Raw genomic sequence first — 46,451 nt, 5'->3', positions numbered from 1 at the left:
CATGACAAAGATCCTGATCTCTTGATCCCCCACCGGAGAGGTGAGGAAAGTCCGGACTTGGACGGTCGAACCGTCCACAGGAGTCCAGTTGAGTCCACTGACATCCAATGCGATGGCTGTCAAGACTGATGTCAGAGCCCACCTGTCGTAACAGGTGGTAATGGAAGGCCCCCGGAGAGACCGGGGGCCTTCGTCTTATGAGGGAGGTGATTCATGGAGGTGGATCTTGAGAGACGGTGGATGACTCGGCCGGACCGGGCCTGCCGGGGCGAGCCCCTGGAAATCTTCTTCGAAAAAACCAACGAAGCCAAGGCGAAAGCCATTTGCAGGACATGCCCAGTCCTGCATGAGTGCCGTAGAGACACCCTGGGGGAGCCCTATGGGGTCTGGGGCGGCAGGACCGCAAAGCAACGCAAGGCCATCCGGAAGAGGACGCTCGATCGAGCTGCATCCTGGTCCAGGGAACGCCGCCTTGAGTGGGGCCGGATATGCCACGACATCTATCGCCGTGTCCGAGACTGGGGCCGAGTGCGGGAATGCACTGGCCTCGCAGGGCAGCTCGCGGAAGAACTGGCCCGCGAATGGCGGCTCTTCCAGGAGAGCAATGGGCCCACAATTCCCGAAGGGCCGAAGCTCCTTCGCCCAAATTGGCCCAAGGGGCGCCCCAGGGCAGACGCCTGGGTCTGGCATTCCCACCAGGTGCGCGCGGCGAATATTTTGGGCCGCACGGCCGACAGTCAGTGGTACCGAGTTCAGACCTTCAGCGGCCGGGCTCACGTACAACCCTGGGTGCACGTCGGGGACATCCAAATATTCACCACGGTTGAAATACCGGTAATGGAAAGGCTGGACCGTGAGAGGTACAACAAGGAGCGCCGCCGGCGAGCTGCCTGACCATGTTTCGTACAGCTCGCTTTCGAGCTGGCTTATGTGTGGGAAGAGTTATCAGCTAGGCAGGGTCCAGGGATTCCAGGGTCCTCCGGCTTGGTGGAGCATCGGCGGGAACGCCGTGCACGCCACGATGGAATCGTGGGATCACAACCAGCTCATCGAGGCCGAGGCGGGAACCCTCGGCCATATGGTCGCGACGTGGGGCGAGGCGCGAACCCTCGGCAACACGGTTGCGACGTGGGGCCCGGAAACTGGATTCAGCTCCGCCCTTGAGGCGGAGATCAGGAAAGCGAAGAAAGTTCAACCCGACCAATCGAAGTGGCGCGTCAAGCGTCGCTCCAGTGAGGGTGAGACGTGGTGGCGGGCCAATGGCCCCGCCATGGTTCAGTCGTATATCGACTGGCGACTCAGGTCGCCCTCCTGGGAGATCTGGATAACCCCGGACGGGGAGCCAGCTATTGAGCTGGATGTCTCCGGATATCTCCCTGGCTGCGATGCGGAGATCAAGGCATACCTTGACCGCGTTTTCGAGGATAAGACCTTTGGTGGCCTTATCATCGTGGACGCCAAAAGCGGCAGCTCTCTGGCGAAGGAGGACCAGCTAGGCACTTATCGCGCTCTGCTCATGCAGAAGTACGGCGTCGCCGCTGACCGCGGCGCCACTTTCCGGACCAGGACAACGGACAAGAAGGCGGCTGGCCTTTACGCTCACCCTGCCACCCTGGAGAAGTGGTCGCCGGAATACACGGGGGCCCTCTTCGGCCAGATGGACCGAGCCCGCAAGGCGGGGATTTTCATTCCGAAGCTGGATAGCCACTGCGATTTCTTCTGCGACGCGCGCAGCGCTTGCTACGCAGTGGGCGGCCCCGAGGCCGCCAAGTGGGACCCGGACCATCCGGCTCATGTATCTCACCCCTGACCACTGTCGGTCCGGTCTGGTATACCGGCCGGCCGTGAGAGTCGAACCCCTCGGACATGCCGAGGCCCGAGCCGTGGCGGAGGCGGAGCACTACATGCACCGCAAGCCGACGGTTTCCCACGCCTTCGGCCTCCTTGAGGGAGACAAGGCGCTAGGGGTGGTCACCTTCGGCACCCCGGCCAGCAGGCACCTCCAGATGGGGGTGTGCCCATCCGATCCATCCCTGGTGGTGGAACTCAATAGGCTCTGGGTTCACGATTCCATGCCAACGAACACCGAGAGCTGGTTCGTCTCCCGGGCTTTGCGTCAGCTTCCTCCCCGGATCGTGGTGTCGTACGCGGACACCACGCAGGGGCACATGGGCTACGTGTACCGGGCCTTGAATTTCCGGTACGCCGGATGGACAGACATGGAACGCAAGACACCCCGATACGACTACATGCCGGATGACCCGTCAATCCACACACGTGACGCTTACCGGCACGGATACGTGCGGAAGGTTCGGCGCAAGCCGAAGGTGCGTTACTGGATTCCGACAGGCAACCGCCGCGAGCGGCGGCAGATGGAGGCGCTATGCGGATGGCCTTCTCTGAGCTGGAAAGAACTGCCTCCGCCCACAGAACACAGGCATCATCCATTGTGATGCCAGTCGATCCCGCCACACGAGCCCTGGATTTGATGCTCAAGCAATTTCCAGGAGCTACCATCATCAGCACGAAGCATCACAAGGCCCCCGAGAATGGGGGCCTTTCTCATGGATTGGAGAGAGGGAATGGAAGAGCCGAAGTACTCAGTTTCTCTGAACAAGAACACCCCAATGATCATCGTCAAGGGGAGCGACCTGGACGACTTGGCCCGCAGCCTGCGGGCCCTCAGGGCTTCGGCCGTTCCAGGACTCGTAGTCAAGCTGCACGAGACGATGTTCGGTTCAGACGAGCCGACCCCGCCGCGCCCGTTCTTCCGCTCCTGATCTCCAAGGCACAGAAAGTGAGCACCATGACCACCGCACCCGAGATGGACGACAGCAACACCCCGGAGGATGAGAGCATGTGGGCCGGGGAGGCCCCGACCTATCCGGAGGCTCCCGACAATCCCCATAACCACGTTTACACGTGGTCGCCGAAGCTCCCCGACGGGTCCATGCTCGTGATCCGGAGCAACACGGCCGCCGGCCTGCTGAGCGCCGCCGCCGAGGCGGCCGGAGTTATCGGTGAGCTGATTTCTACGTGGTCCAAGGCCACTGGGACGGCTGCCGCCGTTCCTGCGCCCGAGTTTCAGGCCCTGGCTCAGCAGTTCCCCCAGGCGGGGCCGTTCCCGCAGGCTTCGCAGCAGCCGAACCAGTCCTTTCCGAATCAGCCTGCTTGGCAGACCACGGGTTCCGCTCCGGGGCAGTTCCCCCAGCAGGCCCCGCAGCAGCAGGGTGGCAACCGTGACCCGAAGCCGCGTCCGAACTGGCCACAGGTCTACAAGCTGTCGGTTGGAGACAAGAACGCGTTCAGGCAGTTCCGGAACGACAACAAGCAGTTCACCGCGGGAAAGATCTACTGGGCAGGTGGTCCAGAGTTCTGGATTCACCCTGACATCGCACAGATGGTGAACGGGTTCGGCCCCGTCGTCCCGGCCTGATCGGGGATAGGTGCTCACGCTATCTCGGAGCGTGAGCCGTGGGAGCGGGGCTACGGCCCCGCTCCCGGCTCCGTTCCGATCCTGGGACTCCCGATCCATCCGATTCCGGCGGGCCTCCGTCTCGATGCTTGCCGGAATCCCCGGGTCCCACAAGACCCGGCTCATGCTCAACGCAGTGCTGAACATGCAGGTGCCTACCCTGCTTTTCAGCACGGACTCAGACCGCACTACCGTGGCTTCTCGCATCCTGGCAAGAGTTACTGGCCAGCCGACCGAGGAAACCGAAGGCTGGCTCATTGACCGGCGCTCTGACGCCGCCCAGATCCTCGCAGGATTTGATTGGCTCCGCTGCGACTTCCGCCCTGATCCGGACTTGGATCATATCTGGCGTAGCGCCTACGCCTACGCCGAAGTAGAGGGCCAGTACCCGGAACAGATCGTAGTTGATATCGCTAGCGATATAGGTCACGACGCTGGCGATGAGTGGGCCACCCTCCGGGACTTGATGAGGCAATCCAAGATCCTGGCCCGCGAGACGGGGGCCCATGTCCTTCTTGTTCACCACGCAAGTGATTCACCGAATACCAAGCGCCCCTGCCCGAGGCGCAGTGATATCCACGGGAAGGTGGCTGCCATTCCCGAGGTGATTGTCACCTGCGGGACCGACTATGCCGGACAGCTCCACGTTGCCTGCGTCAAGAATCGTCACGCCAAGGCCGATCCGCAGGCGGACAATGCCTTTCCGATGGCGCTTGACGCCAGCACTAGTTACGTCGGCGATTACGTCGCCCCACAATCCGTCCCGGGCTACTGGGACTACAACGAGGGAGAGAAACAATGAGCAAGAACGCATGGCTGAGTTGCATCCCGCCGATGCTCATCATCATCGGTGCGGCGCTTTTCATCTGGGGCCTGCTGTGACAGGCCCCGAGCACTACAAGAGGGCCGAAGAGTGCATTGAGCTGGCTGCCACCTATCGCCAGGACGCGGCCAGAGAGGCTTTGATGGAGGCCCAGGTTCACGCAACGCTCGCCCTGGCCGCAGTTACGGCGTGCCAGGCGCCCGTTCTGATTGCGGGGAAGCTCGCGGCCCCGGCGGGCCTCTCCGAGGAGGTTCACCTTGCCTGGGCGGAGGCCGCGGGATGAATCCCGACGAGCCCGTTCCATACCTTCTGACGGAGAAGGCTGAATCCTACCTCTTCGCTGGCGAGCAGATGAGTGCTCTTGAAGAACTCATCTCCCTTCTCGGGAGACCAGAAGACCGTGATGGAGTATTTTTCGCGACCACCGCCGAGGAGGGGAAATGCTCTGCCGACTGATAGGCCACAAGTGGACGGACTGGTGGAAGGACAAGTCCAGCGGCTATCAGATGCGCGAATGCCTCCGCTGTGAGCGGACGGAGATCAGGTGAGAGTGCTTGTGACGGGGTCAAGGGATTGGCCCCGTCCCCAAACTGTACGAGAATTTGGAGGACGTAGTGGACGAGGGTGACGAAATAGATCGCCTGATCCGGGGACTTCTCGGCACGGATTCCGAGGATGACGACGACATGGAAGTCGAAGAGGCGATGTTCCTCTTCGATGCGACCGAGGCCGCCGTGACTATCGCCCAGGACGAGGGGCTGAGCCGCAGCGATACCTTCAGGCAGATCATTGACGCCTCGTGCGTCTGCTGCGTGGACATCAAGGCAGCCCTTCTCGGAATGCTCTGGCCGGAGGAGGCGTGAACGCCGGTGAGTAATCGCACTCTTGCCGATGACCCCGATGTCACAACCGACTGGGAAATCGCAGATCGATGGGGGGGCCGTCTGCTGCTGGAGACGTGCCTTGATGGTGAGGGGTTGCTCCTGCTCACCTCCGGTGATGGCGTACATCTCAGCATCGAGCAGCTGCGGGAACTCGCAATCAAGATCTTGGGCTGGAACTACGACCCGGAGGCGACCAACACGTGAGCCTCCAGGACAAGGAAAAGTGCCGGGACTGCGGCCATCCACGCTATTTCCACACCGGTACTCATGTGAAGGGAAGCAAGAGCGCGTGCCGGAGACGGGTTCTCGTCGCCAGGAGCCCCGTCCTGTGTGATTGCGCGACCTTCAAGCTCCCCACGGTCATCAAGATGACCCGAGAGGAAGCCCTTCGCCGAAGGGAGGAGCTGATAGCCCAGACCGGACTTGATGAGGAAACCCTCCGCTCCCGGGGTGAGATGTTCCAGCTCTACCCGGAGCACCAGTTGATCTGGGAGACCATTAGGGGCTTCGATTACCTGCTGAAGGAGGACGACCATGATTGATCCGATAGGACAGAACCCGACAGGCAGACCAAGAAAGTCCTCCGCCGGCACGCGGCGGAAGAAGGCGAAGCGGGAGCGAGCGAGAGAGGGAGCGGAATGAAGCTGAAGCCGGGGCGCTACTACCGGGATCGGGAGACGGATGTCTGGTACATCCTGCCAAACGGTTACGGCACGCTGGTCTGGGCACCCAACCACAAAGGCAGCAGAGGAGGGGAGATAGAGGCGGACATCCTGGTCGAGGAATACGGTCCCTTCGTCGAGGTGACTCCCACATGGACGAAGGCGCTGCCGAGAGTCTACATCGACGATCGGATTCGCATTCTGACAGACAACCCGGCGGGCAAGGAACTGCGTGAGGGTGATATTGTCCGCGTTACTCACATGCACGGTGACGACATCCGCGCAGGCGGCTGGTATCTCCCCCTGGAGGGTGAAGGCACCCTCTGGGAGGTGGTCGAGTCCGATGACGACTAAATTCCGCCCCCCACTGGGGCGTGAGATTCCCTCCCCGCCCATCGGAGGGAAGGCCCGGGTCTACCGGGACAGAAATGGTCTCTGGCGCTGGAGCCACGACTGCGCAACAGGGTCCCCCACCACGGGCCTTCTCTTCGGTGCCGGGTCATGGGATGCGGCAATGCTGGTTGCCCTTGAGCACGTTAAGAGGTGCTGCCGGTGAGCGGCGGAAGTTATGACTACCTGTACGCCAAGGATCTGGTGGACCTCTACGGTTCCGTCGAAGAAATGGCTCAGCGGCTCTCTCAGCTCGCTGAGCGCGATTCTCCGGCTGCTCGGGACACCTGGACCATCCTTGGTTTGATGGACGCCATTCGGTCCATGCAAGGGCGCCTGGAAGGCGTCTGGCACGCCGTGGAGTGGTACGACAGCTGCGACTACAGCAGGGATCAGGTGGACGAAGCCGTGAAGAAGTACGAGGAGGGAACCCGGAGGTGAGCAAGAGCAAGGCGAAGGGCACAAGGGCTGAGACGGAGGTCGTGAAGTACCTCCGTCAGTGGTGGCCAGCGGCAGAACGCCGGGCCCTCTCGGGCGCCCTGGACAAGGGTGACATTGCCGGGATACCTGGGCTCGTCATCGAGGTGAAGGCTGCTGCTACGCAGCTGATTGGCCCGTGGCAGCGAGAGACGTTGACTGAAATGGAGAACGCCTCCGCCGAGACTGGGATGCTGGTGGTAAAGCGTCCACGCAAACCAGTCTCCGTCTGGGATGCATACCTGCTACGCGTAGGTACGCTGGACATTCTCGCCGATTTCCCGGAGGGGAGTCCGTCATGGCTCCGCATGGATCTCGCCCTGGGGGCCTCACTGCTTCAGAGCCTCGGATACTGATCCCCCTCGAACCCATCCTGAATCACTATGGCGTTGAGCTTCAGGGCTCACGCTGGGGAGAGCAGCAATGCTGCTGTCCCATACATGGAGAAAGACGCCCTTCAATGCGGGTCAACCTGGAGAAGGGCGTCTTCTTCTGTCATTCCTGCGGTGCCGGGGGCACCGCAGTGCACCTGATCATGGCAATGGAGAGCGTGAACCGTGAGGATGCTCTCAAGCGAGCAACGCGCATTTTTGGAGATCTCGGTATCTCAGTACCAGCGGGATCTTCGGGGAAATACCGCCGCCCAGGAGTACTTGACGAAGAGGGGTATCGGCCCCGAGGCCGCAGGTATGTTCCGCCTGGGCGTCGTTGACAGCCCCGCTCAGGGGCACGAGGCGTACCGAGGACGCCTTGCTATCCCGTACCTGACGCCGGCGGGGCCGGTGGCCCTCAACTTCCGCTGCATACGGCAGCATGACTGCAAGGCAGTGAACTGCCGGAAGTACCTGAAGCCTGAGGGCGAAGAGGGTCACCTCTACAACGTGGCCGCCCTGAAGGCGGATTCCGATTTCCTGGTGGTCACCGAAGGGGAGATCGACACAATCTCCTGGACCATGGCCGGTGTCCCGGCCGTTGGCCTGTCCGGCGTCAAGGCATGGAAGCCCCACTTCAGGCTGGCCCTCGACGATTTTCCCATCATCTACAGCGCCGCTGATGCGGACGACGCAGGCAAGGGCCTTACCTCCCTGCTGGTCAGGGAGGTTGGAGCCCGGCCCATTCGATACGAGAGAGGAATGGATGGAAACGACACCTGGCTCAGCGGAGGAGCCGGAGCCCTCCGAGGGCTCATCTCCGGCTGAAGAGATCTATCTCAACCCCTCCGGGGAGTTGCTTCAGGCCGCAACTGCGGTCCGAGAGCTTGACTACCCGTCGCCTCGAAGCAACGCCCTGGCCGATCTGCTGGACGACCTGTCCGATGGGGACGACGAAGGGGTTGTCAACCCCTGGGCACTCGCTCTCGCCCGAGCCATCAACGGGACCACGGAGGAATGATGGACGTGGAACCCGATCCGACCCCGACGGAGGCTGCCGCTCAGCAGCTCGTGGAAACGGCCCTGAGGCTCGTCAGAGGCGGCGAAGAGCCGTGGCCCTACGAGAGGGCAGAGAGGTGGCTCATAGGCCGTCTGGACGCCGTTTGGAGGCGTTCATGAGCGCCCGGGACGCCTTGATTTTCCTGTCGGGGCTCAACGATCAGTCCACTCGTGGCCTGGCGTTCTTGCAGCGACTCAGCGAATATCGCGCCGAAGTGCTGCGGGAGGCTGCTGACCTCGTAGTCCAGGTCACGGGCAATGACCTGGACGCCAACGCAAAGATGCTCCGCCGCAAGGCCGAAGAGGTGTCCGAGGCGGGAGGCAAGTAATGAACCCTCTGACCCTGGCGGAGCTTTCGCTGCGCCACTCCAAGCTCGTTGAGGAGGCCGAGAGGCTGCGCCTCTCTTGGCGCAGGCAGCCCACGGGCTCACGCGCGCTGGCAATGGGCAAGCGCTTGAGGGATTTGGAGCAGAGGGCCGCCGACTATAGGCGGCTTCTGGAGATGGCAGAACAGGGATGACTCAGTGGTCACCCCTCACCCCGAGGCAGCTAGAGGCCCTGCGTTACCACGCGCAGGGCCTCACCGCTGAGGCCGCAGGCCGGCGCATGGGCATCTCAATGAGCAGCGTCAATCAGCTCATAGCTACCGCCAAGCGGCATCTCTCCGCCAAGAGCATCACGCACGCAGTGGCTATTGCGATGGCCCTGCGCCTGATTCACCCCTGGGATATTCCGATCCCGGGAGAGCGACCCCCGAGGAGGAGAGGCAATGAGCGATAACTCAGACCCGAGCTGGACCGCAGAACCGGTCGATAGCTCAGACCTGGAGTGGACCAGAAAGCGCCTGCTTGAGGCGCAGGAGGAGGCCACCGGGGAGGCAACCCGTGCCGACCGGGCCGAGGCCGAGGTTCGGCGCCTTACCGGCCTGCTCGGCGAGTACGCCGACCGCGGCATCGCCAACGGACGGCGCGCCGACAAGGCCGAAGCTGCCATTGAGGAAGTCCGGCAGTGGATCGCCGATACGGCCGATGACCCCGGGAACAACGACACGGGAGACCTGGCCTCCATCCTGGAGCATTACGGCTACCCGGCGAAGGAGGAGAAGTGAACATCACCGTAACCGACGTGATAAACGCAGTACTCGCCGTGGCGGATGAGGGGCCAGACCACGTGTACGAGCAGCAGGCGGGGACCGACATGTGCCGGTACACCCACGAGTCCCTGTCCGGCACGCTGATCCCTGGATGCCTGATCGGCACGGCCCTGCATCGCCTCGGCGTTCCGCTGGAGAGGTTGGAGCGGTACGAGGGAGAGCAAGTGCTTCCGCTGCTGCGCGCCCTCGGTATCCCGGTCTCGTACGCTGCCGCTGACCCTTTGCGGGAGGTTCAGGAGGCACAGGATGACGGGACCCCCTGGGGCGAGGCCATCCGTTTCCTCAGGGGGCTGGACTCGTGAAGAACATCACTGACGAGGACCTGGCGCGGGCGATTCGAGAGGTTGCCGCTGAGGACCCGAACTATGTGTATCGGCGGCGCGGGCGCGGCGCCACCTCCTCCGCGAAGCGCTGCAACTGCCCGATTTGCTCCGGATGCCTGATCGGCACGGCGTTGCACCGGCTTGGCGTGCCACTGGAGACGCTGGCGCAGCATGAGAGCAAGCCCGCTCATGAAGTCCTTGACCACGTGGCGCCTGACGTGTCGAGCTACATGAAGCTAAAGGCCACGCGAGTACAGCGATTGCAGGACTTGGGAGCCACCTGGCGCCAAGCCGCTAGGCGGTTGGATTAGCTCCGCGTGCCGCTCAGCGGGATCGTACTCCCAACTGAGCGGCACATCACCATATGAGAGGGGAAACCATGAGCACCTGGCAGAAGTGGTCACTTATCAGTATCGGGTCGGCCTTCGGCCTGCTGGCGGTAATCGCCGTAATCGGCATAGCGGCAGGCGGTAGCGAGCCCGTTCCGAGCTACGAGATCGTGAGCGCTGAGACCGACGGCAATTCTAGGCACGTGGTAGTGCACGTGGACTCCGTGGACCACCTGGGCGACGTTATGGACGCAGTCGCCGCCGAGCTGCACGACCCCGCTGGCTACCACGTGGAAATCGACTGCCAGGATGGCACTCGGCTGGCCAACGGTCTGGTGGCGCGAGGCAATGTCGGCGTGGCCGCTACCGGTCTGGCGGACGGGGAGACCGAGCTGGACTCGCTCCCCGGTGCAGTTTGCGAGTGACCCGTGCCGTGCTGTGAGTCGGGTATGTGCGTGGTCAGCGGGGTCTGCCCCATTGCCGCGGAGGTAGAGGCGCGCGAAGCGCAGGCGAGGCGCGAGCGTGCCATCCGGGAGCGAGAGGAGGAAGAGCGCAGGCGAGAGAAGCGGTACGGCACCGCCCTGGACGAGCTGAGGACGTTTGGCCTTGTGCGCGACTACGGTCGCGTACCCGGGCCCTCCCTCAGCAAGCTGGAAAGAATCCTCGCAATCCTCAGAGAGGAGGACGAGACGTGAAGTGGAGGATCTGGGGCAGGACTCCGAAGAGGCGGGCGCACAGGTGCCCGCCTCTTTCAGTTGTGCTCAGGGAGCGTGACGAGGCAATCAGGCGGCTCGTCGACGCGCGCGCCGAGCTGCGTGAGGTGGCCGCCAGGGCCGCCAGCAACCAGAAAGCCTGGTACGCGGCGGAGGCCCACATAGGGCGCTTGCGCCGTGAGAACGGCGCCCTGAGGGCCGAGCTGGCGAACGCGCGGGCCGTCTCCGTGTCGGCCCCCGTGGACCTGGAGGAGACCATACAGATGCCCCGACCCGGGGTCGCAACCGTGGTGCCCCTGTGGGCGAAGAGAGGAGCGGACAGGAGGGGCGATGCCTGAAGTTCGGCAGCAACAGACCCGCAACGGGGTCACGTATTTGGTCAGTGACGAGGACTCCGAGACGACTGTCTCCATCGCGAGGGATGCGGATACGCAGGAGATCCTGCGGAAGCTCCGCAAGGTCCTGGAGCTGGTGGCACCTGTGCCACGGGAGGCGGTGCCGCCTGCGGCGCCCCGCTATGCTCCTCCCCCTACTGGGCAGCCCACCAACGGGTGGGCCAGCTACGTGCAGCAGCAGGCGCCCGAGCTGCCTGCCAGGCTCGCCGGCGAGGTGGAGATGATCCCGGAGGGGGAGGACGCGTGACCGATAGAGAGCGCCTGGAGGCGCTGTTTCGAGACCTCGGCATCGGAGTCGAGATCCGGGAGGTACCGGAAATGGCGACCGTAGCGATTGTGCTCCAGCCCTTCGCCCCGAAGGTTTTCGGGCGCTCCGATTCTCTTGCGGCCTTCACCTTCGACAAGGCCGGGAATTTCATGAATGTGGTGGTGGGGGAATGACAACCTCATCGACCCTAAGATCACCCGATCGGGTGACACTCGGTGATCCACCCCTCAGCCCGCATCCGGTGATGCAAACTGCACGCATCCCCTAGTTAGGAGACGGTGTGTATTTCTGTGCATGCGGCGATGTGGCGCCCGGTCCCCCCACCCCCGGGAACCCCTGCCCCTGTCAAGTGAAGGCACAAGAGGCAGAGAAGAGGCGGAAGCAGGAGGAGGCGGAGAAGAAAAAGAAGTAGCCACACGCAGAAACCCCCTCCCGGGAGCCATTCGGGAGGGGGTTTCTTTTTGCCGAGAGAGAGGGCGTCCCGGGCAACTCCAGTCTACCCGAGGATCTGCCAGAGGCTTGCGCCTCCGGCTCCGATGCTGGCTGCGAATCCGGCAGCCATCCACACCTTTTTCTCCAGGCTGGAAATACGGCTCTCCTGGGCCGCCAGGGCGGCTCGAACCGACTCGTCGAGAGATTCGATCTCGGTCTTAACGTCCTTGAGATCTCTCTCTACCACATCCGTTCGCTGAAGGGCTCCGTCCAGTCGGCCATCGATACGGGCGAATCCCGTATTCACCGCGCCCTTCAGCGCCTCCAGTGCTATTGCTACCCCTATGCTCTGGTCCTCACCCATTAAGCCGTCCAACAACCCAGCTCTTTGCCGATGAGAGCACAAGCGCCAGGGGCGCAGCCCACCAGACGGAAACGTCGGCAAGCTCAACTGCCAGCAGGCTGAGGCCAGCCTGAGCGCCGGTCCAAAGGGCCCTCTCCGCCATGTCGGCGGCCTTCTCCACATCCATATCTACTCCCTGAGTCCAGGTGGTCTCAGACGCTCCAGAGCGTCTGCTGTAACCCGGTCCAGCACACCTGTGACCGGGAGTCCAAGAAGCCTCTGAATGCCTCTGAGAGACGCCTTCGTGACGTCGTCGAGCAATCCTGTCTCCCGCACACTCAGGGCCCGCTGAGCGGTCCTCACGGCCTCTCGTTCGACATCTGTGACGGGGTTCAGGATCTCGTCTCGGGGCATCCAGTCAGGCATGTCAGTCCTGCGACGGAAGCGCCGCACGAACGGCGGCGTCCTTGGCCTCAAGGAGCTTCCGGAGAGCGACGGTCAGCTCCGGGCCGTCCAGATCCATGGCCGCCAGGTCGTAGGCCAGCGTCTCGAACTTCTGGCTGACCTCCCGCAGGTGCGCGGGGAGGTGGGTGGACTGGAAGAAGCGCAGGATGCGCCTGTGGTGCTCGTTCATCTTTTCTCCTAGCTGATCGAGTCCGTCACGGTCCGAAGACGGACGTAGATGTATCCACCCCAGCCGGAGCAGTTGCCCGGCGGGGAAGTCTGGCGGAACTCATAACCGCCAGACTGGTCTTCGTCCACGACGACCTGAGTCGTCGTATTCGTCCGGAGATCCTGGTAAGAGATCACGTCTCCGCGCTGAATGATCCGCTCGAAAGCGTCGAGCCTCGGGAGGGTTCTGCCCTCCCAGCCAACCTGCTGACCGAAGCGGTCCATCTCGATGTCAAAACACAGCAGCGGCAGCATGAATACCCGCTGCCGGGTCTCTCCAGGCAGGGCCTTCAACTGCCAGCCGGTGACGACCGGCCCGGCAGTGGAATCGGAATCATCCCGGGTCAGGGTCAACTTCACCTGAACCCATTCTGCTGTGGTGATCGGGGCCTTCAGCGTCGCATTCTCTATGCGACGACTCCCTGACACGGTGATGATGCTCGTCTCGCCCCCGGTGGGGTCGATAATCGACGCAGTGATCGAGCCCTTCAAAGGGCTCTCATTGCGGACCGTGATGAACTTATAGATCTTGTCAACCAGGGTGTTGAAGCGCACTCGGCCCGTATAGAACGTGCCGGTGGGCTCCAGCTCGGAGGCGTGCTCCACGTAGGAGCCAAGGCCGTTGACGGAGAAGACCAGGCGGTCACTGTTGCCCAACAGGGTCACGCCGTCCACGGCGCCGGGAACGTGCGCCTGGAGGTCTGTCGCGTAGGCGTAGCGCAGGCTCGGGGCAACACCCTCATTGGAGATGGGCTGACCGAGGTCAACTCGGTACAGCCCGCTGTTGCCGTCGATGGAGTCTTCGGCGCTGGCAAAGAGGAAGCGGTCGTACCCGACGACCGCATGAACGGGCGTCTCCACCAGGAGGGGCCCGTAGGCGATGTCGCCGGAGTCCCCGATTTCGCCAACCCTCAGGCCCCGGTTGGTGCCGATGCCGATGTAGCTGCCGAGGTAGCCGTAGATGGTGTTGACGATCTCCCCGTGGGGGAGAGCCGCCGCCTGGCCGGCGGGGACCAGGACGGGCGCAGCGCCGGACGTGTCCAGGGTGAACGCGTAGATGGCCGACACCGAGCCGCTGTAACCGGCCGCGTAGATGACGCTGGCGCCCTCGGTGATGCTGGTCCACTGCCAGCCCTCGGCATCGCTCGTGAGGAGGGGGTCGGGCAGCGTCGGAGGCGTGCCGCCCGCCAGCTCGTAAATGCTTGGACCGATACCCGCCATCAGGCGGCCCATTGCCCATCCGAGGATCGTGCGATTCCCTGTGTTCCACAGGAGGGTTCCGGCACCGCTTCCGGTGCCGGAGTACACGCCGATGTCGTCGGCGGCGAAGTACCGACTGCCGTCCGAGGCGAGGCCCGTAATTGGGCCAGCTCCACCCCATGTGACCGTGGTGTGTGTAGTGCCGTCAGAGGACGTGAGAACGGCGTCTGCGGCGCTCCAATACCTATCAGTGCCATCCGAGTACCCGAGCAACAAATGAGGCTCTGTGGTGCCCGCAGAGACATCCTGATAGGTCCTGCGCAGCAGGGAGAGACGACCATTCACCCACGGGCTCAAACCCGTGCTGGAGCCGTACTGAATACCGTACTGATTACTGGTGTCCGGGTCCTGATAGAGGAGCCCGGCACCACCAACGAAAGTACTTTGGGATCTCAGCCACCAGTCGGCAAGCGACTGTTCGCCAGGATTCTGCTGGTTGTCGAACTGATCCTTCTTGATCTGCGCCAACTCCCTGGTCATGGGGCGGTCTTCGTCGACCGCCAGAAAGAAAGGCATTCCGCCGATGGCCACGTCGTAGGCGGGGCCAACCGGCGAATACAGATCAGAGGCAGAACCCACCCTCCCGGAGAGGGGGAATGGGAGCCGTGCAGGCGGCTGAGCATCCGTCATGGCGTCACATCACATACGTGGCAGTGATCCGGATGGTCCGATCATTCGGCACGATGGCCCCATTGCTGGACCACGTGCGGATGGTCACCGTGCCGTCCGTGTCGATGCGGGCCTCACCGTCCCCAAAACCATCGGAGGCCACGGCCCCGAAGAGGGCCGCCGGGCGCCATCCCACGGGGATGGTGGCAACGTCGGTGTCATCAATGTTCCCCGCCGAGCTGGCGTTGATCTGAGAGCCGGTGCGCACTACGTCAATCCGGATGGTGCAGACACCGCACGTCTTGCGTGCACCGCCGAAGGTGACGGAAAAGCCGCTCTTGGCGGTGAATCCCTCCGTGGTGGTCTCCACCCGAGCCCTGAAAATGTCCGGCGTCTCCAAAACATTTGCCTGCGGCCTGCGCAGGGTCACATCGGGGGCTGCGCCCCCATCGCCCCACCAGAGAGAGCCGTCCGCCAGGACCTCGAATCGGGGCTGCGTGTCCGCATCAACAAGGCTCGCCAGAACAATATTCGCCGGAGCGGTGTGGGTTACCAGGAGGCGAGAATCCAGAAGGCGCAGACCGCCGGCCACGTCGCGATACAGCACAACGTCCGGCGCATTCGTGCCATCGCCCCATCCCATCTGTCCGTCGGCCCGCAGGACAAAGCGCCACTCCGTGTCGCTCTCCGCGCTGGTGGTCAGCGCGGCGCTAGTCGCCGTAGGCGTCTCGACGTCGGCCCAGCTGAGGGCCGCCTTCGCCTTGAAGGTGGTCACCCCGTTAAACACCGGAGCGCCGGAAAACGTCATGTCACCGGCCACAGTGCCGGTGATGGTCGGGGAAGAGATGTCCGGTGAGCTGATATTGGGGCTCGTCAGGGTCTTGTTGGCGAGAGTCTGCGTATCGGAAGTGCCGACCACATCACCAATAACCCCGTGAACCCCCGAAGAGGCGTCCTCGTGAGTACGGAAGTCCGTAGCGTCAATTGCGTTGTACACGTGCTTGACGACCGCCCCGGCGGAATGCGCCTGAGCGGAAGTCCCGCCGAAGGCCCGCTCGACTGTGAGCGCGGTCCCCGAAGCGCTGGTGACCTTCACCAGCTCCTCGGTATCGGTGTCGTAATCCAGAGCGATGACATAGGGGAACGTCACCGGATAGCCCGAGGCGGAGTCCACCACTACGGTGGTGTCTCCGCTGGCGATACTCCCCACCAGCTCGGTAACAACGGCGGTGTTGGAGTAGTAGTACTTGTTGGCCACGTTTACGACCCCTGGTAGTTCTGATAGCTGGGCATCTCGGAGAACTGACGAGCCTTCTCGCGCTCAAGGGCCTGAGCGTAAAGCTCCTGGTAGTAAGCAGCGGTCCGCAGGGCGGACTGAGGCCCGACAATTTTGCTGCGCTCCACGGACTCAACTGCCCGCTGCTGAAGGCGGGCCGCCTCATAGGTGGTCACCAGACGGGCGCAGGCGCCCCATACAGCCACTTCCGCGACCGAGTCGGGATATCCGGTCAGGGACCAATCATCGGCCCCAGAGACGAGAAGCTGCGGCCTCTTGGCGTAGACGACCCGGTAAGTCCTACCGGGAACGATCTCGTCAAGAAGCTGAATTGACTTCCCCGAGGGGAAGGCCGAGGTGGCCGCATCCGGGTTGAAACGCCAGTTCTGAAGCGGCATCCATACCCGGGTGGGGCCGATCGTGGAGCCGGTGACATACCAAACGTCCTCGGCCTCCGAGGGCATTTCGTATTCCCAGACCACGGAGGTCTTGACGATCTCTGTCTCTCCGAAAACAACGAGGTCGGGATAGAGAGTCATCACCGTGTCGGCAAGGGCATCCTTGACGACCTGGCGGGCGTAGGCCGGCGCGGTGGTCACCAGGGAGCCAGCCGCGTGAGGGGCCGCCGTGGTGCCCGCGTAGCCCCTTCCTCGGGCTCCGCCCATCACCGTGACGACACCCGAGGTGGTGTCGTAGCTGCGGACCAGCAGCAGTTCGTCATCGATCTCGACGACTCCGCGAGCGATCGACCGGAGGTCGGTCGGGTCCACGGTGAACGTGATGTCGTCGGCCGCCAGGTCGGCGGCCAGCTCGGTCACGGTCTCCTGGTTCAGGGTGGGCCCGAGGAGCTGCCTCTGCACCCTCTGCACGAGGTCATCGAGGGTCGGCGCCATCAGAGCCCCAGCGTGGGGGTAGCCACCAGAGTGACGCTGTAGGAAGAGCCCGCCGTGGCGTCGGCCGCAGCTCGCAACTCGACCGAGCCGGTGGTGGGGACGCTGAAAACCTGGAGTTCGAGGACGCCCAGGCCGGTCGCCCCGGTCGTGCCGACCACGGGGGTGATGACTCGGGTCACCTCGGTGCCATTGGCGTAAAGAGCGATGTTGTCAATATCCACCGCTGCGGTGGTGCCACTGATGAAGGTGTAGGCCCGCACGATATGCGGGCCCTCCAGCGTGTCAATGTGGGCGAGGACAGCAGCGGCGGCCGGGGCGGCCGTGGTGGCGCTGGCCACCCCAGAAGTGCCCGTAGCGCCACTGAGCTTGACCGTATTAGCAGCGGCGTCCAGCTTCACCGTGTTCGCGCCGGTGCTCAGGCCGACCGTCCCGGAGACGGTGGCCGTGCCGCTCACGGAAACCGGCCACGGGTCCGAGCCTGCGGCCCCCTGGTCAGCGGTCGTAGTACCGCCTGAAGTCACGCTCCCCGTGACTTTCAGGGCCCCGTCTTCGGTGACACTAGCCCGAAAACGGGAGTCCGTGGCGTCCTCGATACCAAAAAATCCGGTAGCCATTACTCCTCCATCGGGGCTGCTACGTGGAAGTCGCGGCCATAGGCCGCGCCGTTCTCGTCGGAAAGCCGGCGAGCCTTCTCTATCGCAGGCATGCGCGTTGAATCGGGCTGTATGCCCTCCTGACGAGCTGCCCGATAAGCAGACAGCTCTGCATCCCACTTCTTCTGTAGGGTGCCGTCAAGGCCCTTTGAGGGGCTTGCGAGGTAGGTCCTCACGGACTTCGCCTGAAGGCAGGCGCCGTAGCTCTCGTGATCCCGAGTCTTGCACCCGGAGGTACACGCCATCAGTGAGCCTCGCTCTCCTGGTAGCCAGCAGTCTCAACCGAGCTGTAAGGCTGGATAGCCGTGCGGTTCAGAATCTCCGCCTCATCCTGCTGGACGATGGTCGTGTTCCCGGCAGGGCCCTCGGGGCAGAACCGGTCGTCGTAATCCATGGCTACGCCACTCCTGTAACTCGGAAATGCGGGCTGGAGCCCGCGGTGGAAACGGAGCCCGTGGACAGGTGCCAGTAACGGCCCCGATAGGTGGTCGTGTTGACCGTCAGCGTGTACGGCGTCACCGTGTCGGTACGCCGGAAGGTGATCCCCGTGGGAGAAACCACGGTCTCGAAGGTCATCCAGGTGTCCGCCACGGGCGCCTCCGTGGCGAGGGTTCCAAGTTGTGTGCCCGTGGTGACGCCCTTGGTGTGGCTATAGATCTGGATATCGCCAGCATTGCGGACCAGGCAGTGATAGCCGCCAGGCGACGCATACGTGCCGTAGGCGTCATTGGTGCTGTTGAACTGGTACACGTCATCCTGGCTACGACAGAACGCGATGCCGGAATGGAGAGTGCCGCCCGGAAGGGTCGGCCACTTCATCGACCAGGAGATCGTGTACGTGCCGGCGTCGGGCGCCCTGTGGCCGCCCATTAGGATGCTCTGGTTCGGCTGCTGCGGAATGTAGATGTCGTTATCCGTGCCGAACCTCGGGGCGAATGCGGGGTCATAACGGGCCACGCCGAGCGTGCCCGGCTGGCAGATCTTGCCGACAGTGGGAGCGACCTTGAGGCCAAGGCCCTGATTCAGGTAGATCCACTGAGCGGCCATAAAGCCGCGGACACCGAGATCGGTAAGCCGAGTCACGTCCACGTGACGGTGGACTTCCCAGCAGATAACCGGCTTTCCCCTCGCCACCACATCCGCGATACGGGCGTCAGTCATCGAGTGGGGAACACCCCACATGTCGATGTACTGATCGACCGCATTCATCTGTTCGTCAGTGGTGTCAGCGTCCACATAACCCCACGTGGTGAACCCGTTATTTTTCGCCCACTGGAAGCTGTTGTTGGTGTAGTAACCCTTCCAGATCACCGAGCGGTTCGAGCTGGGGTACTGCTGCGTGATGAGGTCCTGGACCAGGGGAATGGAGGCGTTCGACTTCGCCTCCAGGAAGATGACGACCTTCCCCCAGAAACGGTCAAGGACTTCCCGGAGGGTAGGGATGGGCTGGCTACTCCAGCCCGGACCGAGAAGGGTGGACCCGATGTCCACCTGAACTGTCTCGCGCAACTCGGCGTAGGTCATCGTGCCGACATCGCCAGTGCCGTTGGTGGTGCGGTCCAGGGTGGAGTCGTGCATGCAGACAGGCACGCCATCCGCGGTGGTCTGCACGGAGACCTCGATGGCCGCGGCCCCGGCGCCGGTAGCGCCGGAGTAGGCCGTCATGGTGTGCTCAGGGAATTCCCCGCCACTGCCCCTGTGCGCAATCCAGAACTGATTCTGGGCAAGGAAGTCGGCAGCCGAAGCAGGCTGCCGGGCAAAGCGGTTGTCCGCCCACTGGCGATCCCCGTGGGGATCGGTCCCATTGATGTGCTCGGTGTCCCAGCCATCCAGGTCTGTGAGCGCCTTATTGAGCGTCACATCCCAATCGGTGGACCCTCGGGAGGGTAGCGTGACCATTCATTCTCCGTAGGGTCCGTCACCATATCCGCCGCCGCCGTACGCGCCGGACGGGATAAGGAACTGGTCTTCAGTGGCGACGCCGGCCGCAATGAGTTGGGCCCTCTTGGTGTCGTCAACGTCGTACTGATAGCCGCCAACCCAATAGGCGACTGCTTCCCGCAGCTCATCCTGAGTGGGGAAGCGGACCTCCCGGAAAACTCCGGGAGGTCCCTCCAGGACCGTGACACCCCTGCTCAGCTTGTATCTGATAAAGAGCGGTGAATTCCAGGTCACCGGCCCTTCATCTACCCTGGGGGGCGTCCAGGTCCACTGCACGGCTATTACTCTGAGTCAATCGAGGAAGTAGTCTCGACTCGGAGAAGAGCCTCTTCGCGGTACCGCTTCCAGCCAGCCACGCCGTACCACCCCAGCGGCCGGAAACGCGCCAGCTTGTCCACAATGGGACCGGCCACGATGTGGAATTCCTCCGCCACGGCCTCGGCAAGGGCCTGCTGGCCGCAGTAGTAGGTGCGGAAACGCCGAACGGTGTTGTCGCCGGTACCGGCATCGACCGCGTTGTAGCACCGAGGGGACTCGACGAAGAAAGCACCCTCATAGGTGCCGATCTCGCCAGCCCAAATATTGCCAACAGCCGAGTACTCGTGCGGGAGGCGCCAGCCGCCCGCACCGCTCTCAGCCCTCAGGTCGTGGCTAACCTCGGGATGGATGTAGGCGCCGTAGAGATTGCCCCGCTTCGGCACCGCCAGAGAAGTGCGGAGCTTCGCCGTGGCCAGCCGGGCAATGCTGGAGTCGAATGCATCGGTGGCCGCCATGGTGGTAGCCGCCGTAGAGGCGGAGGCGTTGGTCACGTAGGTGACATCCCCAGCCATCTTCTGAATGAGGCGGGAGCCGCCGCGAAGCTCGGTCTGAACCACGGTATCAACACTGGTGGCCGCGTTGTAGGCGATCATGTTCGCGATAGCCGGGTCCACGTCGGAGAGCGCGAAGAGACGCAGCCTCCGAGTCCGGAGCACCGCAGCACCGTATTCATTCAGAGTCAGGGTGACGGTGTTCGTATTCCCGACCGCGATAGCATCAGGATCGGTCGTCTCGGTCAGAGTCGCGGTCTGCTCATCGAGATCGTTGTACAGCTCGAACGTAACGGAGCTGCCAGGGTTGGTCTGCTGCGCCGGGCGCTTGTCGGCAAGGGCCCGGAAAAGCGGCTGAGACCGAAGATTGAACTCGAAGAGCTTGTCATACGCCGCCTTGACGGCATTGCTCAGCGCGGTCGTATCTGTATAGGCATTCGCCATGATCTTGCCTTAGTGCTGGAGTCCAGTAGGGATCACCAGGAGAAGGGGCTTCCGTTCGCCTGCATGATGCGGGCGAACTCCTCGGGACTGGCGTTCTTGAGCTGGTTCACCAACTCAGCCTCAGCGCCCTGAGGGGCAGCGGTGCCGGACGTGCCGGCCTCTGCCATGGCCGCCATCTGCTCCTGGAGAGCAGTCGGCACGGTGGACTGAGGAGGCCCTGAGGGCGCCTGCGGCGCCTCTTCCTGGGCGCCCTCGTTGGGCGACTCAGGAAGCCGCGCGAGGGCGTCTCCGTGCGCCTCCAGCCACGTGTTCAACTGCTCGGGCTCACCCGTGAAAAGGCTCGCGCCTGCCGGGTTATAGCCCTGCGCCCTGAGCTGTTCGGCTACGGCCTGCTGACGCTGTTGCGTCTTGAGGCGATCGTTCTCCGCCTTAATATCCTTGAGCTGTTCAGAGACCTTGTCCATGTAGTCCCGGAACCACTTGGGGCCGGTTGTCGGGTCAGGCTCTCCAGCGTCGGAGTAGTCGTTGAAGCCGTATCCGTCAGTCATTGCGCTTGTCTCCCGTATCCCTTTCGCGGCCTGCTCGCCCCCCGGGGAAGGGTTCGCGCTCCGCTACCGGACTCCTAATCAAGCGGGGCCGGTCGATCCGCTCAATGGAAGAATACTTCCGCAATACGGAAAAGACTAATCGTGTACCAGTTCGCGTTGCGATTGCCCCCTCAGGAGGTATAGAAAGGAGGCGTTGCACCGGCGTGGCCGGTGAGGATCGCAACGTCGATGCTGTTAGGGAACAACTAGCGGCCTGGCTGCACAGGTCACGACAATTCCCCGCGAGAGCGGGGGTGGTCCGAGGTGGGAGCGCGGCGCGCACCTGGCCAGAGGCCAACCTCTCCGCGAAAGCGGAGGTGACCCCGCGTGGGTTGTTTCAAGCGAGCAGCAGTTCGCTTTGTGCCCGCACCTGCGGGCGTGCCGGGAGGGGCACGGTGTAGTGGAACGCCCCTCCCGGCTCCTCATGTCTGCCGGGCAGATGCGGCCAAGCCGCCGCGGGCGGCACTCCCGGACGAGCCGGCGAAGAGGGCCCGCTCCTGAGAGCGCAGCATTCGCCCTCGGCGCGCCCCCGGGGCGCCGGGCACGAACACCTCCTCCTCCGCGTCCTCCAGGTCCCAGCTCGTGCCGAAACGCTCGGCGATCGCCCTGAGCGGATTGAAGGACTCCGAGATTTTCCCAAAACCCTCAATGGCCTGATCTCCGGTCACGCCCATCGTGGCCAGATACTCGGCGTCGGTCCGGCCGACCTGGCTAATGCCCAGCCGCAAAGCCGCAGAGGCGATCTGGGCGGCTGCCGCCTGCTTCTGAAGAATTGGCACAGCCCGGGACTGATCCAGGAAATAGGCCACGATGCCGGCTTCGTCCACGCCGTAGAGCTGGCGGAGGGCCCGCTTGAACTCGGGGTTGGCCTGGCTGACGGCCTGAACCTCCAGGTCTACGCGGGTCTTGACTTCGGTCGGGCTTACATCCCCGGCAATCCAGCCCTGGAAATCGGCGGGGTTGTCATAAAAGCCCTTGGGCAGCCCTGCATCCTGGAGGATCTGTCGATAGCTGGATTCAGCGGCCAGGTACTCAGCAGGAGACAGCACCGGGAGTCCCGCCTTTCGGCGCGCCTCGTTGGCTGCGAAACGCTGCTTGTACTCCGGAGTGTCCTGGAGGAGCAGGGCGATGGTGTCGGCCCCGTACCCCTCCTTCAGGTAGTCGTAAATCTTCCCCGCGAGGGAGCCCAGGCCGTAGCTGTTGAACAGCGCCGTGAGGGCGCTGTAGGCGTCCCGCTGCTCACCCTGGAGTTTCGCGCCCCAGTTGGTAGAAGAGCCGTTGGAGATGGGGATGGTGTTCTGAAACTGAGGCGGGATGTACTGCGCTGGAGTCGTCATCTCAGTAGGCCAATCCGAAGTCCTTCAGGACGCCCCTGGCGGTCGTCATCATGCTCTCCCTGGCATTGTTCGTCTTGCGCCAGAGCGGATCGGATCTAACAATCCGCTCGAAATCCCACAGCGGGAAATTCTGCCCGGCGTGACCGCCCTGCATCGCGTTGTAGACGTACTTGTTGGTGAACACGTCTATGTCCGTCTCGGGGATCTCCAGGATTCGCGAGACCGATTGGATGTACGGGGCCGCGAGGTCCTGAACGGACATGCCGGCTCGGATTTGCTGGCCGAAATTCTTGAACTTCGCGGCCGACTGCTTGCGGATGTACGCCTCATGCTCCGCAAGAGTCGAAGTGCCAGCCTGAATCTTCCGGGTGGCATTGCGGTACCAGGTATCCGAGTACTGCATACCCATCTGATAGGCGAGGTCATGAAGGTTATCCCAGACCTCCGCGGCGTCTCCGTAGGCGTAGCCTTTGGCGAATTGGATTCGCCCGCCAAGCCAGTTCTGAAGGCGGGCGTCGCTCCAGCCGAGGGCGAGCCTGTTGTAGACCGCATCCTCAAGGAGGCCACTGCTGATGGTGTTGATTCCCACCCTCGTGGCCATGGCCTTGATTTCCGCAGCGGCATTGCTGCGATCCTGCTTCCAAGTCCCAGGGTCCGTGTACCGGAGAGTCACGTACTCCCGGAGCGTCTGGCTCTGACTTCTCCACCACTTGGTGTTCTTTAGGCTGGCCTGGAAGCGCTCGGCGCTCCAGGAGCCCTTTACGGCCTTGTTGAAGAGGTTCTTAAGCTCCTTGTTGGAGTTGATGAGCCGGAGGCTCAACCCAAAGGATTCCGCCTTTTCCGAAACGTTAGCCATTCCCCACCAACCCCATTGCCTGGAGTACCTGTCGGCCGACGGACAGGGCGTTGTCCCGGACGGTGTCCGTCTGACCCCAGCGGGGGTCATCCCGAAGGCTCCGCTGAAAATCGGAGAGCGTCATCGGGGCCGGATTCCCTTGCCTGTCCTGGCGATTCATCGCATTGCGGATCAGGGGCGTGAACACGTCCAGGTCCGTATCCGCCATATCCAATTCGCTGGCGGCAGCCTGAATGTAGGGCTGGGCGATATCCCGGATGGAATCGCCGCCCATGATCTGTTCCTCGAATCCGGGATAGGTTCCGGCAGCCTGAGCCCTTAGCTGGGATTGCACCTCATCCATGGTGGCCACACCGCGCACGACGTATTGCGCGTAGTTCTTGACCGTCTGGTCGCTGACCTGGATTCCCAGGTTGTAGGCCAGGTTGGTTATCTGCTGGGCGGCCGAGCCTGCCTGGCCGCCGAGGGTGCGGTTCTCCTGGAAGTCCACGTACCGGCCAAGGAAATTCTGGATCATCGCGTCATTCCATTTGAAGGTGACGCTATCCCGAGCCGCCTTGTCGAGAACTTTGTCAGAGAGAATAGCCCCCATCTGCACGGCTATCTGCTGAATGGCCGCCCTCTGGGCGGAGATCTGGGCGTTGTAAGTAGCCGGGTCCGTCCGTGCGAGAACCTGCGCCTCCCGGGCGCTCTCCGAATTCTGTCGCCACCACTTGGTGTTCTTCAGCTCGCCCTGAAAGCGAGTGGGTGTCCACTGGTCCTTCGTCGCCTTCTTCAGGAGGACCTTCAGCTCGGGCTGAGAATCAAAGAAGGCATACGACATGCCGTAGCGCTCCGCCAGCTCGACAGCGGTCGCACGCTGCTCGTGCGTCTGCTGAACGGAAGTAGTGCCAGCGGCCCGGCCCGTGCCAGCAGCTACGCCGGAAATCCGGCGTCCTGCCATGAAGCGGTTTGCGTAGTAGGAATCCCCGAGGCTGGAAATCTTGACTACATCCCCCGTTCGGGGGGCGTGAATGAATTTCCCGCCACCAATGTAAATGCCTACGTGGTCAGGACCCCTGGTGCTCTTGTCCGTGTCGAAAAAGACCAGATCGCCGGCCTGGAGCTTGCCAATCGAGACGCTTGCTCCAACATTGATCTGCTCATAAGTGACCCGGGGAAGGTTGATTCCCAGCCGGGCATAGGTCTGCTGCACGAGACCGGAGCAGTCAATTCCGCTCGTGAGGCTATTGCCGCCCCAGACGTATTTCACGCCCAGCGCGGTACGAGCCACCTTGACTACATCATCTCCGTTGACAGCCATTACGCCCCCAGGTTCGGGCTGCCGAATACTGCCGACTCGAAGGCGTTGGCGTAGGTCGTCGCCGCCTGCACGTCCGCGTACTCCTGCGTGTCCTTGACACGCTCCTCGGCGATGTACTGCCGCCCGGCGGCGTCGAGGCCGCCGGAGCTGGTGGAGCTGGTGCCGATGATCTCGCCCGTCACCGGGTCATGCTCAGACGTGGTAGTCCGGGTAACGGGAGCCTGCGACTCCGCCTCGTGCAAGGCATTTGCCCAGGCGTCAAGCTCACCCTCCCCGGGGTCCCGGCCCATCATCTGCTGGAACACAGCGGTGGCGATGGCCTTCGCCGTTGCCGGGTCCGTGTAATTGATTGCCGTGTCAGTTTGCGTGGTGAATCTCGGCCCAACGTACCGGCGTTCGCCGGTCACCATGTTGACCTCAAAGTTCGGGTTGCTCGGGTCCCTGCGCCAGCCGGAAGCGGAGGTTCCGGACTGGCGAACATAAGAGGTCAGGATGTCCCAGGGGGAGACACGCTTGCGCTCAGTGGTCCCGTACGGGTTGTAATAGCTAGCCTCCTCGACCAGCGTCCGCCAGAGGCGGGCACCCTCTATCTCCCCACCCTCGCTAGGGATGAGGCCGGCGACCTTGGCCTGAGCGATGAAATCCTCTCGCCTTCGGGGGGCCCAGTTGTAGTACTCCTGAAGGGCCTCCTCGCCGGAGACATAGCGAGGGACACGCCCCACGTTCCCCCGCGCCGGGGGGATTCCCTGGGAGATCAGTTCCCTGCGGCGATTCTCCGACTGCTGAACACCGGGAGTCATCCCGAGGTAGACAAGGCCCGGGTACTGGCTCTGCGCTTCCCCCGCTTGCCCCGCCGAGGGCAACTGAACACTGTCCAGCGCGCTCCCAATACCGCCTGGCTCGTCATTGCCTCCAGATTCGCCGCGCAACGCCATCAGGCCGCCTCCTCTTGTGCCTGTGTCGCCCGGTAGGCGTCCTCTTCGGTCACGTCCACACCCAAATCCCGAGACAGGTAGCGAGACCACAAGTCGCCGAAATCGGTGCTGGCCTCCGTGAGCTGCCCCACGAAGGAGCCCCACCGGGCCCGGAGATCTCTATTGGCTTGAGCCCCAAGAGTAGTAAATTCCCGAGCTGAAAGCTCTTCTTGAATCGTCTGGCGACCTTGCAGGTACACTCGCAAAGCCTGCATATCCGAGCGGCCGGGGTCGCGCTCCAGGACCTCTCTGGACACCCGGTCAAGCTGAGGAATCAGGCGGTCGTACTTCATGGCGTCGAAAGAGTACCAATCCGTACTCCACTGCTCGTTGTAGTACGGGTTGTCCACGAGCCCATTCCCGAAATCCACTTGAGGCGAACCGAGCAGGTACACGAGCTTCTGGCGTCGTTCCTCCAGGTCCTCGGCGCCGGCGTCGTGAATGCTATTGAGACCACGCTGAACCGCTTGAGCGTTAAGCCCGTTCACAATACTCGTGTACTGGGCCCAGCCCCGGCGCCTATTGTTCTCCTCCAGCATTTCCCGCGCCGAGAGACGGCGCCTCTGCGCCTCCGGATCACCCGGCTCTAGCGGGTGATTCAGTTGGTAGGTGTAGACGGCCGGCGAGAAAGGTCCCTTGCCCTCCGGGCCGATGATGAGGGAGCCCAGCTCGGGGAACTCCTGGAGCACATCCTCATACTGCTGACTGAGGCGGTACGCCTCGTTCGTCGCCTGGATGCCGGCCTCGTTCTTGCTCATGCTCTGAGCGAAGATGAAGTAGTCATCGCCGAAGCGGTCCAGGAATTCTACGTCGGCGGTCTCCGGGTTTTCCCGCTGGAGGTTGCGGTACTGCTGGCGATAGAACTCGAAGGCGTCGCGCTGCTGCGTGGCAGCAGGCTGAATGAATGAACTGGCAGCCCGGAAGAACCAATACTCGCGGGTCTGGTCTGCGATCTCCTGGGCACTGGGCATCGGGATGCCCTGCGTCTCGTGCAGGAAGATGGCCCGCTGGGTGATCTGCATCTTGACCTGTTGATACCGGTAATCGCTGGTATCGAACGCGGTGAGGAAATTCCGGATGGTGGAGGGGGCGGCCGACTGCGCCGCCCGCTCAACGATGCTGCCACCGCTGGGGGCCCCGAAGGGGAGGATGCCAAGGTGCTGTGCCAGTTCGGCTTGAGTCGGCTTGTCCTTGACGTACTCACCAACCGGGATCTGCACAATGGGCCCGAAGCCCGGATTGAACCAGGGATCTCCCTGCGTGACAAGGTTGATTGAGTTCTGGCTCAGCGAGAAGTTGCCGCTGCTGCGCTCAACTCCGAGGGCAGTGCCAAGGGGAGTGTCAATCAGCCACTCAGGCATTCGGCCGACAATCCAGCGATCATCCTTCGGCGCAAGTTTCCGCTGTCCGGTGACGGGATCGATGTACGTCCCGTCCGGGAAAATTGCATAACCCTCAGAGGTCTGAAGGTGGCCGATGTAGGCCGGCGCGTTGAAGAATTTTTGGGCGTAGCCCAGGATCTCCGGCTTGTCAGCGATGAGCCTGCCCCAGCGCTGGAAACTCTCGGTCGTTGCCGAGAAGAACGGCGATATGAAACGCAGGGCCGCAGCAGCGTCCGACCTGTGGGAGATGTCGAAGACCAGCTTCTTCATATCCCTATGCGCAAGCCGTCGAGCGACCTCCGCCGCCCGCTCGACCTCTTCGACAGTGCGCGGAACGGCGCCCTGTGCGGTGCGCTGAGATACCACAGTCTTCAGGTGGCCCTCATAAAGCTGGTTGAAGAGCGGGTGCCGGGAAAAGGTCCGGGCGGGCAGGGAGCTGGCGAAGTGATACCAGTTCCTCATGATGCGGTTGACACCCCGCATCTGATCAATTCCGCGAGTGCCAATCAGGCCCTCATGGACCTGAGGCCGTGCCGTGACGGGCACGGCCTCTCTGAGGAATTCGGGCGTCACCCCCTCCGGGGTGAGCGCCTGCTGACGAATCTCCGGGAGGGGGAGATAGTCGTCAATCTCAGCCCGCGCACGGGCAACCAAATCGCTGGGTGTGGACATGGACTCCACGCCCAGGCGCTTCCAGTAGGCGCGCCCCTCAGGGGCGCTACGAAGCCAGCGAATCGCCTCATCGTCCGTCGCCCCGGCGATCATCCGCCGAAACAGGTCATCTCCTGCAAGCTGGGCATTGATGGCCCTGGCCCACGCGGTGGCGTGGCGGCCCTCGTCGGCAACGGCGTCGATCGGCCGCCCGCCGTTATCGAAAGACCGCAGCAAATTGTTGTGAATCAACTGCCGGTTGGTCGCCAGGAGCTGGTCGTACGCCTCGGTGCCGGACGTGATTTTGGCGTAATACTCGGCCCGCTGTGAGCCGGCGAGCGCGGCAGGGAACTGCTGCCCCCCAATGGTTACCGGTCTGCTGCCCTGAAAAGCGCGCTGCTGGCGCTGCTCTACGGCAGCTATACGGGCCAGGGCCTCGTCACGGCGCGCCGTCAGCTCGGCTGCCATGGCCTCCAGCTCCTCCAGGCGGTCCGCCCTGTAGGGGGCGGGGACGGAGGTGCGCGCCTGGGCAGCGCGAAGCTGCGCCTCCCGGCGCTCCAGAAAGGTCGCGTGTGCAGCTCGACGCGCCTCGGGCGCATCCGCAGGCAGCGCCTCCAGGCGCTCACGGGCCGCGTCCCGCAGTCGCGTCGCCCGGGCGAGCGACCGTTCCGCCCCGGCGGTCTGGGCAGCCTGAGCGCCCCTCAGGCGCCTGATCTGAGGAGTGATCTCGCGGAGATATCCCTCCGCATAGTCAACAGCCTGCTGGCTCGTCAGTCGAACCGCATGGTCCATGCCCCTCGTGGTCCGGTGCACGAGGTTGGTGACCAAGTTGTTCACGCCGTATCCGGCCCGCATCAGCATGGTGGCCGCGCCAAGGGCGGCCATTTGTGAGCCGATCTCATCCCCGAAAGTCCTAGGGATGAAGCCGATACGGAACAGCGTAGAGAATTTCCAGAGCTGGTTGATCTGATCTCCGGCCGCAGTAATCCAGTCCTGCCCAGCCCCAAGGCTGCGCCTGAGGGCCTGGAAACTACCGGCATTCCGCCGAATCACCCTGTCGAACTCGGCCAGATCGTCCAGGACGTGATTATTGATCAGGCGGCTCACGGAGTTCGGGTGAATGGTCACCCCGTGGTCACCCTCGAATGCGTCAACGCGGATAGCGGGTCGGCCGTCCCGGCTCATCCGGGCGGCGCTGTACTGCTGCTCAATGTTCGCCCTCAGGCCCTCGCGGGTCGTCCGGTTCCGCTCCCAAATCTCAATACCGGCCTTGGGGTCAAGGCCGTGCTTTCGGGCGATCCGGGCCATGGCGTCAGCGCCCATGGTCTCCAGGAAGGCGAGGCGTTCACCCTCAGACTGCGTAGCGAGATATTGGTTCAGTCGCTCCTGACGCTGGGCCGGATTCAGCCCGGGTATGCGGGCGAGCTGTGCTCGCAGTTCTGAAATGTTCTCGGCGCTGAACGCGCTCCCGTTGTCCAGCTCCATGAAACCCCGTGGGTGGGCATTCTTCACCATCCTCACCATGGTGACGGGCATCGCGAAGGCGTCGCCCAGCCCCCACATTCGGGTTTTGACAATCCCCGTACCGTCGCCGGCGGGGCCTACACGCTCGGCGCGGCGGCCCCGAGCTGGGCCAGCCGTGTAATCCGCCTGAGCCGCCGTGCGGCGGCGGGCACGCCGGTACTGTCCTCGGCCGTAGTACAGCCGATCTATCTCGTCAGCATGTTCAAGAATCTGGTTGTGTCGGTTCACCAGCGCCTCATCGGCGTTGATGGCCTCCTGAATCCGCTGGCGCTCCTGCATCGCCAGGGCGCGCATTTGCTCGGCGCGAGGACCGCGAACGGTGGTCTGAGCCAGGTAGCTCTCCTGCAAGGAGAGCCGAGAGCGATAAGCGTCAAGACGCTGCCTGGCCAAGGCGTTGGATTGCGCTAGCCGCTCCTGAGCGGCTACGTCTCCCATGCCTACGCGAATGAATTCCTGAACCTCGTCCGCATTCCGCAGCACCTCATTGATAGCGCCGAGGCGGGGACCCATTCCCGACCTGATCGCCATGTCCGTGTTGGAGATCAGGGCCGGGTTGCCCCGGTTCTCGTTGAGAAAATTGATGAGTTGCTGGGTGCGGCTGTTGTTGATCAGGTCGGCGATCTGGCCCTGCGTCCAGCCGCCTGACGGGCGGGCTGCCGTGGTCATCGCCCTCCGGGCGGCACCAGCCCCGCGAAGGCCATGGGTGATCGGGTCCGCATACCAGCGGACGGCAAAGTCAAAACCGCCGCTAAGGAGGCGGTAGTTCAGGGAGCGAGAGCGAAGCTGAGCGATGTACGCGTTGCCGCCGCGGGGATCGACGGGCATCCCCATGTCGGCAAGAATGCGCTGCTGCTCGTCAAAACCCATGTCCTCCCAGCCGGGAACCGCGTTCTCGATCCCAGGGGGTACATAGTGAACCAGGGAAGAACCGACCGCCTTATCGGCGGCATCCGGATCGCCCAGGAGGTGATTCAGCAGGATGTTGGCGCCAGGGGTAAAAGTCTGGCTGGCGCCAAGCAGCTGGACACCGACGTTCTCTCCGGCATACGGAAGCATCACCGCCTGGCCGGGGGAGATGTAGTTCGCTGCCGTCCAGGTCCGAGACCACTCGGAGGGGGAGAGGATGTCTCCAGGACGCTGAGACATCAAAACGGCCGTGGAAATGGGCTGCGAGATGGCATTCCCATAGACGTACTCATAAGCCTGGTTGAAGCGCTCAACGCCTTGCGTAAGTGCGTGGGTGACGGTGTGCCTGGCAGCCGCCACCTGAGCCGCCCCGGGGCCCTCCGGAGTGGAACTCCGGTTGTCTAGCGGGTTGATATCAAACAGCCCCGGGAGGGGTGTCGAGTGATAGACCTCACTGATAGCGTGTCCGGCATCATCAATGAGGTCACCGAACCAATTACCCATAGGTCGGGCCATCCGGGGGATAGAGGTCTATCACGTCCGAGGTACGCACCATTGCGTGCGCCAGGGCGTAACCGCCCTGCGGAGGCCCGTGGAGGGCCATATCCACGGCCAGTGCCGGGGCGTCCGGGTAGGCCGCGAAATAGTTACCCATGTCGGCGAACCAAGTCTCCATTAACCCCTCCCCGGCGGAATGCGGCTCTTGATGTAGCGCACGAGGTTCCTGCTCGCCCGGCTGGCCCCGGGCGCGTTGGCCATACGCTCCAGGGCGGGCAGGTAAGCAATGAGCTGCTGCATGTCCGCGTCTGGCTGCTGGGTCAGCCCCAGGGCCTCCGGGCCCGGCCCGGCTCCGGCTGCGGCGCCGGCTGTAACCGGGGTCCCCGGCTGGGTGCTGGGTGCACCGAACGCAACGCGCTGCGAGAGGTCCACCCCCGCCCCGGCGCCGCCGCCCTCGGAGGCGCTAAGGGGCGCCGCCTGCTGGAGGTCCCGCAGCTCGGCCCCTTCCCCGTAGCTCCCGCCGGTCGGCACCCGAACCGGCTGGCCCCCGCCCTGCGGGCCATCGGTACGCCGGGCAAGCGGGCCCGGCCCGCTGACAGGTGCTCCCTGTGCGGGCTGGCGGTAGCCGCCCCGGCCGCTTGCTGGCGTCGTCACGGATTAGTGAACCGGGTTGGAGTTCGCCGGGACGGTGGGGTGAGGGGCGAGGAAGCCCGTCCAGCTCCCATCCACGTTGTCAGGCGCCGCGCTGCGGGGGTTGGTCATCGACTCCGAAGTCGCGGGCATCTGGGTGTGAATCGGACCCATGTCACCCTGAAGGGACTCCTGCGGCCTGGCGGCCGAATGGAAACCGTCGCTCATGTCAGCCATTACTTTCCCTTTCGGGTCTTGTGCTCTTCGCAATACTTCGCGGCCCGGGGGCCCTTGCTGAGTAGCCGGGGATTCATGCAGCCCTCACGGGCGCACTGCTCGGCCCCCGGCTCCGTCGCCGGGGATTCCGGCTCGGGAGCCTTCTTCGCTCGCTTGCAACCTATGTAATGGGTCTCGACGCCGCGTTCCGGCGCCCGGCCACAGCTTCGGCATGTCATGCCGGAACCCTCCTAGAAACGGAGGCGCGAAGATCCGGCGCGCCTCTCTGTGTTAGTCCGGCGAGCAGGCTCATCATGTCCGGCTGTCCGCCGGCACCCATCTGCATCTGCCCTGGCGCCACATTCTGTGGACCGCCCGTGAGCGGGCTCTGCCCCGGCAGCGTGCCGCCCTCGGCTGCGGCCGTCGTTGCCGCGTCCTGCGGCTGCTCCTTCGGGGCGAGAGCCTTGAGGATCGCCTCATGCATCGGGAGCTTGTCCCGAAGTTCGATAATGCTCGCCGCCTGCTGGAGAAGCTGTGTCGGGTCCATACCCTGCTGAGCCATGATGCCAATGGACGCGAGCATGGCGTAGAGGCCCTGCTTCAGGGCGTCCGTGGTCTGCTCCTTATCGACCTGCGCCTGAAGCTGCTGGACGTCCACGTCCATCGGAAGCTGACGCTGAACGAAGTCCCGGGGAACGAGCTGATCACCCCGGAGTTGGAGCAGGAAAACGAGGGCCTGGTTCGGGTTCATACCGGAGGCGAAGCCATAGCTCACGCTCACCCGGTATGAACCCTTGATGTCCTTCGAGGGCGTGTACGTCTCCTCGAAGGGCGTTCCATTGATGACGCCGGAGATGTCCTTCTGCGCACCCGGCCAGAACTTCTCGTCCATCTCGAAGGCCAATTCAAGGGCCCGCGAAAGCGCGTGACCGATCATCAACTGACCGGTTCGCACCTGGATGTCATAGCCACCGGCAAGGGCCTCCACGCCCTTGCCGGTAATGATACTGGCGTCAATATCACCAGTAGCCGCAGCCGGGGTTCTGGTGCCCCGCTGGACTTCCTCGGCAATCAAAGCTTCCTGCTGCCAAGCGGCAGTTGGGATATCCGTGCCGACACGGCGGATCTTGTCCGGGTTGTCGGTCCGGATGATGGCGTCATCACCGAAGCTGATCTTCTGCACGTCGCTCGGCAGGGCGAGTGGAGCGCGAACGGTCTGGTTCGTCGCCTGCAAGCCCAGCATCGCCATGCGGTTCCTGGCCAGCATGGGCCAGATCACGTCATCGTATTGGCCGCGCTCCTGGTCATCCCAACTCGGCTTCTGCGCTATCGCGACCGGGACTTTACCGAAGAAGTTCTCCATCATGGAGAGAACGAGATTCTTTCTCTCCGGCATGTAGAGGACGATCTGATCCTTGTCCCAGTACTTGACAACTTCCAGTTCGGCCATGGCGCCCGAGCTGACATTCATGCCAGCGTCGCCGCGCCCCATGATGGTGTCGGCGTGCTGCGGAAACTTCGCCGCCAGCTTCCATGCCTGCTCTCGCCACACCTTCGTGTAGCTGATGACATCGCCCGACAAATTGAATTGCGGATACGACTTCATCGGATTGTCAATGCGGAGGCGGGGGGCGCCGGCCTCGAAGTCTGGCTCTACGACGATCGGCATTGAGCCGTAGCTCAGATACCAATCACAGCCGGTCGGCATCTTCGTCTCGAAGCAGCTATCAATGATGTAGCTGTACGCGATCTTTGTACGCTTCGACTCGCGCCGCTTCGCGGCCTCGGAAGTGGAGGTGCCGTTGGCACAGTTGATGGAGGGCAGCGGCGCCAGATTCTCCGCCAGCTGCCGGGCCGCCAGGTCGATTGCATTGGCCACGATCGGCTTGGGCCACGCGTCCGGCATAGTGCCGGGCGCTATTCGGTCCATTTTCTGTGCGCGAGCGTCATAGAGAAGCTGGTGCCGCTCATCGCGCTCAGTGGCATCACGCCGCAGGGCCTCCACCCTGCGAGCAATCTTTTCCATGGGGTCCATGGCGCCTCCGAGCTTTAAGCAAACTTCAACTTGAAGTATGCCCTACCTATCGAGACGCTGCGCAATCTTCTCGACGACAAGATCGGCAAGAGCCTCCATATCCACACCGCCAGTCGGCAGCGCCTTTCGGAGGTCCGCAACCTCCGCCTTGATCTCCCGAACCCGCGCCCCCAGGTAGGTAAACCAGGTCTCCGGAGTCACGGTCTCATTCCCCCTGGCCGCAGCCTCGGGGGCGGAAGTCAGGATGTCGCTCTTCCAGACCTTCGCGATGTCGTCAGCACTCAAAGGCATGTCTTCCTCCTTGGGGTTCCAGTTCGCCGGATGCGCAAGCCGCTCGGCGACGTGCGCCCTGAATGTGGGCATGTCGAACGATGGGTCGATCTTCTGGCTCGTGGATTCCTTGTGCCCAATTACGGACTTCGCGCCCCAACCGTGAGCCCGGCAGATGGCGGCAGCGAAGCGCACGGCGGTGTCGTACTGCTTGCTCGGGTACGGGTCCTTGCCGTTGCCCAGGTTCTCAATTTCGAGGCCATAGTAGACGGCATTGCCGTCCACGTCCCCGGGTCCCGGAGCCACCGGCCGAGTGCCGTAGCTCTCGTTGGCAACCTGGGCAAGAACTCGACTGTCCGCCTTCCCGGCGTGGTTGGCTCGGCCATTGCCGATCATCCAAAAGCCGTCGGTCTTGCCGAGCCATGCATGACACAGCGGCCCCGGCAGGTCGGAGCGGCCGTCGTAGCACACCTCCCGGTCGCCGTGACCGGCGGTGTGATGTATCAGCACCCCGTTGACGGGGCCCCAGGCGCCGTGTCCGGCCCTGTTGTGCGTGCGCCAGCCTGAATGCTCGTGGACGGAGATGCCCTCCGCCCTGAGGGCAGCCACGAGCCTATCCGCCGATAGGGGAGTAGCCATCAGTTCCACCGTCCGTTCCAACTGGTCACCAAGTCATGCTGGAGAGCGAAATCAATGTCGATGGTGACCTGATCCTCAGATGACCGCGAAGTCATGAACTCAGAGTCGCTGAAGTGGGTATCCGGGAAGTCGGTACCCACCAGCTCGCGGCAGCGGATCTCGGCGAACCAGAGGGCCATGACGGTATCCGTCAACCCCTTGGTCTCCGGGAACCAGGAGCAGAGCTGTTCCACGAGAGCGCGAACGCTCTCCGACTGCGTCTGAGACGGAAGCCGAATCAGGTTCCGGCCCGACTCCCACCCCTCGAAGAGCGTCGCCATCGAGGCGACACCGAAGTCCGCGTCCCACTTCTTCGAGTCCGTGTGGTGCGGCTTGATCATGCAGCCTCGGGCCGCAAGCTTCTGCCGGATGTCCCGATCCTGGATGATCGACATCTGATAGGCGTTGCGCTCGACGCGCCACTCCTGGATGCCGTACCGCTCGGTGAGTCGGTACAGCTCCGCACGCATCTCGTGCGGAGGCAGGGCCCTCTTGTTCACGACTTCGAGCACCCACCTCGTGCCCGTCTGCCGATCGAGGCCGATCACCACCATGGCCGTGTAGCCAGCTGCCGCCGGGTCGAGCCCGGCGACAACGGCCAGGCCCTCCATGCCGTATTTGCGGTGCTGAGGCTGGCCGGCGAAAAGGCGGCCCGGGTAGCGGGCCCGGTCGATGCAGCCCTGAACGGCTGCCATCTTGAACACCGCGTCGTCGGCCACCTGCTCCTGCTGGTAGACCATGCTCCAGTTGCGCGGCGACATCTTGCGCCGCTTCTTCGCCAGGGCCTTGCCGTCCCACATCGGCCAGAGGCCGTCTTCGTCCTGCTGGACGAGCTTGCGGGCGGCGACGGTAACGGGCGGCCGGTTCGTCTTCGGCCAGAGGGTCACCCAATCCTCGGGGTTCTCTGCCGTCTCCAGCACGGCGGGCTGAGTGAGGTACGTCCAGGGGCTCTCGCCCTCGGCGTAGTACTGAGGCTTCAGGATCTCGGAATAGAGATCCACGGTTTCCATTCGGGTGCCGATGAGGAGCATCCGGCCGCCGGCGTCGGCGACACGAGAGCCCACCTGGTTCTGAATCCAGTTGATCTGAGACTCGAATTGCTGGTGATTCGTGTGGTCTACGCAGTCGTCCATGATGGCGAGATCACACCGGGACCCGTAAATGTGGCCGCCGATTCCTACCGCCTGAACGGTCGGGTCCTTCTCGCCGGAGTCGCGCCCGGCGACATAGATCCGGTCGGCAGTCCAGGAAGCGGCGCCCTCGGCGAAGCCCCCAGGCGGCCCGAAAGCCTGCTGGAGGTCTATGTAAGCCTCGGACTCGGCCAAGCGCTCCTTGATGCTCAGGAGAAATTTTTTGGCCATGTCCTGCGTCTTGGAGATCAGCAGGATACGAACGTTCGGGTCCTGACAGATCCGCCACACCACGTAGTTGACAGTGAGTGTGGTGCTCTTCGCGTGCTCCGGCGGGGTGTTCACGAGGATCTGATCCTCGTCACCACGAATGAACCGCTGGTTCGGGTGCAGATCCCGGGGCTCCCGGCCCTCCAGGAGGTCCACCCACTGCAAGTGGTGCCAGAACAAACGCGTGTTCAAGTACCGCTCGGAAAACTCTGGGAACTCGGGCAGCTCGGCGCGGTTGCCCGCGGCCCGGTCGATTTTGTCCTGAAGGGCCCTGTCGATCAGGTCGCGGAAGTCGGGGTCCGTCCGGCGGTAGTAGTCGTAGGTCGAGCGCCCCTTGCCCGCCTGGCGGCAGCCTTCCTCGATGGTGTAGCCGCTGCGGACGGTGGCCAGAATGATCTTCTTCGCGTCAGCGGCCGACGCCTTGGAAACCCTCCGGTCCCGGGGGGCGAGTTTGCCATCTGCTAGCACTCTCAGCTTGGCCATGCCGTCACGCCTCGCCCTCCGGGCCTTCAGGGGCCCCTTGGGGGCCGTCTCGCGGCTTCTATGGTACTGGGGACTCGAACGCACGTGCGAGGCCGTTAGACGGCCGCACAGGGCCTCGGAATTAAGCGGAGGGCAAGCCTCCGGATTTGGATCGAAGAGACGTTCGAGTACACTCGGCCACGCCGGGTTGAGCACGCTCCCCGGCCCCCCGCGCAGAACGCGGAGGCCGGCCGTTAGAGGGCGCCGATTGATGTGCCCGATTCGCCGGGCAATTCCACGAGGGCCAGGCGTCCGGAGGCAGGAGCGCCGTGGCGGACACACACCAGACCTGAGCCCACATGCCGCGCTGATCAGCAGTAATGCGCTGATCCTCCCCTGTCCGGGGCTCCATGTCCCGCGCCACCGGCGCGGGGAAATCGGCGCCACCGAGGCGCCAAGAATATATATGGGCCAGCCGTCAAGGCTGGCCGGAATAAGTAATACCGAGCCGCCCTAAAGCGGCTCGGATATTACAAGACAAGGCGACCCTGAAGGGTCGCCATAAGACTACGGGGTTTGCGAGCGAAATGAATGGTTACACCATTCATTGAGTCGAGCCACGGATTTTAACAATGTGGGGTCAAAGACCCCATAATATAAATATATGAGGGCGAGACACATGAATATGTGGCTCGACTCAATGAAAAATAGGTGACTCACCTCTTTTCCCTTGCATAGCAAGGGCAAATCGGCTCGTCACCTGTACATGTGCATGCTTCGCATGCATACACATGGGGCAGAGCTGTGGCTCTGCCCTTGTATGTGTGCACCACTGTGGTGGTGCACGGGTACGGCTCCTTCGTCGCCGTACTCATTGGGCCGCTCCGCAAGAGCGGCCCTTATGGGGAAGCTGCCCTTGCGGGCAGCTCATTCATGTCCGGCAGCATTCGCTGCCGGATTACGCACGCGCATGCGTGCGCGAGGGCAGCTTCGCTGCCCGGCTTTCCTCGCCGGACTCAACCCTGAAAGGGTTGACATGGGCACGCCCTTTCCCTTCCGGACTTCTCTCCGGCCGCGAAGGCGGGCGGGGGAGGGGATTCGAACGTCTGTACGCCTCTGTGAGGCGCCGTGAGGGCCTTCCCGGTACCGGACAGCCACTCGCCCCTGCGAGGGGCGCACGCAGGCGCACAGGGCCCTTCCCGGGGCTCTGTTGGCCGGTGAACCGGAGCTGAGTGCACGTCAGGGGCCGGAGCACTGCCGTGCTCCTGTGCGCCCGTGCGTGACCCCTTGGCGGCACAGCGTGCCCCGAATGGTGCACAGCGTGTCTTTGGGAGCGGTCCCATGCCAGAGAGTGACATTAGGTATGCCTTACCTGCACACGTGCTTCACACGTGTGACCAGGGCGGACTTGTCAAGAGGCGTCCCAGATGGTGGACATGTCACCTCGTCAGGGTTACGCGAGGTGACTGAGCGGATGCCAACTTGAGTTGGCATCAAAGATCTTGGACGCCCCGTACAACCTTTCCGGATGAGAGCCTGTGACCTGCAAGGATGATGCTCACGGGATGGCTTTACCGTCTCTTTACTTGACAGGAAAACTTGGCGCTTGAGAGAGTCTGTCTCGCACCGCCAAGCACGACCGCCCGGCGGGCCGCTCCCCCGAGGGGAGGTCATGGAGCCGGGGTGGCAACGGTCCGGATGTGGAGCCCTTGTGAGGGTCCCCGGCCGACAGGCGCACAGCGGCGCACAGCACGACAGGGCACGCGGCAGGGCCACCGAGAGGCGGTCGGCCGGAGTGCAGGAGGCTTTGAAAACTCAACAGTGAGGCCGAACGAACGAGTGGCCGGAATGGTTGAATGAGAACCGTCGCAGTGCGCTTCCGCGCATAGGTGGTGACTCCGCTGGACTTGACCGGGCAGCTCGTTCACACGAGGGCATTCCTTCTCCTGAACTACTGGGAATGCCTCTCGTCATGCAGGCAGGGATAGAGGCCCTGTCCGCTTGATGAGTTCATCGTGATCTAAGGGAGAGAGATCATGGCCTTTGAGGTCGCGCGAGTCGAGCGCGAGATTCGCGGCGGTACGGCCTATTGGGTGCATCTTTACGGTGACGGGAGGTTCACGTCCGATGCGGAAGCGCTTCGCGCAGCCAAGCGCGAAGCGCGCAAGTGGGCAAAGGAGCTTGGCTTTGGCAAGCCCCACCATTGCTTCATCGGGTACGGATCGGGAATGTTGGTCGGGCACGATTGGCGCTACAGTGTGAGCTTCGGTTTCGAGGGGCGCACTGACTGACTCGCTTTGCAGGTCCATCGGATGCACGTCTTGAACGTGCATCCTCTTGGATCTACAGAGGGAGAAAGATCATGAGGAAATTGGAGATCCCCGGAGCCCTGGACGCCTACATCATGGGCACCGGGGCGGTAGAGACCCCGGGGGACGAAGAGGAGCGAGAGTATTCCGCTTACCTCAAGTCGTGTTCCATCCGCCGCCACGGCCGGAACTATACGCGGGTACTGGTTGATCCACCTGAATGGATGGTGGAATGGCTGCGCTACGATGCGGAAATCCTGGCGAGCGCCGATCCGACCCCCGCGGAAACTAGGGCAACGAACAGATTCCTGTCGAAGCTGCCGCGGTATCCCCGGGAGGGGGAGTGAAAGACGTGCTGCGATGGTATGACATTCACATCTACAAGATTGATGATCCCAAGTACTGGATACCCGCAACCATATCCGCTTCCAATTGGTTGATGGCGCAGACGAAAATGCGGCAACGACTGGCGGAAGATCCCGAGTTGTGGGAGGGGATGACCTTTACGATTGCCGTGCCAGCGGATGAATTCCGCTCCGATGGCTCGGGTAAGGGCTGAGGCGAAACGCCCCATTGGGGCGTCCGGGGAGGGTGGCGCCCCCCCGCTGATGAGCCAGCCAATGTGATCTAAGGGAGAGAGATCATGGATGAGGCGGAGTACACGACCACCATTCAGGGACTCACCATCTCGGTGAGCAAAGATGGTGGCGGCACTCTCGGCAAGAGCTATGACGGCACGTGGACCGTGACGGTTTGCAACGGCGGCGTATTCGTGCTCGCCAATGACGAGTTCGGCACTGGCACCCCGATGACACATGAAGAAGTGGCGCATGCCGCCTGGGACTTCGCACAGGCCGAGATCGATTATTAATGCTATCTCGCGGATATGCGATAGGGAGAGGTCATGAGGCACACTGTCACCGCCGCCCGCCGGCGTGCGAGGGTAGCCCCTGAGGGAGTTGTCTACGGGGCGCCCCTGCCCGCACGGCTCTACGTGATGAGAGCCAGGCACGAGCTGAGGTACTACCCGTACGCCCGGGGCGTGACACGCCGGGCCGCACGGGTACTCACCACCCCGTGATCCTGCCGGGCCTGAGAGCCTACGGAGTGCCGTAGGCTCGACTGGTCTTACAGGAGAGGGAGAGACCATGGAGGGGATCATGGCGCAGTATGTTCAAGCTTGGGAGATCACTGGCCCCAAGTTCAGCGGATATGTCTATCGGCAAGACCTCGCCTTGAGCAAGCTCAGGGAGGCCGGTAAGGGTGCCGAAATGCGGACAACTACTATCGTCCGTCACGACAACGGCGACCGGGAGTATCTGCCTGGGACTGTCGCCGCCGAGGTTCAGCGGTATCGCGAGGGCAATGCCTGAGGCCCTGCCGGACCATCGGGCGCACATCACGATGTGCGCCCTGTTGGCCTTACAGGAGAGGGATAGGTCATGAGTAACGAAACCGTGGAGTGCAACTGCCCCCATCGGAACGCAACCACGCAAGCGCAATTGGGCGACGACATGCACACTCCCACGTGCGCGACTCGCGCGACGTACGAGATTTCCCGTGAGGAAATCTCCGAGGAGTGCGACGGCATGTTCCTGCTGTGGGACACTGCTCAGCACATCGGAACGCGCCCCACGGATGAAGAGATCCGGGAGCACATCCGGGAGTGCGAGATGTGCTCCGAGGTCAGTGGGCACCTGCTGTGAGAGACACGAAACGCTATCACTGGGAATACCTTGGGGTTCAGGCGCGCAACCTGAAACCGCAGGACAGAATCGAGGAGACCGCGACTAGTACGGCAGTGCTGGTAGTGATCGGGCGCCCCAAGATCAACGGAGGTGAGGTCACAGTAGTAACGCGCAAGGGAAATCGTCTCAACGAGGTCTTCGGTGAACGTACTACACGCACCTATGGTGCGAATGAATGGCTCTATGTTTACCGACTGGACAAGAATCTTACTTGCCCCGAATGCGGAAAGCCATTCGAGACGACCGCACTTCGCCGGCATCACCAGATCGCCGAAGGACACGCCCTCGGGGGCGATCCGCACGACGTCTGACGCACTGCCGTAGCGACTTGGCCACCGAACCCCACTCGGTGGCCTTATCGCTGCTACAGAGCAGCACAGAGGCCCGGGGCGGCATCCCCGGGCCTCTACTTGCCTACCGGACATTGGGAGAGATCCGGCATGAGTGAGAGTATCAAGCACGGCCACATCGCCGCCACCCCCATGGGGCTGTCACTGCACTACGTGCGCCAGATCAAAAAAGCGCTCAGCGGGCATCTACCCACGCAGGGAGACAGCACCCTTTGCGCACTTCTTGAATTGCTCGAAAGGGAGCTACGCCACCAGGATTTGATCCTTGCGGAAAAGGTCGGTGAGTGACCGTGGGACACGAGCACATTTACGCGTCTTCTTACGACATCAATTGGACCGAAGTGGAGTCCGTCTACTACGACCCCGATTGGGGTGTGTGGGTGGGGACCTGTTGCTGCCCCATCGGCTCGATGGAGTAGTTCAACCACAAGACCGCCGGGCGCCCTAACCCCCTGGGGCGCCCGGCCCTGCCGGGCCATCGGGTACGCGTCTCGTACGCGTACCCTCTTGGTTCTACAGGGAGAGGGAGCATGATGGAGGAGACGGGAACGGCGGCCCAGGGAATGGGCCTGCATCACGTTCACAAGAACATCCGCGCCGAGCTGCGTGAAGCGCTCGGGGCCTACGACAGGGCAGAGAACGCGGCGCTCCGTGCGGACGCCGCGGTACGGGTAGCCCTTTGGGCTCGTACCCTCCTGGAGGCTGACGAGCTGTAAGGCCGGGAGCGCCCCTTCGGGGGCGCTCTCCTCTCCGTGGCGTCAGACGCCCGTACATGCATGGTTGCAGGCCCCTGCCTGCCTCTCCCCTCCTGTCCGGGTGGGGGCCTCCTGCGCATGTGCGGGCATCTGATCTCACGGGAGAGGAGAAGCAATGAGCACCGAGATCGCCAGTAACAACCCCGGCCGCGCCATCAACACCTATGACCTGCTCGAAGAGATCATTGAGGCGACAGGCATGGATCGGCGCGAGGCGCACGAGTCAATTCACGTCCTGCTCGATCAGCTCGTGGACATTGACGGGCACGAGGCCGTCATCCTGAGCACGCGCCCCATGCGCCCGGAGCTGCTGGTGCGCAACGAGGGCGACGTGGACATCTATTGGTGGATTGAGATCTCCGATGATGCCGCGGACGCGATCCGCATGCAGCTCATCGGCTCGGAGCGGGCGTCTAGCTGACATCCGCTGCCCGGGTGCGCTACGGTGGTACCGCTCGTCCCCGCACCTGCGGGGTTGGCCCACACAGTGGCCAGTTGTGGCAGTTGCTCCCCGCATCTGCGGGGTTGTCCCTTGGAGAAGTGGCAGCCGCAATCTGCTCCCCGCATCTGCGGGGTTTACGGCCCCCGTCTCGTGTCACGAGACGGGGGCCGATCTCTTCCCCGCCGGCCGGAGGTCGGGGCCGGGGGGCTTCTCACTTGGCATATGCCAATCCCGAGTGGGGTCACCCACTCGGGCGAATCGCCCCCGCCGGGAAGTCCCCGTGGAGGCATAGTGCACACATGGATAGTCGATACATCGGGATCGAAGGCACGGACACCAGCCGCCTCCGACATGAGGCGAGGCAGAGCGTCACCGGGGAGTGGTACGTGGTGACCCCGGAGGGGGGTATGGCCCACCACGTGGGCCCTGACGGGTGCACCACGGCGGCCCGGGGCCTGGAGGAAAGGGAAGCCAGGGCGCTAGCCCGTGACCTCAATCGCGAGTGCTAGTAGTTCTTGAACTGCCGGTTGCAGTCCAGGCAGATCCAAAAACCGCCGCCGCCCTGGCTGGTGACATTCGTACTGCCACAGTGCGGACAGGTCATTACTGCCTCCTCGGGGAGTGTGAGTGGAACCAACTGGGTTACACGGAGGCCCGGTTGGTGTCATACTACCCACTCCGTGTGACAGAAAGGCCACAATCAGCAAGTAAGTTCGACTCCAGGGAGAGGGAGTTATGGAGAGTACGCACACCCTCCTCGCGCGCCTGCGGGCGCGCGATCAGCAGGGCGCCGGTCGCGTTGAGGACGTGGCGTACGGCGCCGAGGGCATCGAAAGTTTGACGCGTCTCGACGGCCGGGCCCTTTCAATCCGGAGCTGGGGCGGCCCCACGGCAATCCCGGGCCTGCTCCAGGTCCCCGTTTACATGCAGGCCCTCACCCGGGCCGCGCATCCTGACCTGCCCGAGATGGAGGTTCGCCGACGCACGCTGCTCAAGTCCGCCCGCGTACAGCAGCTCATCCACCGGCTCGCGGAACCACGGGGCCCCTGGGTCCACCTGATCATCGGGGAGCGGGCAGTCACAACCCCGCTCCCGGGCTCCACCGCCGTACACATTGCGCAGCTCAAGCACCTGCTCATCATGGCGCAGCGGGAGCGCGTAGGCATGCAGATCCTCCCGCACGACCACGTACCCCCCGCCCTGGCGGATCACTGCCTCCTCTACACCCTTCCCCCGGAGGGGAGGGCTGGGGCGTGGGAGTATCCCCATGTCGGGTACGTGGAGACGGTGATTGGGGGTTTCTACTCCCACCGTCCCGGAGACATGAATAGGATGTTGAGCGCCTTCAGCGTCATGCAGAGGGTTGCAATGAATCAGGGCGAGACCCTTCGCTTCATCCAAGGACAGGTGGACCAGTGGACCAGGAACCCGCGCTGACATTCGTCAAGTCAAGCTACAGCAACAACGACTGTGTAGAGGTCGCCGCCGGCGCGAACGTGTACGTCCGGGACAGCAAGGACGAGGGCAAGGGCCTGCTGGCTGCCTCTCCGGACGCCTGGAGAGCCCTCCTGGACTCCCTCCGGTGAGACGGGGGTTAGCGGTCCTGGCGGGCTTCTGGGCCGCCGTGGTGGCCCTCGTGGGCCTGGCGGTAACTGCCACGGGAGCGCCGCTCGCCGGCGTGCCGATGCTGGTCTTCGCCTTCGGGCTCGGCTGGCTGACGCGATGGCTGTGGGTTCTCCCGGCAGACTCCTGGGAGGCCCGGCGTAGCCGGTAGACAACTGAACAGATCGAAGGCCCCCGTTCGCCGGGGGCCTTCGTCATGACTCCGCCCCTCCGGGGCGGTTGAGCGTCAGGGCCCGCGCTGACGCGCAGCGGGTCCGGTCAGCCTGGCTTGGCACCACCAGGGACGCGCAACGGTGCCACGGTCCCTCGTAGCTCAACCGAGCAGAGCCCTAGGCGGAGATCCCGGTTCGAATCCGGGCGGGGGAACGGTGATCCGGCACATCCTAGGCGCTGACGCCGGAGCCCGTACGGCCACGCACGAAGCGGTTGAGTGTGCGCACACGATGACGCCGTGGACAGAGCCTCTGCCCCGTACGTAGAGCCCGCCCCGTACCCCCATGCGGGGCGGGCATCCCCCACCACCCACGCAGATGATCACGGGAGGTGATTACTACCAGCCAGATCGGTCGTAAGTTTGGTCGTTGGCGAGCCCTAGTGCATGCACGTGCACCGGGCGCGCCATACTCAGGCCACCCCGACCGATCACTCACCCGAGGATGACCCCACGATGCCACCGCGACGGAAGAAGCTGAGCGTGGAGGAAGAGACCGTCCTGTTGGCCCGGATTGACGCCCGGGCCGACGTAAGCCAGCGCGCTGACTATGACATGAGACGTGAGATCGCTGCCGCCCTCAAGAAGGGCGTGAGCACATACAAAGTTTCTGATTGGCTGGCCAAGACCCGAGGCATCAAGGTCACAGCGGAAACCATCAGAGTTTGGGCTAAGAGTGTCGAGCCGGACAGTAAAGGCAGTAGCGGATATTCTGAGCGATCCGCAGAATCAGGAGAAGACGGCTGAGGAAATAGCCGAAGCCGTCATAGAGAAAGTCCGCGAGACGGACGCCCTGGTTTCCAGGGTTGCCGTTGTGGGGCAGATCCAGGAAGGCTCCAGGCCGCCTCTCACGGTGGTTCTGGGGCCCTTTTCCGCCCGGGGGATACTGGATACTCCGGAGAAGTTCGCGAAGGCCACAGCGGGCGGCACAGCCGCCCGGACGGCCGGCGAAGGACTGGCCTGGAATCCCAGCACGAAAGTCGGGCGCGGGCGCTTCATGCTGGCTCCTATCTTCAAGAGCCCCCGAGAGGCATGGGACTTCCATAAGGAAATCCCCGTCTTCAATCCTCCAGGCGGAGAGTATTTCTACCAGGCGGCTCACGCCCTAACGGCGTGGAATCCGGAGCAAATAGAGCCAGCCTGCGTCTGCGGGCTAAGGGCGGGGATCTACTGCCACAAGCACATGAAACGAACAGAGTGACCCACCGATCGGGGAGGCGAGATGCAGTACGGGGATGAGGAGCCGCTTACGGTCCCGGAGGTGGCCGCCTATCTGCGGTTGTCGCGGAGCCGGATTTACACCCTGATACAGCAGGAGAAGATCAGAACGATACTCATGGACGGCTCACGGCGCGTGAAATTCCGGGAAGTCAGGCGCTTTGTGGATTCTTTCCAGGTGACCTCTTGATGGCGAAGCGCAGGCCGAACGGGTCCGGCATGGACCCAGTGAAGAGGAAGGATGGCCGCTACGCGGCTCGTGTATTCACGCTTCAGCCAGACGGTTCCAGGAAGCCCAAGTGGGTTTACGACCGGGACTATGCCGAATGCATCCGGAAGCGTGATGAACTCCTGTCGAAGGTCCGGGATGCCATCCCGGTACCGAGCCGGAGTTCCACCCTTGCGGAATGGCTGGACTACTGGCTGGAAGAGATCATCCTCAAGGGACGCCCCTATACGACATACGCTCGCTACGAGGGGGATTCCCGGCTCTATCTGAGGCCCAGGCTCGGGAGCCGCCGCCTTCAGGCGCTCTCTGTCGCGGATGTCAGGTCACTCCGGAACGACCTGATCCGGGCCAAGGGGCCCGGTGTCGCAAAGAGCGTCCTCGTGGCGCTGCGTTCCGCCCTGAACGCAGCCATGGAAGAGGAGGTGATCGCGCGGAACGTGGCTCGGCTGGTAGATCTCCCCGATCCTGAATACGTTGAACCTCAGCCGTGGTCGGCTGATGAGGCGGCGGAATTTCTCAGGGGAGTTCAGCGGCACAGGATGGCCGCAGCATGGCTGCTGTTGCTGATCCTTGGTCTTCGGCGTGCAGAAGTTCGGGCGCTCAGGTGGAGTGACATCGACTGGGAGGCGCACACCATTCGCGTGCATCGGCAGTCGCAGCGCCTTTCTGTTCCCGGGCGAGAGCGCACGGAAGTCGAGTACAGGGTCAAGGGCAGGGGCCGCAAGAAGAATGAGGGCCGCATTGGTGTCCCGGACTTCATTGTTGACGCGCTGGTGAGGCAGCGCATCAGGCAAGGAGAGCAGCGAAGGCGCTCCGGGGAGCGGTGGCAGGATCACGGGCTCGTTTTCACCGGCCATCATGGCCGACCGCTGGACCCGAGTGCCCTGCACAAGATGTTTCTTCGCCAGTCGTCGAGGCTGGGACTGCGGCGAGTGCGTCTGCACGACGCACGGCACGGGGCGTCCAGCCTCCTCGCCCGGATGGGGGCGCAGCCTCACGTGGTGCAGACGATCATGGGGCACACGAACGTGCAGACCACGTTCGGGGTGTACGTTCACACCGAGTGGGACGAGCAGCGCGAGGCCCTGGAGCGTGTGGGATCTCGACTCTTCGGTACCGCTGCTGTCAGTGACTAGTGTCAGGCACCTTGTGCACCCCAGCTGAGCTGGGAGCATGTGGGACCATGACAAAGATCCTGATCTC

63 protein-coding genes, 1 tRNA gene, 1 other RNA gene and 1 pseudogene are annotated in these 46,451 nt (G+C 63.3%); 45 read left to right on the top strand and 21 right to left on the bottom strand.

The genetic code is table 11. The features are described 5' to 3' along the window. Positions 1 to 213: 213 nt before the first annotated feature. From D7294_RS30595 to D7294_RS30475, 27 genes and pseudogenes are all read left to right on the top strand, one after another. Positions 214 to 894 (top strand): WhiB family transcriptional regulator, encoded by a 681-nt coding sequence (locus D7294_RS30595; protein ID WP_120685084.1) that lies wholly within the window; start codon positions 214 to 216, stop codon positions 892 to 894. Further along, a complete protein-coding gene (locus D7294_RS30590; RefSeq protein ID WP_147450960.1) occupies positions 854 to 1,810 on the top strand; it encodes a PD-(D/E)XK nuclease family protein in 957 nt (318 codons plus the stop codon). Before D7294_RS30595 ends, D7294_RS30590 begins: the two co-directional genes overlap by 41 nt. Before the next feature lie 34 nt (positions 1,811 to 1,844). Then, complete coding sequence (locus D7294_RS31755) at positions 1,845 to 2,453, top strand: Mom family adenine methylcarbamoylation protein (RefSeq protein ID WP_147450959.1); 609 nt, start codon at positions 1,845 to 1,847, stop codon at positions 2,451 to 2,453. 174 nt (positions 2,454 to 2,627) lie between these two features. Next, positions 2,628 to 2,780, top strand: a complete 153-nt coding sequence (locus D7294_RS32150) for a hypothetical protein (protein ID WP_158674738.1) — start codon at positions 2,628 to 2,630, stop codon at positions 2,778 to 2,780. 26 nt (positions 2,781 to 2,806) lie between these two features. Next, entirely contained in the window at positions 2,807 to 3,436 is a 630-nt protein-coding gene (locus tag D7294_RS30585) for a hypothetical protein (protein ID WP_147450958.1), read from the top strand. A gap of 175 nt (positions 3,437 to 3,611) precedes the next feature. After that, positions 3,612 to 4,277, top strand: coding sequence for a hypothetical protein (locus tag D7294_RS30580; RefSeq protein ID WP_338325707.1), 666 nt, complete (start codon positions 3,612 to 3,614; stop codon positions 4,275 to 4,277). A 10-nt stretch (positions 4,278 to 4,287) separates the two neighbouring features. Then, positions 4,288 to 4,581: a hypothetical protein gene (locus tag D7294_RS30575; RefSeq protein ID WP_147450957.1), complete on the top strand. Its 294-nt coding sequence runs from the start codon at positions 4,288 to 4,290 to the stop codon at positions 4,579 to 4,581. After that, entirely contained in the window at positions 4,578 to 4,754 is a 177-nt protein-coding gene (locus D7294_RS32145; RefSeq protein ID WP_158674736.1) for a hypothetical protein, read from the top strand. The genes D7294_RS30575 and D7294_RS32145 overlap by 4 nt, the downstream gene beginning before the upstream one ends. Next, on the top strand, positions 4,739 to 4,846 hold the full coding sequence (locus tag D7294_RS30570) for a DUF1660 family phage protein (protein ID WP_120685079.1): 108 nt from the start codon (positions 4,739 to 4,741) through the stop codon (positions 4,844 to 4,846). The genes D7294_RS32145 and D7294_RS30570 overlap by 16 nt, the downstream gene beginning before the upstream one ends. Before the next feature lie 66 nt (positions 4,847 to 4,912). Beyond that, entirely contained in the window at positions 4,913 to 5,161 is a 249-nt protein-coding gene (locus D7294_RS30565) for a hypothetical protein (RefSeq protein WP_120685078.1), read from the top strand. 6 nt (positions 5,162 to 5,167) lie between these two features. Continuing rightward, positions 5,168 to 5,386 carry a hypothetical protein gene (locus D7294_RS30560; RefSeq protein WP_120685077.1) on the top strand — a complete coding sequence of 73 codons (219 nt, stop codon included), beginning with the start codon at positions 5,168 to 5,170 and terminating at the stop codon, positions 5,384 to 5,386. Then, positions 5,383 to 5,724, top strand: coding sequence for a hypothetical protein (locus D7294_RS30555; protein ID WP_120685076.1), 342 nt, complete (start codon positions 5,383 to 5,385; stop codon positions 5,722 to 5,724). The genes D7294_RS30560 and D7294_RS30555 overlap by 4 nt, the downstream gene beginning before the upstream one ends. Positions 5,725 to 5,820: 96 nt before the next feature. Further along, positions 5,821 to 6,198, top strand: coding sequence for a hypothetical protein (locus D7294_RS30550; RefSeq protein ID WP_120685075.1), 378 nt, complete (start codon positions 5,821 to 5,823; stop codon positions 6,196 to 6,198). Between the two features lie 198 nt (positions 6,199 to 6,396). Further along, positions 6,397 to 6,675 (top strand): hypothetical protein, encoded by a 279-nt coding sequence (locus D7294_RS30545; protein WP_120685074.1) that lies wholly within the window; start codon positions 6,397 to 6,399, stop codon positions 6,673 to 6,675. Further along, positions 6,672 to 7,067: a PDDEXK family nuclease gene (locus D7294_RS30540; protein ID WP_120685073.1), complete on the top strand. Its 396-nt coding sequence runs from the start codon at positions 6,672 to 6,674 to the stop codon at positions 7,065 to 7,067. Before D7294_RS30545 ends, D7294_RS30540 begins: the two co-directional genes overlap by 4 nt. Further along, positions 7,010 to 7,240: pseudogene (locus D7294_RS34085) on the top strand (CHC2 zinc finger domain-containing protein); the annotation flags it as partial. The gene D7294_RS30540 and the pseudogene D7294_RS34085, both read left to right, overlap by 58 nt. 34 nt (positions 7,241 to 7,274) lie before the next feature. Then, on the top strand, positions 7,275 to 7,910 hold the full coding sequence (locus tag D7294_RS30530) for a toprim domain-containing protein (RefSeq protein ID WP_241562734.1): 636 nt from the start codon (positions 7,275 to 7,277) through the stop codon (positions 7,908 to 7,910). Positions 7,911 to 8,257: 347 nt separating this feature from the next. Further along, positions 8,258 to 8,470 carry a hypothetical protein gene (locus D7294_RS30525; RefSeq protein ID WP_120685070.1) on the top strand — a complete coding sequence of 71 codons (213 nt, stop codon included), beginning with the start codon at positions 8,258 to 8,260 and terminating at the stop codon, positions 8,468 to 8,470. 187 nt (positions 8,471 to 8,657) lie between these two features. Next, a complete protein-coding gene (locus D7294_RS34080) occupies positions 8,658 to 8,921 on the top strand; it encodes a LuxR C-terminal-related transcriptional regulator (protein WP_120685068.1) in 264 nt (87 codons plus the stop codon). Further along, positions 8,911 to 9,249: a hypothetical protein gene (locus tag D7294_RS30510; RefSeq protein ID WP_120685067.1), complete on the top strand. Its 339-nt coding sequence runs from the start codon at positions 8,911 to 8,913 to the stop codon at positions 9,247 to 9,249. The genes D7294_RS34080 and D7294_RS30510 overlap by 11 nt, the downstream gene beginning before the upstream one ends. Then, the gene (locus D7294_RS30505; protein WP_120685066.1) at positions 9,246 to 9,596 is read left to right on the top strand and encodes a hypothetical protein; all 351 of its coding nucleotides are present in this window, start codon (positions 9,246 to 9,248) and stop codon (positions 9,594 to 9,596) included. The genes D7294_RS30510 and D7294_RS30505 overlap by 4 nt, the downstream gene beginning before the upstream one ends. Next, positions 9,593 to 9,928, top strand: coding sequence for a hypothetical protein (locus D7294_RS30500; protein WP_120685065.1), 336 nt, complete (start codon positions 9,593 to 9,595; stop codon positions 9,926 to 9,928). The genes D7294_RS30505 and D7294_RS30500 overlap by 4 nt, the downstream gene beginning before the upstream one ends. Before the next feature lie 68 nt (positions 9,929 to 9,996). Beyond that, a complete protein-coding gene (locus D7294_RS30495; protein WP_120685064.1) occupies positions 9,997 to 10,371 on the top strand; it encodes a hypothetical protein in 375 nt (124 codons plus the stop codon). A 30-nt stretch (positions 10,372 to 10,401) separates the two neighbouring features. After that, positions 10,402 to 10,641: a hypothetical protein gene (locus tag D7294_RS30490; protein WP_147450956.1), complete on the top strand. Its 240-nt coding sequence runs from the start codon at positions 10,402 to 10,404 to the stop codon at positions 10,639 to 10,641. Then, a complete protein-coding gene (locus D7294_RS30485) occupies positions 10,638 to 10,997 on the top strand; it encodes a hypothetical protein (protein WP_120685062.1) in 360 nt (119 codons plus the stop codon). Before D7294_RS30490 ends, D7294_RS30485 begins: the two co-directional genes overlap by 4 nt. A 37-nt stretch (positions 10,998 to 11,034) precedes the next feature. Beyond that, positions 11,035 to 11,301, top strand: a complete 267-nt coding sequence (locus D7294_RS30480) for a hypothetical protein (protein ID WP_147450955.1) — start codon at positions 11,035 to 11,037, stop codon at positions 11,299 to 11,301. Beyond that, positions 11,298 to 11,495, top strand: a complete 198-nt coding sequence (locus D7294_RS30475) for a hypothetical protein (protein WP_120685060.1) — start codon at positions 11,298 to 11,300, stop codon at positions 11,493 to 11,495. Before D7294_RS30480 ends, D7294_RS30475 begins: the two co-directional genes overlap by 4 nt. A gap of 323 nt (positions 11,496 to 11,818) precedes the next feature. On the opposite strand, the gene D7294_RS31750 is transcribed toward D7294_RS30475, so the two are convergent. The 21 genes from D7294_RS31750 to D7294_RS30360 all read right to left on the bottom strand — a co-directional run bounded on the left by D7294_RS31750 (position 11,819) and on the right by D7294_RS30360 (position 36,384). Beyond that, on the bottom strand, positions 11,819 to 12,118 hold the full coding sequence (locus D7294_RS31750) for a hypothetical protein (RefSeq protein WP_147450954.1): 300 nt from the start codon (positions 12,116 to 12,118) through the stop codon (positions 11,819 to 11,821). Further along, positions 12,111 to 12,284, bottom strand: a complete 174-nt coding sequence (locus D7294_RS32385) for a hypothetical protein (protein WP_174248477.1) — start codon at positions 12,282 to 12,284, stop codon at positions 12,111 to 12,113. The genes D7294_RS31750 and D7294_RS32385 overlap by 8 nt, the downstream gene beginning before the upstream one ends. Before the next feature lie 2 nt (positions 12,285 to 12,286). After that, positions 12,287 to 12,511 (bottom strand): peptidoglycan-binding domain-containing protein, encoded by a 225-nt coding sequence (locus D7294_RS34075; RefSeq protein ID WP_422070760.1) that lies wholly within the window; start codon positions 12,509 to 12,511, stop codon positions 12,287 to 12,289. A gap of 13 nt (positions 12,512 to 12,524) precedes the next feature. Beyond that, positions 12,525 to 12,731, bottom strand: a complete 207-nt coding sequence (locus D7294_RS30460; protein ID WP_120685057.1) for a hypothetical protein — start codon at positions 12,729 to 12,731, stop codon at positions 12,525 to 12,527. Positions 12,732 to 12,739: 8 nt separating this feature from the next. Then, entirely contained in the window at positions 12,740 to 14,659 is a 1,920-nt protein-coding gene (locus tag D7294_RS30455; RefSeq protein ID WP_147450953.1) for a hypothetical protein, read from the bottom strand. 4 nt (positions 14,660 to 14,663) lie between these two features. Beyond that, a complete protein-coding gene (locus D7294_RS30450) occupies positions 14,664 to 15,896 on the bottom strand; it encodes a hypothetical protein (RefSeq protein WP_120685055.1) in 1,233 nt (410 codons plus the stop codon). Between the two features lie 2 nt (positions 15,897 to 15,898). Next, positions 15,899 to 16,732, bottom strand: a complete 834-nt coding sequence (locus D7294_RS30445; RefSeq protein ID WP_147450952.1) for a phage adaptor protein — start codon at positions 16,730 to 16,732, stop codon at positions 15,899 to 15,901. Between the two features lie 74 nt (positions 16,733 to 16,806). Beyond that, positions 16,807 to 17,421, bottom strand: a complete 615-nt coding sequence (locus D7294_RS30440) for a hypothetical protein (RefSeq protein ID WP_120685053.1) — start codon at positions 17,419 to 17,421, stop codon at positions 16,807 to 16,809. A gap of 283 nt (positions 17,422 to 17,704) precedes the next feature. Then, complete coding sequence (locus D7294_RS32140) at positions 17,705 to 17,854, bottom strand: hypothetical protein (protein WP_158674734.1); 150 nt, start codon at positions 17,852 to 17,854, stop codon at positions 17,705 to 17,707. Between the two features lie 2 nt (positions 17,855 to 17,856). After that, the gene (locus D7294_RS30430) at positions 17,857 to 19,359 is read right to left on the bottom strand and encodes a glycerophosphodiester phosphodiesterase (RefSeq protein WP_120685051.1); all 1,503 of its coding nucleotides are present in this window, start codon (positions 19,357 to 19,359) and stop codon (positions 17,857 to 17,859) included. Continuing rightward, positions 19,360 to 19,677 carry a hypothetical protein gene (locus tag D7294_RS30425; protein ID WP_147450951.1) on the bottom strand — a complete coding sequence of 106 codons (318 nt, stop codon included), beginning with the start codon at positions 19,675 to 19,677 and terminating at the stop codon, positions 19,360 to 19,362. 5 nt (positions 19,678 to 19,682) lie between these two features. Next, a complete protein-coding gene (locus tag D7294_RS30420) occupies positions 19,683 to 20,654 on the bottom strand; it encodes a N4-gp56 family major capsid protein (RefSeq protein ID WP_120685049.1) in 972 nt (323 codons plus the stop codon). 32 nt (positions 20,655 to 20,686) lie between these two features. Continuing rightward, the gene (locus tag D7294_RS30415; protein ID WP_120685048.1) at positions 20,687 to 21,202 is read right to left on the bottom strand and encodes a hypothetical protein; all 516 of its coding nucleotides are present in this window, start codon (positions 21,200 to 21,202) and stop codon (positions 20,687 to 20,689) included. 461 nt (positions 21,203 to 21,663) lie between these two features. Then, positions 21,664 to 22,578: a hypothetical protein gene (locus tag D7294_RS30410; RefSeq protein ID WP_120685047.1), complete on the bottom strand. Its 915-nt coding sequence runs from the start codon at positions 22,576 to 22,578 to the stop codon at positions 21,664 to 21,666. A 1-nt stretch (position 22,579) separates the two neighbouring features. Next, the gene (locus D7294_RS30405; protein WP_147450950.1) at positions 22,580 to 23,434 is read right to left on the bottom strand and encodes a hypothetical protein; all 855 of its coding nucleotides are present in this window, start codon (positions 23,432 to 23,434) and stop codon (positions 22,580 to 22,582) included. Next, the gene (locus D7294_RS30400) at positions 23,427 to 24,737 is read right to left on the bottom strand and encodes a C40 family peptidase (RefSeq protein ID WP_120685045.1); all 1,311 of its coding nucleotides are present in this window, start codon (positions 24,735 to 24,737) and stop codon (positions 23,427 to 23,429) included. Before D7294_RS30400 ends, D7294_RS30405 begins: the two co-directional genes overlap by 8 nt. Then, a complete protein-coding gene (locus D7294_RS30395; RefSeq protein ID WP_120685044.1) occupies positions 24,737 to 25,672 on the bottom strand; it encodes a hypothetical protein in 936 nt (311 codons plus the stop codon). The genes D7294_RS30400 and D7294_RS30395 overlap by 1 nt, the downstream gene beginning before the upstream one ends. Next, positions 25,672 to 30,678 carry a hypothetical protein gene (locus tag D7294_RS30390; protein WP_147450949.1) on the bottom strand — a complete coding sequence of 1,669 codons (5,007 nt, stop codon included), beginning with the start codon at positions 30,676 to 30,678 and terminating at the stop codon, positions 25,672 to 25,674. Before D7294_RS30390 ends, D7294_RS30395 begins: the two co-directional genes overlap by 1 nt. A 1,075-nt stretch (positions 30,679 to 31,753) precedes the next feature. Beyond that, positions 31,754 to 33,553, bottom strand: coding sequence for a hypothetical protein (locus D7294_RS30370; RefSeq protein ID WP_120685039.1), 1,800 nt, complete (start codon positions 33,551 to 33,553; stop codon positions 31,754 to 31,756). A 42-nt stretch (positions 33,554 to 33,595) separates the two neighbouring features. Next, positions 33,596 to 34,432 carry a peptidoglycan recognition protein family protein gene (locus D7294_RS30365; RefSeq protein ID WP_338325706.1) on the bottom strand — a complete coding sequence of 279 codons (837 nt, stop codon included), beginning with the start codon at positions 34,430 to 34,432 and terminating at the stop codon, positions 33,596 to 33,598. Between the two features lie 29 nt (positions 34,433 to 34,461). Beyond that, the gene (locus tag D7294_RS30360; RefSeq protein ID WP_120685037.1) at positions 34,462 to 36,384 is read right to left on the bottom strand and encodes a hypothetical protein; all 1,923 of its coding nucleotides are present in this window, start codon (positions 36,382 to 36,384) and stop codon (positions 34,462 to 34,464) included. 2,015 nt (positions 36,385 to 38,399) lie between these two features. Here D7294_RS30360 and D7294_RS30355 point away from each other — a divergent pair. From D7294_RS30355 to D7294_RS30285, 18 genes are all read left to right on the top strand, one after another. After that, positions 38,400 to 38,654, top strand: coding sequence for a hypothetical protein (locus D7294_RS30355; protein ID WP_120685036.1), 255 nt, complete (start codon positions 38,400 to 38,402; stop codon positions 38,652 to 38,654). Between the two features lie 71 nt (positions 38,655 to 38,725). Then, on the top strand, positions 38,726 to 39,019 hold the full coding sequence (locus D7294_RS30350; RefSeq protein WP_120685035.1) for a hypothetical protein: 294 nt from the start codon (positions 38,726 to 38,728) through the stop codon (positions 39,017 to 39,019). Then, complete coding sequence (locus D7294_RS31745) at positions 39,016 to 39,231, top strand: hypothetical protein (protein ID WP_147450948.1); 216 nt, start codon at positions 39,016 to 39,018, stop codon at positions 39,229 to 39,231. The genes D7294_RS30350 and D7294_RS31745 overlap by 4 nt, the downstream gene beginning before the upstream one ends. Continuing rightward, positions 39,231 to 39,295, top strand: an RNA gene (locus D7294_RS30345) — hammerhead ribozyme type II. The genes D7294_RS31745 and D7294_RS30345 overlap by 1 nt, the downstream gene beginning before the upstream one ends. 20 nt (positions 39,296 to 39,315) lie before the next feature. After that, entirely contained in the window at positions 39,316 to 39,543 is a 228-nt protein-coding gene (locus D7294_RS30340; protein WP_120685034.1) for a hypothetical protein, read from the top strand. Between the two features lie 277 nt (positions 39,544 to 39,820). Continuing rightward, the gene (locus D7294_RS30335; protein WP_120685033.1) at positions 39,821 to 40,045 is read left to right on the top strand and encodes a hypothetical protein; all 225 of its coding nucleotides are present in this window, start codon (positions 39,821 to 39,823) and stop codon (positions 40,043 to 40,045) included. Positions 40,046 to 40,186: 141 nt separating this feature from the next. Next, positions 40,187 to 40,378, top strand: a complete 192-nt coding sequence (locus D7294_RS30330; protein WP_147450947.1) for a hypothetical protein — start codon at positions 40,187 to 40,189, stop codon at positions 40,376 to 40,378. Continuing rightward, on the top strand, positions 40,375 to 40,731 hold the full coding sequence (locus D7294_RS31740; protein WP_147450946.1) for a hypothetical protein: 357 nt from the start codon (positions 40,375 to 40,377) through the stop codon (positions 40,729 to 40,731). The genes D7294_RS30330 and D7294_RS31740 overlap by 4 nt, the downstream gene beginning before the upstream one ends. Positions 40,732 to 40,860: 129 nt before the next feature. Next, positions 40,861 to 41,058, top strand: coding sequence for a hypothetical protein (locus D7294_RS30325; protein WP_120685031.1), 198 nt, complete (start codon positions 40,861 to 40,863; stop codon positions 41,056 to 41,058). Between the two features lie 242 nt (positions 41,059 to 41,300). Further along, positions 41,301 to 41,486 (top strand): hypothetical protein, encoded by a 186-nt coding sequence (locus D7294_RS30320; protein WP_120685030.1) that lies wholly within the window; start codon positions 41,301 to 41,303, stop codon positions 41,484 to 41,486. A gap of 154 nt (positions 41,487 to 41,640) precedes the next feature. Next, entirely contained in the window at positions 41,641 to 41,946 is a 306-nt protein-coding gene (locus tag D7294_RS30315; protein ID WP_120685029.1) for a hypothetical protein, read from the top strand. A gap of 756 nt (positions 41,947 to 42,702) precedes the next feature. After that, positions 42,703 to 43,404 (top strand): DUF5753 domain-containing protein, encoded by a 702-nt coding sequence (locus D7294_RS30305; protein ID WP_120685027.1) that lies wholly within the window; start codon positions 42,703 to 42,705, stop codon positions 43,402 to 43,404. After that, positions 43,383 to 43,553, top strand: coding sequence for a DUF397 domain-containing protein (locus tag D7294_RS30300; RefSeq protein WP_120685026.1), 171 nt, complete (start codon positions 43,383 to 43,385; stop codon positions 43,551 to 43,553). The genes D7294_RS30305 and D7294_RS30300 overlap by 22 nt, the downstream gene beginning before the upstream one ends. A gap of 339 nt (positions 43,554 to 43,892) precedes the next feature. After that, positions 43,893 to 43,956 (top strand) — tRNA-OTHER (locus D7294_RS32135). Between the two features lie 328 nt (positions 43,957 to 44,284). Further along, positions 44,285 to 44,548, top strand: a complete 264-nt coding sequence (locus D7294_RS32130; RefSeq protein WP_158674733.1) for a hypothetical protein — start codon at positions 44,285 to 44,287, stop codon at positions 44,546 to 44,548. After that, positions 44,478 to 45,002, top strand: a complete 525-nt coding sequence (locus D7294_RS31735) for a hypothetical protein (RefSeq protein WP_147450945.1) — start codon at positions 44,478 to 44,480, stop codon at positions 45,000 to 45,002. The genes D7294_RS32130 and D7294_RS31735 overlap by 71 nt, the downstream gene beginning before the upstream one ends. Positions 45,003 to 45,023: 21 nt before the next feature. Further along, positions 45,024 to 45,209: a helix-turn-helix transcriptional regulator gene (locus D7294_RS30290; protein ID WP_120685024.1), complete on the top strand. Its 186-nt coding sequence runs from the start codon at positions 45,024 to 45,026 to the stop codon at positions 45,207 to 45,209. Between the two features lie 29 nt (positions 45,210 to 45,238). After that, complete coding sequence (locus D7294_RS30285) at positions 45,239 to 46,384, top strand: tyrosine-type recombinase/integrase (RefSeq protein ID WP_158674732.1); 1,146 nt, start codon at positions 45,239 to 45,241, stop codon at positions 46,382 to 46,384. Positions 46,385 to 46,451: the final 67 nt, after the last annotated feature.

The organism is Streptomyces hoynatensis (assembly GCF_003626535.1).
Classification (GTDB): domain Bacteria; phylum Actinomycetota; class Actinomycetes; order Streptomycetales; family Streptomycetaceae; genus Streptomyces; species Streptomyces hoynatensis.
Note: the sequence above shows the minus strand (reverse complement) of the source record. Positions and strands in the feature narration are given on the sequence as shown.

Coding starts and splice junctions, on each gene's coding strand:
- D7294_RS30595 (WP_120685084.1), top strand. CDS start 214: ATGGAGGTGGATCTTGAGAGACGGTGGATGACTCGGCCGGACCGGGCC.
- D7294_RS32150 (WP_158674738.1), top strand. CDS start 2,628: ATGATCATCGTCAAGGGGAGCGACCTGGACGACTTGGCCCGCAGCCTG.
- D7294_RS30585 (WP_147450958.1), top strand. CDS start 2,807: ATGACCACCGCACCCGAGATGGACGACAGCAACACCCCGGAGGATGAG.
- D7294_RS30575 (WP_147450957.1), top strand. CDS start 4,288: ATGGCTGAGTTGCATCCCGCCGATGCTCATCATCATCGGTGCGGCGCT.
- D7294_RS32145 (WP_158674736.1), top strand. CDS start 4,578: ATGAATCCCGACGAGCCCGTTCCATACCTTCTGACGGAGAAGGCTGAA.
- D7294_RS30570 (WP_120685079.1), top strand. CDS start 4,739: ATGCTCTGCCGACTGATAGGCCACAAGTGGACGGACTGGTGGAAGGAC.
- D7294_RS30550 (WP_120685075.1), top strand. CDS start 5,821: ATGAAGCTGAAGCCGGGGCGCTACTACCGGGATCGGGAGACGGATGTC.
- D7294_RS30530 (WP_241562734.1), top strand. CDS start 7,275: ATGCTCTCAAGCGAGCAACGCGCATTTTTGGAGATCTCGGTATCTCAG.
- D7294_RS30525 (WP_120685070.1), top strand. CDS start 8,258: ATGAGCGCCCGGGACGCCTTGATTTTCCTGTCGGGGCTCAACGATCAG.
- D7294_RS34080 (WP_120685068.1), top strand. CDS start 8,658: ATGACTCAGTGGTCACCCCTCACCCCGAGGCAGCTAGAGGCCCTGCGT.
- D7294_RS30510 (WP_120685067.1), top strand. CDS start 8,911: ATGAGCGATAACTCAGACCCGAGCTGGACCGCAGAACCGGTCGATAGC.
- D7294_RS30495 (WP_120685064.1), top strand. CDS start 9,997: ATGAGCACCTGGCAGAAGTGGTCACTTATCAGTATCGGGTCGGCCTTC.
- D7294_RS31750 (WP_147450954.1), bottom strand. CDS start 12,118: ATGGGTGAGGACCAGAGCATAGGGGTAGCAATAGCACTGGAGGCGCTG.
- D7294_RS32385 (WP_174248477.1), bottom strand. CDS start 12,284: ATGGATGTGGAGAAGGCCGCCGACATGGCGGAGAGGGCCCTTTGGACC.
- D7294_RS34075 (WP_422070760.1), bottom strand. CDS start 12,511: ATGCCCCGAGACGAGATCCTGAACCCCGTCACAGATGTCGAACGAGAG.
- D7294_RS30460 (WP_120685057.1), bottom strand. CDS start 12,731: ATGAACGAGCACCACAGGCGCATCCTGCGCTTCTTCCAGTCCACCCAC.
- D7294_RS30455 (WP_147450953.1), bottom strand. CDS start 14,659: ATGACGGATGCTCAGCCGCCTGCACGGCTCCCATTCCCCCTCTCCGGG.
- D7294_RS30440 (WP_120685053.1), bottom strand. CDS start 17,421: ATGGCTACCGGATTTTTTGGTATCGAGGACGCCACGGACTCCCGTTTT.
- D7294_RS32140 (WP_158674734.1), bottom strand. CDS start 17,854: ATGGATTACGACGACCGGTTCTGCCCCGAGGGCCCTGCCGGGAACACG.
- D7294_RS30430 (WP_120685051.1), bottom strand. CDS start 19,359: ATGGTCACGCTACCCTCCCGAGGGTCCACCGATTGGGATGTGACGCTC.
- D7294_RS30420 (WP_120685049.1), bottom strand. CDS start 20,654: ATGGCGAATGCCTATACAGATACGACCGCGCTGAGCAATGCCGTCAAG.
- D7294_RS30415 (WP_120685048.1), bottom strand. CDS start 21,202: ATGACTGACGGATACGGCTTCAACGACTACTCCGACGCTGGAGAGCCT.
- D7294_RS30410 (WP_120685047.1), bottom strand. CDS start 22,578: ATGACGACTCCAGCGCAGTACATCCCGCCTCAGTTTCAGAACACCATC.
- D7294_RS30405 (WP_147450950.1), bottom strand. CDS start 23,434: ATGGCTAACGTTTCGGAAAAGGCGGAATCCTTTGGGTTGAGCCTCCGG.
- D7294_RS30400 (WP_120685045.1), bottom strand. CDS start 24,737: ATGGCTGTCAACGGAGATGATGTAGTCAAGGTGGCTCGTACCGCGCTG.
- D7294_RS30395 (WP_120685044.1), bottom strand. CDS start 25,672: ATGGCGTTGCGCGGCGAATCTGGAGGCAATGACGAGCCAGGCGGTATT.
- D7294_RS30390 (WP_147450949.1), bottom strand. CDS start 30,678: ATGGGTAATTGGTTCGGTGACCTCATTGATGATGCCGGACACGCTATC.
- D7294_RS30370 (WP_120685039.1), bottom strand. CDS start 33,553: ATGGACCCCATGGAAAAGATTGCTCGCAGGGTGGAGGCCCTGCGGCGT.
- D7294_RS30360 (WP_120685037.1), bottom strand. CDS start 36,384: ATGGCCAAGCTGAGAGTGCTAGCAGATGGCAAACTCGCCCCCCGGGAC.
- D7294_RS30355 (WP_120685036.1), top strand. CDS start 38,400: ATGGCCTTTGAGGTCGCGCGAGTCGAGCGCGAGATTCGCGGCGGTACG.
- D7294_RS30350 (WP_120685035.1), top strand. CDS start 38,726: ATGAGGAAATTGGAGATCCCCGGAGCCCTGGACGCCTACATCATGGGC.
- D7294_RS30340 (WP_120685034.1), top strand. CDS start 39,316: ATGGATGAGGCGGAGTACACGACCACCATTCAGGGACTCACCATCTCG.
- D7294_RS30335 (WP_120685033.1), top strand. CDS start 39,821: ATGGAGGGGATCATGGCGCAGTATGTTCAAGCTTGGGAGATCACTGGC.
- D7294_RS30330 (WP_147450947.1), top strand. CDS start 40,187: ATGCACACTCCCACGTGCGCGACTCGCGCGACGTACGAGATTTCCCGT.
- D7294_RS30325 (WP_120685031.1), top strand. CDS start 40,861: ATGAGTGAGAGTATCAAGCACGGCCACATCGCCGCCACCCCCATGGGG.
- D7294_RS30320 (WP_120685030.1), top strand. CDS start 41,301: ATGATGGAGGAGACGGGAACGGCGGCCCAGGGAATGGGCCTGCATCAC.
- D7294_RS30315 (WP_120685029.1), top strand. CDS start 41,641: ATGAGCACCGAGATCGCCAGTAACAACCCCGGCCGCGCCATCAACACC.
- D7294_RS30305 (WP_120685027.1), top strand. CDS start 42,703: ATGGAGAGTACGCACACCCTCCTCGCGCGCCTGCGGGCGCGCGATCAG.
- D7294_RS30290 (WP_120685024.1), top strand. CDS start 45,024: ATGCAGTACGGGGATGAGGAGCCGCTTACGGTCCCGGAGGTGGCCGCC.
- D7294_RS30285 (WP_158674732.1), top strand. CDS start 45,239: ATGGACCCAGTGAAGAGGAAGGATGGCCGCTACGCGGCTCGTGTATTC.